The following is a 57671-nucleotide window of genomic DNA, read 5'->3' as shown; positions in this document are numbered from 1 at the left end:
ATCTGCTAAATTCTGCTTATGAAAGATAATATTGAGCAACTGGCTTCCGCGTACCTGATGGCATTAGCTAAAACCGAAGAGCGTCGCCGTTACTGGAATGAAAAGACCAAACCATTCGTGTTCCAATACCTAACGGCCATTGCCGGAAAGTACCCATTGCCCTGGAAAGCAGGCGCCAACGAACTGGTAGAAGGTTTGGAGGCCGTATATATAGCGCTGGAAGCAACTCCCAGTGGTATTGCCGAACGTGGCCCCTTTAATATGGTGCATAAATTAAAGGCAGGCGCATTCCTTTCCCTGTCGCAGAACCGTAACGGGCAGGTAATTGTGTGGATGTCCTTTCCATTTATAGATGGTTTGCAGGATGAGGCGCCGAAAAAGGAAACATTTGAAACGGTGGAGCCGGAAGAGGTAGATGAAGCCTTGCTTGTGCGTTGCCTGGAGAAGTTCCTGGTAGAACTGGCAAATTGGGAAGATGATGCGAAAGAGGAGATAGGCTTCCTGCGTAAGTAGGGGGCATGCTAAATTATTTACGGGTTGATGAGTGGCCAAGTCATTCATCAACCCGTATTTATTTAATCCTTTTTACGGACCATGGAGGCCTTAACCGTGGTTTTCCAGTTACGGTTGCCCTGCACGAACAGGAGGTAAACAGTGGCCAGCACCGTAACAAAGGCCATTACGTAAAAGGTGGTAGCGAAATAAGCAGCATTGTTATGGTAGATCTTCGCAGAGAAGTAAGCACCAAGACCGATGCCCGCTTCCAGGGCAATGTACATGGTAGCCAATGCGCGGCCGCGGTGTTCCGGTTGACCGAGGTCGATGGTCCAGGCGGTAACCACGGGAGAGTTAATGCCTAGTGATACACCGTATACCAAAGCAGCAACTAATAAGGCGATGGGCGTAGTAGCCATGGCAATCATCACCATAGAAACAGCCATTAAAGCAGTAGATATTTTTAATAGCGGCACGCGGCCGTATTTATCAGAAGTTTTACCGGCGAACAGGCGTATGGCAATAGAACTGGCAGTGAAAACTGTGAAGAAAACACCCTTGTTCTTCATGCCCAGGTGATCGCAGAGGTCGGGAATAACCGTGAGCAGCGCGCCGTAACATACATAAGTGAGGAAGGTAACAAAGGCAGCAGGCCATACTGCAGGTTCAACGATCTCGTTACGTGATATCTTCAGCAGGTTTAGAGAAAAGCGTTGTTTAACAGGCAATGTTTCCTTCATGGCCCCCACTAATATCACCACCGAAAGCAGCGCGAATACCGCCGACAACTGGAACATCACCATTATCCCCCAAATACTCGCTACGAACCCGCCAATGGCCGGGCCTGCCGATAAACCGACAGTGCTGAACAGGCCAATCATTCCCATAGCCTCAGCCCGCCTGTTAAAGGGCACCAGGTCGGCTACGTACGCCGAGGTGGCAGTAGGTTTAAAGCCAGTGGAAAAGCCATGAAAGAAGCGGAGCAGTAAAAATGCGGCCACCGAACTTACCAGCGGGTACAACAGGCTGCACACCACGCATACCACCGAGCCGAATATCATTACGGGAATGCGGCCAACCGTATCGGTAAGTTTGCCGCTGAACGGGCGCGAAAGGCCGGCCATTAATGTGAACAGGCCAATGATGTACCCTTTGTAATCTGCGCCACCAAGGCTGGTGAGGTAGGCAGGCAGTTCGGGGATCATCATGTTGAAGCTGGCAGAGAAAAACGCGTTGCTTAAGCAGAGTAAGAAAAACTGAAAGGTGTAAATTTTGCCATTCGTCAACTGGTCCATGCCGCAAAATTAGGATTATTGGTTCACTGGGCGCGGGGCTTTTTATCATTTATCGGCGATTTTGAACCGCTGGCCATAACATTCTTACGCTATTTGCCGGGGAATCGTATTTTTAGACCGTTAAGTTAGAATACCAACGTTAAAATTTATTGTGATCTATGAGTAAGAACAAACTCCGCCTTCTATCGGCGGCTTTTGGCGTATTCGCCATGCTAACTACCCATGCGGCCGTTCCGCCAACTATCATTCAGGGTAAAGTAAACAAAGAGAAGCCAGGCACCCTCTATTTCTACACCGTTAAAGAAGGTGAAATGCAGGAATACGCGCATACCCGCGTAGGGGCCGACAATGGTTTTATAATGGGTATATCGGCTGTTGAAGAAGGATACTACTATGTTTCCGACAACAAAAGGGATTACATCCGCCTGTACCTGAAACCCGGCGAGCAGGTAAAAATGAACCTCTCCGAAGATGCGCGTTATGAGCTGGTAAACCCATCTGCAGAAAACAAACTATTGTTAGAGTGGGCCAATCAAAGCGTAGATCTGAGGCGTAAGGCGCTGATGATCAAATCGGACACTGCCACCTATGTGAGCTTCTTCCCCAAGTTCGAGCAAATGGAAAAAAGTGCGGCAGCACTGAAGGCGAAAGCCACCACATCTAACAAGAAGTTTAATGAACTGTTTAAGTTTACGGTAGATGCCGACCTGGAGCTGATCGCCCTGTCGTTCCTCTATACACCGCATCCGAAACATCCTTCCAAAGAACAGTACATCAAATTTTACAGTGGTATTTCCCAGGCATCCAAATACTGCGATGGTAAAATATTGAAACTGGGCGAAGCGGGTAAACTCGTGGGTTTCTATACCACCTGGAGCCTGGTGAATAGCCAGCGGGGAAAGATGGAGCAGGCGGAAATGCTGAAATGGAGTACCTCCCTGTTTTGCAACGACACGCTGAAAGGCATGCAGATCGTCAACTCGCTGCGTGGTTATAAAAGCTACGACAAATTGGTAGCCGCGGTAGATCCGTTAAAAAAATACCTTACCAAAGATCAGTTGGCCGCCTACACCGAGTACGAGAAATCACTGCGCTCGTTCAAAGCCGGCGAACCTGGTCTTAACTTCTCTTATCCTGATATGACAGGCAAAAGCGTTTCGCTGAAAGACCTGAAAGGTAAGGTGGTGCTGGTAGACGTGTGGGCTACCTGGTGTGGCCCCTGTAAGGCAGAAATCCCATCGCTGAAAGCGCTGGAAAAAGAGATGCACGACAAAGACGTAGCTTTTGTAAGTATTTCTGTAGATGTAGAAAAGGACAAGGAAAAGTGGAAAGAATTCGTGGAGAAAGAGCAGCTCACGGGCATTCAGTTGTTTGCAACAGGCTGGAGCGATATCACTAAATACTATAACATCACGGGCATTCCGCGGTTTATGGTATTTGACCAGCAGGGCAACATTGTTACCATCGATGCGCCTCGTCCATCATCGCCGGATTTGAAAAAGTTACTGGAAAAAACGTTGAAGAACTAAGCAGACATCCGCAAAATAGCTGGGCTGGCCATGTTTGTGGTCAGCCCTTTTTAATGTGAGTTCATGGGCTGTCCGCAGCAGCTTCAGCGGGATGTTTTATCGGCGCTGATAAGGGGTGTTGCGGGGCTGGGTTAAAAAGCGAAGGCCGGTTTGCGTAGCAAACCGGCCTTCTATAATTAAGTTAAATGAAAAGCTTATTTCTTAACGTACTTTACTGTTGCATAAAGAAGCATCAAAGCAAATGCAATGATCGTTACCCAGCATCCGATGAAACCTATCTGATCGCCAATCTGGTAGAATGTAGTAGTAGTTACGTTAGTTTCCAGCAACATAATAAAGCATTTTAATAATACGGGTGCAAATTAGCTATTAAACAGCAAATTGCCAATGATTTTTCGATTTTGCCAGATAATTAATGCAGCTGGCAGGGATGTTCGGCTTCACGTGGCGGTTTTGCGCGATGTTCAGCAGGTTTTTGAATCTGCGTTTCTGCCGGTAATTGTCGAGAAATTCGGGTGTTAAAATACGTTCTTCTTTACCCTGTTTGGTTTTAAGGGTAGGCGTATTGCTGCCGGTGCTTTTCAACTTAAAGTTGACCGAATGGGTTTGGCTGGATGCGGCCATTACGTTCCGCATCAGTTGTTCTACATCAGCTTCGGTGCGGGCTTTATAAAAGCCGGGTACCGACCGTGTGAGTACCGAATCCCAGTTTTCGCCGTCAACGGAACGGCCCGAGAAGCTGTAGTGTACGCCATTCCAGTAACGGGCCAGCGATAACATCTGGTAAGGCATATTAGGGTACTGGATGTCCTGGTAGAATAATACACTCTCCAGTTTGTCCGATACTTCGTAATTATTGTGAACAGCGCTGATTTGCGCATTCTGCTCGATAAACTGCAACTGCGCGCGAAGATTATCGTCGAGCATAGTATTGGTGGCAATCCAGTTGTTATTGCCCGGTCGCGGGCTGGCGTTAATGCCAGAGGGAACCACGTTTCCCAGGGAAGAAAGCATCTTCTGCATGGCCTGGTTAAACTGGGCCTTATTTACCACACGTTCCACCGTATAAAGATTGCTCAGGAACACCGAATCGGCGTCCATCGCATTTTCAGCTACCTTAGGATGGTTGTACTTTACAAATCCCCACACTTTAATGTACGCCTCCAGGGCAGTGTACTGTATAGTGTTTCCCACCACCGGCTTCTTCTTAACGGTGGCTGTGGACTTAGTGGATTTTTTCTTCTTTACAGGGGTGTTCTTTTTCTGCGCTAACCCCAGTTGGCAAAACATCAGGAGGACCAGCACGCACAGGCTCAATAGTTTTTTCATGCTGTTTACATAGTTTAAACGGTTCGATTCACAGGTGCTTAAACAGGCATTTGGTACCTTACATTGCTATAGGACAAGGCAAAGCTAATTAAATATTTTTTTAATACAATAGCTGGCTATATTTTTTATGAACGTTTTTTTGGGGATGTTCTTGTGTGGACGAGTACGTTTTTTATTGAAATAGTCAGATTTTGTTGAGCGGCACACATGTTAGAAATAAGTTTAATGGCGGGTTTTGTCACTTAAAAATATCCACCTATTAAGTCTGAATGACAAAACTTTCTATCTTTGTTTACATTACATTTACAGGAATCATTTAAACAACCTTATGAAGTTTATCGTTTCGTCCTCTGCTTTATTGAAACAATTGCAACAGATCAGTGGTGTTATTAACTCTAATACGGTATTGCCGATACTGGAAGATTTTCTTTTCCTGATTGATAAAAATGAGCTTACCGTAGTAGCAACCGACCTGGAAACAGTGATGAAAGTGAAGCTGGAGGTAGAAGCCAAAGAGAGCGGACGCATTTGTATCCCTGCAAAGATATTAATGGACTCGCTTAAGAATTTGCCCGATCAGCCACTTAGCTTTAATGTGGATACAACTACCTATGCGGTAGAAATCACTTCCGACAATGGTAAATACAAGGTGATGGGCGAAAATCCGGAGAACTTCCCGAAAGAACCGGCTGCTGAAGATGCTACCGCTTTCACGATGCCTTCTTCTGCAATTGTTACCGCTATCAACAAATCACTGTTTGCGGTGAGCAACGACGATCTTCGTCCGCAAATGACAGGCGTGTATTTCGAGCTGGCCCCGGAGAGCATCACTTTCGTTGCCACCGACGCACACCGTCTTGTTAAATATATCCGTACAGACGTTAAATGCCCTTCTTCCGATAACTTCATCGTGCCTAAAAAGCCGTTGAACCTGCTGAAGGCCGTACTGCCCGATAATGAAAGCCAAATTAAAGTGGCTTACAGCCAGAACCACTTCTTTGTAACGCACGAAAATGCACAGATGATCTGTCGCCTTATCGATGCCCGTTTCCCGGACTACAAGGTGGTAATACCTAAAGAGAACCCTTATCGTCTGGTAGTGGCTAAAAGCGATTTCCAGAACGCGCTGAAGCGTGTAAGCGTATTCTCTAATAAAAGCACTAACCAGGTAGCCTTAAGCATTACAGGCAGCGAACTGCAGCTCTCCGCCCAGGATGTGGACTTCTCCTTTGAAGGTAACGAGCGTATGAACTGCCAGTACAATGGAGAGGACATGCAGATCGCCTTTAACGCTAAGTTCCTGATCGAAATGCTGCACGCTGCAGAAGGCGATGAGATCTCTATTGAGCTTTCTACCCCTACTAAAGCAGGCATCTTAAAACCTTCAGATAAGACCGATCACGAGGACTTGCTGATGCTGGTGATGCCGTTGCTGCTGAATAACTAACCTTCCTCTCACATCATAAACGATATATATATCAATTCTTCTTTACTGCGTAACTTATTACAGATGAGTCGATAAGAAGAAAACGAAGTAGGATTGTTTGTAATGTGACGTAAGCGAGCCATCAGTTAATAAATTCTTAACATATGAAGCAATCTCTTTTATAAGGGATTGCTTTTTTTATAATATAAAATCTTCCGAAAACCCCACCTATTGTGCAAAATGAAGTAATTTTCCACTGTTAAAAGCAAGCAAACCTGTAACCATATTGTAGCTCCAATCGCTCTACCCTAGGAAAAACTCCCGTTTTGGCGATAAATACAGGGATTATGATCGGATTTTTTGAAAACATTCCATCGTACTATCGCACCGCCTTGCTTGTAGCCGGTTTAATGTTGTTATGGATAATAGAAGGTGTGATTCCACGATTTCGATTTAGCAACAACAATAAATACCGGCACGCGGGTACAAATTTGTTCTTTACGCTGACAACCGCCGTAGTGAATCTTGGTTTTGCCTTTCTGATCGTCAAAGCATCGGAATGGACAAGTGCAGAGAAATTCGGTGTTTTATACTGGCTTGGATTGCCTTTGTGGGCACATTTGCTGGGGGCTTTGCTGATGATGGACTTCATCGGTGCTTACCTGGTACATGTGATACAACATAAGGTAGCGTGGATGTGGCATTTTCATAAAGTGCACCATACGGACAAGGAGGTAGATGCCACCACCGCCCTGCGCCACCACCCGGGAGAAAGTATATTTCGTGTAGTAGCCCTTTTTCTGGCAATAGCCTTAATGGGGGTACCTGTTTGGATGGTGATGTTGTACCAGACGATTTCGGCTTTTATGTCGCAGTTTAATCATGCCAACATTAAACTTCCGAAGTGGCTGGACACAGCTTTAAGCTGGATCATCGTTTCGCCGGACATGCACAAGGTACACCATAGTACCTGGCAACCGCAAACAGACTCGAATTATGCTAACATCTTCTCCATATGGGACAGGCTGTTCGGCACATTTGTAAAAGTAAAAGACACAACAAGCATACGTTATGGACTGGACGAGTACATGGACGGGCGCTACCAGCAAATAGGACCGCTGTTAAAGGCACCATGGAAGGACGAAAAGAAGAAACAACGGAAACATGACTGAATAACGTTTAAGACACTAAGTTTTTTTGTATCACCTCTATAAAATTCGAATTATGCAACACACCATTAGCACACCCAAAATTGCCGGATTTATTTCATTAATTATCGGCATTGTTACTGCTGCTTTCGCTTTCATCAGCGATTCTACAGAAGCAAAAATTCTGATGGGAGCTGCGAGTATTTTTGCATCACTTGTATCAATTGTTTTTGCGCGTAAGACTACAGAAAATCTGCAGATGGCAGTGGCTGGACTGTTCCTTTCACTGGTTGCCTGCGTTGTAGGTTTATGGCAGTACTATAACCTCTAGGAAAACCACTAAGAATAATATCGGGAGTGCTGGAGCGGTAGATTACCGCTTCGGCACTTTTTTTATCTGCTCCTTCCCTTTTTTATATTTCTCCAGGTAGCCAGGTGTGGCATTTATCGGAAATAATACCAGCGCAGTGTCCGTAAGCGCCCTGATGAGAAGTGTGTCGGCTGCAAGTGTTTTTACCGAATCGCTTTCGGATTTACTCCAAATTATAAACGTATCTTTTACTAACTCCCACTTTTCGTACGAAGGTGAGTGACTATTTAAAGCGCTGGCCTGCCCATTCTTCTTCAACACAAATCCCTGCATTAACGAATCGATGCCCTGTACCGGCTGCGTCCACCTGCCGGGAAGTTTGCCAACGGGAATACTGTCGAGCTTAGGCATCGTATCGGTTTTAAACAATTCGGTTACCGGTGCGGGAATAGAGTCTTTGCCCGTAGTCATACTATCGAGCTGCGATTGTTCCTGTACAGGTTGCTGGCATGCTGCTACAGTGAAAAGCGCGATGGCGAGCAATGGTTTTCTCATACGTTGTATTAAGGGTTTAAAGGCGGCATTTTCATACCGACCATCCTATCAAAGATAATGCTATAAAATGCACATCGATCATCATCTCAAAACCCAATTTGGATTTTCTGGATTTTCTTCCATAGATTTGTAGTATCACTTTAGGGGTGTTCCGGCATAACAACCGGAACTGAGATGATACCCTCAGTACCTGATGCAGTTCATACTGTCGTAGGAAAAAGTATACTGATCTTCTCTCACGCATTCGCATCCTTAAAGTTTATTGTTTCACCTAAACTACCACAAACATGGAAGTGCTTGTAAACAATAAACTTTATGCAGTTCAGCCGCAAACAACCGTGGCCGGGCTCTTACAGTTTATTCAACTACCATCCGAAAAGGGCATCGCCGTTGCCGTGAACAACAAGGTTGTTCCGAAGCAGCACTGGCTTTCTACGCCTTTACAGAATGCGGATAACGTTACCATTATCCGTGCAACACAGGGAGGATAACGTATTCCCCTTCCTCTCTTTTTTCACTTTTAATTTTTTCCTTCATGACAACTCAACAAGTTATCAGCAGGGAGCCGCTTCCTGCGTCCCAAAAAATCTATGTTAAAGGTAAGTTGCACGATATTTCGGTAGCAATGCGCGAGATTACCTTAACGCCTACACGCTTAAATGGCCGCCAGGGTGTAGAAGAACCTAATGCCCCGGTACCTGTGTATGATACCAGCGGTGCTTACACCGATCCTGCGATTCACATTGATGTAAAGCAAGGCTTGCCACGGCTGCGCGAAAGCTGGATAGAACAGCGTGGCGACGTGGAAAGGCTCGATGGAATTTCTTCTGCTTATGGTCGTATGCGTATGGAAGATGCATCGCTTGACGGCCTGCGTTTTGAACATCTCCGTGAGCCTTTACGTGCTAAGCCGGGTAAAAACGTTTCGCAGTTATACTACGCAAAACAGGGCATTATTACACCCGAAATGGAATATGTTGCCATCCGTGAAAATCAGTTGGCAGAGAAGTTATACGAGGAAAACAGTGTTTTGTGGCAGCAACATAAAGGGTATAGTTTTGGGGCTAATACACCGGTGAAATTTATTACGCCCGAATTTGTGCGCGATGAAATAGCCGCGGGCCGCGCTATCATTCCCAACAACATTAATCATCCGGAAAGTGAACCAATGATCATTGGCCGTAATTTTTTGGTGAAGATCAACGCGAATATTGGTAATTCCGCCGTAACCTCCAGCATCGAAGAGGAAGTGGAAAAGGCGGTGTGGGCCTGCCGTTGGGGCGCCGATACGATCATGGACCTCAGTACAGGCAAAAACATTCATGAAACGCGCGAATGGATTATCCGCAACTCCCCGGTGCCGATTGGGACCGTGCCCATTTATCAGGCGCTCGAAAAGGTGAATGGTAAAGCGGAAATGCTTACCTGGGAACTGTTTCGCGATACATTGATAGAACAGGCGGAACAGGGAGTCGATTACTTTACGATTCATGCAGGCGTGTTGCTGCGGTATGTGCCGCTAACCGCCAAACGTATGACCGGCATCGTTTCCCGCGGTGGTTCCATTATGGCGAAATGGTGTTTGGCGCATCATAAAGAGAATTTCCTCTACACACATTTTGAAGAGATTTGCGAGATCATGAAAGCGTACGATGTGGCTTTCTCTTTAGGTGATGGCCTGCGCCCCGGCAGTATTGCCGACGCCAATGATGCAGCGCAGTTCGCAGAATTGGAAACCCTGGGCGAGCTGACTAAAATAGCCTGGAAACACGATATACAGGTGATGATTGAAGGTCCGGGCCACGTACCCATGCACCTTATTAAAGAAAACATGACCAAGCAATTGGAGCATTGCCACGAAGCGCCATTCTACACGCTTGGTCCCCTTACAACTGATATAGCACCCGGTTACGACCATATCACATCCGCTATTGGTGCGGCTATGATTGGCTGGTTTGGCACCGCCATGCTATGTTACGTAACACCCAAGGAACATCTTGGTCTTCCCAATCGTGAAGATGTGAAGCAGGGCGTAATTACTTATAAACTTGCAGCACACGCGGCCGATCTTGCAAAAGGCCATCCAGGCGCGCAATACCGCGATAATGCACTGAGTAAGGCAAGATTTGAGTTCCGTTGGGATGATCAGTTTAACCTCTCCCTTGACCCGGACACGGCGCGTGCTTATCACGATGCTACATTACCTGCCGAGGGCGCCAAGGTGGCACACTTCTGTTCGATGTGCGGTCCGCATTTTTGCTCAATGAAAATTACGCAGGAAGTGCGTGAATTCGCCGCCGGACAAGGTATGGCCGAGCAAGAAGCACTCAATGCAGGCATGCAGCAACAGGCAGAGAAGTTTGTAGAACAGGGCGCAGACATCTATTTATGATATGGGTTTTCACACAGCCCGAACCACTTACCGATGAAGCCAAACATCTAAATGCCTTGCTGGATGCGGGCGTGGATGCGTTGTTGCTGCGAAAGCCGGGTTGGTCGCAGGCGCAGTATGTACAACTGCTCGAACAGCTGGATACAAAACATTTTCCACGTGTAATGCTTTCCGGTTTGCCGGCGTTGGCGGCAAGTTTTGGGTTGATGGGTGTACATATGAGCGAAATCAAACGACAGGCTTTGTTCAATGGAGTTGTGTACCCTCCCATGCTTTATCGAAGCGCGGCCATTCATACTGAGCGGGCAATACCCGTCTTAAGTGTTTCCTGGGATTGTCTTTTATTAAGCCCGGTATTCGATAGTATTTCGAAGAAAGGGTATAAGGCAACGGTAGATGCGGATTTCCGCATCGCTCAACTTCCCTGTAAAATACTAGCGCTGGGGGGCATCGATGAACAGACTGCGCCAAAAGCCCGCAGCATGGGCTTTAGCGGTATTGCCACCATGGGGGCTGTGTGGAAAAATCCATCATTAAGTATTAATGCTTTTGAAAGAATACAACAGGCATGGAACAGTATGTAATGAGCATCGCCGGTTTAGATCCCAGCAGTGGCGCGGGTTTAACGGCCGATGTTAAAACGTTTGAGGCGAATGGCGTATATGGTTTTGGTGTATGTTCCGCACTTACCGTGCAAACCGACGACCGGTTTTATTCAGTAGAGTGGCTGCCTGCAGGCAAAATTGTAGCGCAGGCCGCGCCATTGCTGGAGAAATTTCCGGTAGCCTATTGTAAGATTGGCATCATGCAAAGCATTGGCGCGGTACAAAAAGTAATAAGTGCGCTAAAGGTGATACGGCCGGACATCCGGTTTATACTTGACCCGGTGATAAAAGCTTCCGCAGGTTACAAACTCTACAACGATGCCGGTTTACAGCAATGGCTGGAGGTGTTGCAAGATGTATACCTGCTTACGCCCAATTATCAAGAAGCGCTGGCTATTACTGGCTTAGAAGATGGAGAACAGGCGGCATCCATGCTTTCGGAGTACACGTCGGTATTACTGAAGGGCGGGCATCATCCAAACAAGCCATGTATAGACCAGCTTTTTGTCCAAGGTACGGTTACCGAATTTACTGCCGGAAGCATCAGCACCTATCCTAAACATGGATCAGGTTGCGTGTTGTCGGCAGCCATTACAGCACAACTCGCGCTGGGCGAAGTGCTTGAAAGTGCCTGTAGTAAAGCAAAAGCATATACCTACCAGTTCTTGCAAAGTAGTTCTTCATTACTAGGAAAACATTTAACATGATACAGCAACTCTTGTATATATCACAAGCTCCACACGTCTCAAATATACGCCTGGCCTGCGAGGCTGGCTGTCGCGCCGTTCAGTTGCGGGTGAAAAATGAAACCGCTGAGAATTGGTTACAAATGGCAAAGGAGGCGAAAGTGGTGTGTGATGAATTTGGTGCCGCGTTGTTTATTAACGATAATCCGCACATCGCGAAAGAAGTGGGTGCGGCAGGTGTTCACGTAGGATTGAATGATATGTCGGTGGCGGAAGTAAGGCGGATTTTGGGCGATGATTTTATAATTGGGGGAACGGCTAACGGCGCTGCCGACATAAGAAGGCATGCGGACGAGGGGGCTGATTATATCGGTCTTGGCCCATTCCGTTTTACCACCACTAAGGAAAAGTTAAGCCCCATTCTAGGTTTAGAGGGATACAAACGCGTGCTGGAAGAAGCAGCAACGCCACTGCCCGTACTGGCGATCGGCGGTATTGTTCTCGGGGATATTGCGGGATTGATGAGCGCGGGGCTGCATGGCATTGCAGTTTCCGGGTTAATTACCGCTGCCGCGGATAGAAATGCCCTGGTGGCAGGGATTTATGAACAGTTTAAATCACATGCAAATGGAGCCTTTAGTTATAGCCGGTAAAACATTCAATTCCCGCCTGTTTACAGGTACGGGCAAATTCAGTTCTGCGCCGGATATGGAAAACGCCTTGCTGGCCAGTGGTTCGGAGCTGGTAACGGTAGCGCTTAAACGCGTAAACATGAAGCAGCGCGAGCAGGACGATATACTTTTACATCTTTCCCACCCTTCCATCAACCTGCTGCCAAATACTTCGGGTGTGCGAACGGCAAAGGAAGCGGTTTACGCCGCCCAATTAGCCAGGGAAGCACTGGAAACGAACTGGCTGAAACTCGAAATTCATCCCGATCCCAAATACCTGCTGCCCGATCCGATAGAAACGCTGGAGGCGGCGGCAGAACTGGTTAAGCTTGGTTTTGTAGTACTTCCTTATATCCATGCTGACCCGGTGCTTTGTAAACGTTTGGAAGATGTGGGTGTGGCCGCAGTAATGCCCTTAGGCTCTCCTATTGGCAGCAACAAAGGTCTTCGCACAATAGATTTTTTAGAAATCATTATCGCGCAAAGTAAGGTGCCGGTTGTTGTGGATGCTGGTATTGGCGCCCCTTCCGATGCGGCAAAAGCTATGGAAATAGGTGCGGATGCAGTGTTGGTAAATACTGCAATTGCGGTTTCGAAGCATCCTGTGGAAATGGCTATTGCATTCAGGCAAGCCGTGGAGGTGGGTCGCAGAGCATATGAAGCTGGTTTGGGCGTGGTGGCCAATACAGCACAGGCTACAAGCCCGTTATTATCATTCCTAAATCCGGTATCATGAGTTTTGCTAATGTTTTTCGACAGCATAACTGGGACGAGGTGAAGGCGGGGATTTATGCAAAAACAGAACAGGATGTAAAAAGCGCGCTCACTAAAAAGGTACGCGGACTGGAGGATTTTAAAGCATTAATATCTCCCGCCGCCATGCCCTGGCTTAATGAAATCGCGAGCCTGAGCCATCATCTTACCCAGCAACGTTTTGGTAAGACTATACAGTTGTATGTGCCATTGTACCTTTCCAACGAATGCCAGAACATCTGCACCTATTGCGGTTTTAGCTACGATAATAAAATCAAAAGGAAAACGCTGACCGGTGCGGAAATACTGAAGGAGGTGGCCGTGATACGCGAAATGGGATATGAACATGTGCTGCTCGTAACAGGCGAAGCGCAGCAAACTGTTGGCCTGTCGTACTTTTCGCAGGTACTCGATATTATTCGCCCGCATTTTGCCCATATTTCTATGGAGGTGCAGCCTTTAGACAAAGAGGAGTACGAACAGTTGATCGAAAAAGGACTTAACACCGTATTGGTTTACCAGGAAACCTACCACGAAGACGATTACCGGAAACATCATCCCAAAGGAAAGAAATCAAACTTCAACTACCGGCTCGAAACGCCCGACAGGCTTGGGCAGGCTGGGATCCATAAAATTGGGCTCGGGGTGCTGCTGGGGCTCGAAGACTGGCGGACCGATAGCTTTTTTACCGCGCTGCACCTTGCTTACCTCGAAAAAAACTACTGGCAAACACGCTACAGTATATCTTTTCCCCGCCTGCGCCCCTTTTCCGGCGGCCTGGCACCCAAAGTAGATATGAGCGATACGGAGTTGGTGCAGTTGATCTGCGCATACAGGCTTTGTTTCGAAACCGTGGAATTAAGTATTTCCACCCGCGAATCCGAATCGTTCCGGGATAATATTATCCGGCTGGGTATTACCGCGATGAGCGCCGGCTCTAAAACCAATCCTGGCGGTTATGCGGTAGATCCACAGTCGCTGGAGCAGTTCGAAATCTCCGATGAGCGCAGCGCCATAGAAATAGCAGCCATGTTGAAGCAGCAACAGTACGAACCTGTTTGGAAAGATTGGGATGCAGTATTGGGCGGATGATTAAAACGCTTCCCCAAGGGAAAGGTAAAAGCCCGACTGGCGTTTTTCACCAGGACGTTGCTCGCCTATCCCATAATCTATACGAATGGTAAGTCGCGAACTTTTATCGTAGAAGTACCGGATACCACCGCCATAGTTAGGCTTAAACCTGGAAGCTTCAAAACCACGGTTCCCGAACACAGACCCGGTGCCGGCAAAGGCCACTAGTGCAAAAGTTGGTTGCATGTCCAGTTTCCAGAGTTTGATCCGCAGTTTAGGGTCCAGGAAATAACGGTACTCGGCCTGCGCAGCCAGGTAGTTCTGGTCGCGGTAACGGCCGGCATAGTACCCCCTCATAATAAAATCGTTGCCTAGCTCGGGAAGCTGGTAGAAGGGCAGTGTATTGCCTTGTATGGTGGCAGCATAAGCATTTAAGCCGACAGTGTTATTCTTCAGGAAGGTAAAGAAGTGATTAGCCTTAAATTCGAGCTTCCACAAGGGGAAGCTGCTCATGAAGCCGGGAGCGTAGGAGGTGTTAAGGCGTACCAATGATCCCTGAGTAGTGTAATTCTGGTTATCGCGGTTGTCGAACACGCCGGTGAGGCCAACGTAGGTAACGTAGCCGCCGTCTTTATCTACCAGCGTCATACCTGGGTAAATGCCTTTACTATCCTTTGCCTCATAACTGTCGTGCTGGAAAAGCAGCGAGGGGCCTATGAAAAAATGCTTCCCGATGCGCTTTTCTGCTTCGAACTGGCCCTTGAGGCGGCGGTTGCCGACAAGTGAGCGGTCGTCGTAGTGGGTAGAGTCGCCGATGCCATAAAAATAGAACGGAAAGTTATGATACCGGATATTGCCTTTGAGGTGCCAGGCGTTATCCCTCGTCCAGAAATCGGTACGGAGGTCCAGTTTCCATTGCTTTTCGGTGGTAACACTGGCAATGAGTATGATGGAAGAGTTACGCGTTTTCGGCGAAGGATTATTTTCATCGAGGTAAAACGAGTATAACCCGGCTACTCCGATCTCAAAGCCCTTTTCGGGCGCGTACCCAATGGCGGGCAGCGGGAAAAAGCTGTTACGGCGGGCTGGTGCCGTGGTGTCGGCGTCCTGGGCCTTTAGACCCAGGGCGGCACAAATAAGTGAAGCGCTTAGTATGAATTTCCTGCACATAGGATGCAAATGTGCGAAAAGTAAATGAAATGGCTGCACGGTTTGCACCGGCAGCCAGTCAGGTATAATGGATGTTTTAATATTGTTGAGGAACCGTGGTTGCAGTTGATGCTGTACCGCGGATCATGATGGTGCCGGGTTTGGAGGGCTGCGAGGGAACATGTTCTGCCTTCGGAGCTACGGTAGCCGTTGAATTGAAGCTGATCGCATTCAGGTAAGTTTTGCCATCAAGCTTTATTATTTCTACTTTTCTTACAAAATTTTCGCCCACCTGAACACTTCCTGATTTTACGATACGACCGTCTAATGCAATCAATTCATCCTCGATTATTTTGCGGCCAATAAATTGTTCAACAGCCTGCGTAAAACCGATTGTTTTCGCAAAAAGTGATTTCTTCGTCGTTATAATAATCACTCCATTCATTCCAATTTCCCCATATAATTTGGCGGTGTTGTCTTTCAGAACTTCAATTTTCTCGATATCATTTGGATCAAACTTGCTCAGGTCGACAACACTTTGCATTACCGCACCGTCAACAATAAAAAGCGGCTCGCCGTTATTGGCTCCCAGCGTGAAGTCGGGCCTGTTATGCTGGTGAAACGTTGGAGCAGGAGCCCGCTTTGTGGTGTCCTGCGTTTGTGCGCCGGCCTGGATAGCTGAGCAAAGGATAACAAGAGCAATCGGAAAGAGCTTCATCATGGAGAATTTATTTACTTAAATATACCGAAAAGAGTTCGTATTCGGGATATCCGAACGCGTCTGATTGTGCCGGTGTTTATTTTCTATGCTTTAAGGCCAGGCGGGGAGTGTAGTTGCTAAGTCCTTTATGGTAGCCAGTCTACCGTTCTTTGTGTTGGGGGGACACAAAATGTTTTTTGCCGTTTACTTCGCAATTAATGCGTTATTCGGGACTAAAGCAAGAGCAGAAAAGATAGATAAACGAAGCGGCTATAAGTCGAATAAACCCATCCATACCCCGTAAAAGATTTAAATATGCTATTCTTAAGCGCTTTGTTTGACGAAATAGTGCGTTCTATCTATTACGAATACACGCAATTTTGTCAGTCGGCGTGAATTTGGGGCCGATATTTCATCTAAAAGGTGGATTGAGTATCGGTCGGGGGTGATTTTAGTTAAATCCTTTACTGTAGAGATTTTGACTGTTATTTGTGTTTTTTGGACACAAATAACAGTCAAAATCTCTACAAAATAAATAATTATTGTATAAAATACACGAAACTGGTTAAAGTAATGATAGTGAATTGATTAGATTAAATCTCAAACAAAATCCCCTCTTCCCTCAATTTCGAATACTCCTGCTCATTAAAACTGAACAATTTGGCAGGTCGGCCCTGTAAAGCGGCTTTTTGCTTCTCATCGTGAGCGATCAGAATTCCGAGAGAATTGAGTTTCTTCTGGAAGTTTCTCCGATCAATCGGGCGGGCCAGTAAAGTTTCGTATAACTTCTCCAGTTCAGAGATCGGGAATTTGCTGTCGAGCAGTTCGAAGCCGATGGGTTCGTAGCGGATTTTATTTCTAAGGCGGGTAAGTGCTTTTTCGATGATCATGTTATGATCGAATGCGAGTTGCGGCAGTTCCTGAATTTTACACCAGCGGGCTTCACGATCGTCGCTCACGCTTCCAAGCGGAAATGCGGAAGTGATCACGGGCTTGGGTTTGGTTTGCAATGCTGTTGGCCTTACCAGGCCGAAGTAGGCAACGGCCAAAAAACGGCCCCTCGGGTCGCGATCGGGCGCTCCGAAAGTATAAAGCTGTTCAAGATAATTAATGCTGATACCCGTTTCTGTGCGCAGCTCTCGCTTCACGCAAACTTCCAGAGGTTCGTCATTAGAGGCGAAGCCTCCGGGCAGGGCCCATTTGAAAATATAGGGAGGGATGGTACGCTTTACCAGTAAAACCGATAGTCCATCCCGCGAATTGTAACCGAAAATTACGGCTTCCACCGTAACTCTTATGTGTTGATGCACGGGAACTTACTTTGCGCTAATATACTGCTCTACTTGAGATGTTCCCTTATGTAAATTGATGAAAAGCGGATTTTTTTCAGGATCGAATGCAATAATCGAGAATTTACCCGCTGCATCGGACGGTTGCGGCAACACGATTTCCAGTTCTTTCCCATTATTCCGGCGAAACAAAAGGCTGTCGTTCACTAATGGATGGGCTTTGAAATTTCCTTTTTGAAGGATGGATATGATTTCCTGTTGTTTGTTGAAGAATACTGTTTCCAGCGAATCGCCGCTGGCCGGAGTAACCGGACGCAGTACATAGGATTTTTCGGTGATCACGTCGTAGCCGGTTTTATCAGTTTTAGCACGTTCCTGGTTACACGCGAAAAGCGTCGCTACCGCAATAAGGGACAAATATTTCATGAAAGTATTTTAGAAAGTAATATCGAATGTTTTTTCTGTGGCACCACGTTTTACCTTCACCGTAGTTTTATCGCCAGGCTTAAAGGTAGCAAGCGCTTTCATATAATCCTCCAGGTCTTTAACCGGTAAGCTGCCCAGCTGAATGATCACATCCCCGGCCTGCAGTCCTGCTTTTTTCGCTGGTTTATTATCGCTCACGCCATCGGCCCTAACACCGCCTTCGCTGTAGGTATAGTCGGGCATAATGCCGAGGGTTACGCTAAAACGCGTGCTGGAACCCATCTGCATCTCTTTTGTTTTGATGAACATCAGCTTCTCCTGTTTTGCAGATGTTTCAATAATATCATACACCAGTTTAATCACCCTCAGCTCTCCGTCGATATTAATTTTATCGGCATCGTCGCTGGGTTTATGGTAGTCGCTGTGCGTACCTGTAAAAAGGAAGAGTACGGGAATGTCGGCACGGTAAAATGATGTATGGTCTGAAGGGCCGGTGCCGGAGGAGTCGTAAGTAACTTTCAGGTCCTTTGGTAAGGCAGCCTTAAGGATACCTCCCCAGGAGGGAGAAGTACCAATTCCGCCGATCTGCAGTCCCTTACTGTTATCCAACCTTCCTACCATATCCATATTGATCATATAGTTCACCTTTTTAAAGTCGAGGCTATGATGTTGGGTGTAATATTTCGATCCAAACAATCCCAGCTCCTCGCCGGAGAAGGCTATAAATACGTAGTTGCTCTTTTTATTTTTAGATGCTTTAAGCATGCGGCCGAGTTCGAGCAAAGCTGCTGTGCCACTGGCGTTATCGTCGGCGCCATTGTGAATGGCCTTATCGGTAGCAAGCGAATTCTCGTCTTCTCCATAACCGAGGTGGTCGTAATGCGCACCGATAATAATTGTAGTCGGTGCATTGTTATCGATGGTCCCGATTACGTTTGTGCCGGTGCGCTTACTGTTTTGGAATGCCACGTTCAAACTTATCTGGAAACCGTTCGCTTTTTCGTCGCTTAGTATTTTACTGCCCTCTTCGTTTACCCAAAGCACCGGAATGGAAAGCGGTTTCACTTTTTCATCCAGCCATTTGCTTACGTTCGCGTACGACTCTTTCCCGTTAAAAAACACAACCCCTTTGGCTTTATTCTGCTCCGCATCTTTTGCCGCGGCCAGATAAATGTCTATTGGATTAGCATGTGGGCTTGCTTCTTCTTCCAGCTCCTTTACGTTCAGCGTCCATAAGTTATCGGGTTCGTTTACGCCTGGCAGCACTTCGCCGGTTGCGGCTTTACTGGCGCTGAAGGGAAGCGGAACAAATTGTTTGGCGGTAAGTGCGGTATTGTTAATGACCAGTTTGGCGGCCGGAGCTGTTTCACGGCCCTGGCGTACAATGAATTCCTGCAGGTAATCGTCGCCTTCTGCGGGCGTTAATCCCGCTTGTTTCATCTGGCTGGCTATATAGTCGGCAGCCAGCTTTTCACCCGGGGTACCGGTGCGGCGGCCTTCCAGCTTATCGCTGGCCAGGAAAGAGATGTGAGCCTGCAGGCTGGTAGCGGCTTTACGGTCGGCCTTTTTCTGGGCGGCGGCCATTAGCGAAAGGCATACCAGCGGTAATAACAAAAATCTTTTCACAAGCGTGATTTTTAACTATTTACGCCGCAAAATTAGCGCGCGGCGGGCGAATGTGGTGCATAAACGCAATTATTGCACCAATTTCACCCTGAATAACTATTTTTGCCGGGCTTGAAATGCCGGAATATCTATTTAAAACCAACCTGCTGTATTCCGGACCTTGTATTAAACTATTGAAAATCATGAAGAACACACCTTTTACGGAAAAACACATTGCCCTGGGTGCAAAGATGGCCCCTTTTGCTGGTTACAACATGCCTATTTCCTATTCCGGTATTAATGAGGAGCACCTGGCCGTGCGCCGTAATGCGGGAGTGTTCGATGTAAGCCACATGGGCGAATTTATCCTGAAAGGCGAAAACGCCCTGGACCTGATCCAGCGCGTAACCACCAACGATGCGTCCAAACTCACTGCCGGTAAAGCGCAATACAGCTCGTTGCCTAACGAAGACGGTGGCCTGGTAGACGATTTACTGGTATATTGCATTGAGGAAAATAAAGTCTATATGCTGGTGGTTAATGCTTCCAACATTGAAAAAGATTGGAACTGGATAAGCAAATTCAACACAAAAGGCGTGGAAATGCACGATATTTCCGATAAAACCTGCCTGCTTGCCATCCAGGGTCCCAGCGTTAGCAGTATGCTGCAATCACTTACAGAGGTTGATCTGGTGAATATGAAGTACTACACCTTCGCCAAGGGCACGTTTGCCGGCGTGGAGAATGTGATTATCAGTGCTACAGGCTACACTGGTGCCGGAGGTATTGAAATATATTTTGAAGATAAAGATGGTGCAGCCGATAAGATCTGGGATGCGCTGTTCGAAGTAGGTGGCCCCAAAGGCCTGAAGCCAATTGGCCTCGCCGCCCGCGATACCCTTCGCCTGGAAATGGGTTTCTGCCTGTACGGCAACGATATCGATGATCGTACCTCTCCATTGGAAGCTGGTTTGGGCTGGATCACCAAATTCACCAAAGATTTTACCAACCGCGCCACTTTCGAAAAACAAAAGGCAGAAGGTGTACAGCAAAAACTGGTGGGTTTTGAAATGATTGACAGGGGTATTCCGCGCCACGACTACGAAATTAAGACCGCAGAAGGCGAAACCATTGGTCGCGTAACGTCCGGAACTCAGTCGCCCTCATTGCAAAAAGCCATAGGCCTGGGATACGTAAAAACGCCTTTTGCCGTTCTTGATACAGAAATCTATATTGCCGTTAGAGATAAATTATTAAAGGCAAAGGTGGTAAAAGCGCCTTTCCTTAACTAATAGTGAAAAACAAAAATTTTAACCATCATCCTAAAGACAAAACCTTAGGACTAGCGTCTTTTTTATTTTTCACTGGAAAACCTGTAAACATTACGCTATGCCTGTTATTCACCTAACAACCGTTATCCATGCGCCGTTGCAGCGGGTCTTTGACCTTAGCCGGAGCATTACCCTGCACAAACGCAGCATGGAACATACCAACGAAGAAGCCGTTGCCGGCCGTACCAACGGCCTCATTGAAAATGGCGAAACTGTTACCTGGCGAGCCAAACATCTGAACAAGGTGCGGCAACTGAAGGTGCATATTACCGCCATGCAAAAGCCTGGCCTCTTTATAGATGAAATGCTAGAAGGCGATTTCACTTTCATGAAACACGAACATCATTTTAAAGAAATTGAAAATGGTACCGTGATGATTGACATAATGGAGTTCGGCACTCCGTATGGTAAGTTAGGGAAGGTGTTTGAGAAGATATACCTGAATAAATACATGACGCGCCTGTTGGAAAGGCGCAACGAGGTCATCAAAGACTTTGCAGAAACTGAAAAGTGGAGGGTGGTCCTTACCTAAAACGATATTCGAGAATGACTGAAGTTACTAAGCCCAGGCTGGAAGTATGCCTGTCGCCCGCCCTGCTCCATTTATATGATGTGAAAAGCAGCATAGTGGTGATTATAGATGTATTGCGCGCCACCTCTACCATTTGCACGGCCCTTTATAACGGGGCCTCCAAAATTATACCGGTGGCCAGCGTAGAAGAATGCGTAAGCATCGGCAAACAACTGGAAGCTATTACTGCCGGCGAACGCGATGGCAAAATAGCTGAGGGACTTAAACACGGCAACTCCCCCTTTGAATACTCCCGCGACTTTATTGAAGGTAAGGTGATGGTACTTACTACCACCAATGGCACCAAACTGCTGCACATGGCCAAAGATGCGATCCAGATCGTAACCGGATCGTTCCCTAACATTACGGCCGTATGTGACTACCTCGTTGGCCAGCAGCAAAACGTAATATTGGGTTGCGCTGCCTGGAAAGACAGGGTAAACCTGGAAGATACGCTGTTCGCAGGGGCTGTAGTGAGCCGTATTAAGGAACATTTCGACATAAACTGCGATTCGGCCATCGCGGCTGAAACACTTTACGAAGCCTCTAAGCACGATTTGTTTGAATCGATGAAGGGCGCTACCCACTTTAAGCGACTTTCCCGCTTCGGCCTTGAAGATGACATCCGCTACTGCCTGACACCTGACGGCGCAAACGTACTGCCTGTCCTGAAAAACGGGGAACTGGTAGTTGGATAACAGAATTTAGATTTTTTTGGCTTACTTTTGTGGATTGCCTTTTCATGAGCCGTCTAAAACAATCCGGAACATAAAACCCGCGGCTTATAACAAAAGCAGGCAATGCATTCAAGCATGTCATTACCCCACCTGCTCAAATATGTGTATAATAACGGGACCGATGAGGTGATCCGCAGGGGGAAACGTATATACTCAACCGGAGGCGTGGAACTGCTTGATGCAGACCCGGTACTTAAATCGGCCACGTTTAGGGTGAAGAGCGATACGCACGCCAATTACTACAAGGTTTCCATCCACAAATACCACGAAACAGCGGTGATGAACATCCGCTGCCAGTGCCCGTACAATCTCGGGGATATTTGCCGCCACGAGGCGGCGGCCCTCTTCCAGCTACAGGAAATGCTGGATAAAAACCATTTTGAGTCATTCGAAACACAATACGACCAGCAACACACGCTGGTGAAAATGAAGTCGATAGAGCTGAAGACCCTCCGGCTGCTGGCCTCTCCCGAAATTTACGAGAAGGCCGAAAACATCTTACGTAAAACCCAGGCGGTAATTAAATCGGCCAAGGACGAAAAGGTGGAAGCAGAGATGAAGGTCGAAGGCAAGGTTTATCCGCTCATTTTACAACGTAATGAAGAACGGAACTTCGACACGCACTGCTCCTGCAGCGAATCGGAACATCCCGTTTGTGAGCACAAAACGGCCCTGTTCCTGCAACTGCTGCAGGCGCACGGACCTTTCTACTTCGATACATTACGTAACTGGGATAAGGAAAAAAATAAGCTACTGTCACTTTACGGCTACTCGCTGTCGGACAACCTGGAAGGCAAATTTTCCTTTTCTTATATGAATGGAAAGCCCTTCCTTCGAGTGCTGGACCCCAGCATTAAAAAGGTGGAGGCGCCCATTCCTGCCAGTTCTTCCAGTAATAATAATACAAGTAACGATACGCCGGCTGAAGAAACCCTGTCGGTTACACGCCGTTTAGGAGTGGTGATGAATGGGAACGAACCTTTGTATCCTTACTTCAAAGCAGATTTGATTAGTGGCGAAGCCAATGATGAAGCCACCGAGTTTGTGTCGCTGATCAGTAAGCTGGACCTCACCAAATACATTGATTTCTATCAGTTTAAAGAAAAAGACCGGGAGCTGATCGTGCCTGTGCGGAAGATACAGCAAACGGAAATTGGGAAGTTTTTGAACAAGAACTCTCCTTTCGCCGGTATCTGGGAAAACATTATGCACGAAAATGCGGATGAACTGCCCGGAGAAACGAAGGAACTGATTTTGGAGTACCTGCACCCCAAGCTGCTTAAACTGTTCCCGCTGCTCGAAGAGCATGGTCGCGCGTTTTTGCTCCGTGATGGGCAGCCGTTTAAAACCAAGAACCTGCAGACGTTGAAGATCGCCGACAGTCACCTTGGCCTGCATTTTCAAACCAAAACGACTGCCAGCCACGTAGAAATTTCCTGCTGGGTGGATATAGACGGCGATATGGTGAATGTAGCGGACAACCAGTGGGCCAGCCCGCTCATCTTCCTTTATAAAGATACCATTTACCTGTTCCGCCAGCCGCTGGATGCACTACAGGTGGAACAATACCAGCAACACGGCGTATTGCGCATCGTTAATGAAGAATGGCCCGGCTATCTTCGCGATTACCTATTGCCATTGAGCAAAAATTACGATATCCAGTTCGATAATGGTCTGCTTGCCGAAGTGGATGATATAGCACCGGATTGCCGCGTGTACCTAAAAGAAGTGGGTGAAACTTTCATCATTCAACCTGCATTTGCCTATCATGGCCACGATGTAGAATGGAATGAAGAAACGAAGATTACGGTACAGGAAGGGAATAAGGTATTGATCATTCACCGGAACAAAGAGACAGAAGCTGATTTTGTGAACAAGATCCGCCTGCTGCACACCAACTTTGCCATCAACACTAACTATAATTACTTTTTCCTAAGAGCGAAAGAAGCACTGAAGAACAACTGGTTCTTCCTGTTTTTTGATGCGCTGAAGGAAATGGATGTTCGCGTATTCGGCTTCGAGACGCTGCGCAACTTCCGCTTCAATCCGGCTAAACCGGTAACCAACCTGCAAATCAGTTCCGGCATCGACTGGTTCGACGCACAGGTAGAGGTGGTGTATGGCGACCAGCGCGTAAGTATCAAGGATATCAAGCGCGCCCTGGCCAACAAGCAGAACTATGTTCAGTTGGCAGATGGTACGCTGGGCCTGTTGCCGGAGGAGTGGCTGAAGAAATACTCGCTGCTGTTTAAGATTGGTGAAGAGAAAGATAAGGGACTTAAACTCTCGAAATACAACTTCTCCGTAATCGATGAACTATATGAGTTTATTGATGATGAGGCCATATTATCGGAGCTGGACGAGAAGCGTAAAAAGCTACTGCAGTTCGACGAAATCAGAAATATTGCGCTCCCGGAAAACGTATTCGCGAACCTGCGCCCTTACCAGGAAAGCGGCTTCCAGTGGTTGAACTACCTCGACGAAGTGAAGTGGGGCGGTATATTGGCCGACGATATGGGTCTTGGTAAAACCGTACAGGCGCTAACGTTCATACAGCACTATAAAAATAAGAACGGTCAATGCCTGGCGCTGGTAGTTTGTCCAACCACGCTTATTTATAACTGGGAAAACGAGATCAGGAAGTTTACCCCGGAAATGAAGCATCACATCCACCACGGCCCTGCACGTTTGCGTAACGACGAAGAGCTGCGTAAGTTTGATATCATCATTACTACTTACGGTACGCTGCGTAGCGACATTACTTTGTTAATGAAGATGGAGTTTGATTACGTAGTGTTGGATGAATCGCAGGCCATTAAAAACCCGCAAAGTAAAGTGACCAAAGCGGCACAACTACTGCAAACCCGTAACAGGTTTGCGTTAAGCGGTACGCCGATGCAGAACAATACTTTCGATATTTACGCGCAAATGAACTTCCTGAACCCGGGTATGCTGGGAAGCGTAGACTTTTTCAGGAATGAATTTGCCACACCGATCGATAAATTCCAGGATGAAGAAAGGAAAGAACATTTGCGTAAGCTGATTTATCCTTTCATTCTTCGCCGGACGAAAGAGCAGGTGGCTAAAGACCTGCCGGACAAAATCGAAACCGTTATTTTCTGTGAAATGGATCCGGAGCAACGGCATATTTACGATGCCTACAGGAATACCTATCGCTCGAAAATACTTGGTGTTATTGAAGATCAGGGTATGGAGCGCTCGCAACTCACCATCCTCCAGGGGCTGATGAAACTGCGGCAGATTTGTGATAGCCCGGCTATTCTTAATGAGCAGGAGCAATATCCGAACCATAGCGTTAAGCTGCACGAGCTTACCAGGGAAATCACCGAAAACATCGGCAACCACAAAGTGCTTATCTTCTCCCAATTCCTGGGCATGCTCGGGTTAATTCGCGAAAAACTGAAGCATCATAATATTTCCTATGAATACTTCGACGGTAGCACATCTACCATGGATAGGGAAAAGGCCATCCAGAATTTCCAGAACAACGAGGAATGCAGGGTGTTCCTGATTTCATTAAAAGCCGGCGGTGTAGGTCTGAACCTTACCGCGGCCGACTATGTATACATCGTGGACCCATGGTGGAACCCGGCGGTAGAACAACAGGCCATTGACCGTACGCACCGTATTGGCCAGACCAAAAATATTTTCGCTTACAGGATGATTTGTAAAGACACCGTGGAAGAGAAGATCCTCGAATTACAAGAGCGAAAGAAGTCGCTGGTCAAGGAAATTATCGCGGATGATACCGGCTTTATCAAAAAACTCACGAAAGAAGATGTACTCTACCTCTTCAGTTAAAATACACGCGGCCCGGAAACGGGCCGTTTTTTATTGCCCAACCGTAAAGCGCACTCTCGTTACAGGAGAAAATGAGATCTATACACCAGGATCATCTGCATAAAGTTGTCCCCGCACCAACTCACTTAAAAGCGGGCCTCGGCAGGACTTCAAATCCTCCACATCACTGAAGGTCCACCAGAGCAGCCCATCAGCCTGATAAACAATTCAATACACTGGCTCACCCGTAAACCAATAGTAACAGCGCAAGATATTTATTAAAAGAATAATGCTTGATGAATTTACAGTGAATTGCGTTTTTTTTAAATTATTTCTCCTCGTTCTGCCATTTTTTTGAATAAATTAAAAACAATACTGGGTTTCTTTTAAAGTATATATAAAACGGTTACTTTTGCGGCGCAAAAAACCAATTAAAAAACCATCAAAAACATCTTGGGTTATGAAACTATCGCATTTAGCCGAAACGCTCATAGGATCTGAAATTATCAAACTGGCAGGGGAGATAAAGGAAAAGCAGGCCAAGGGCGAGAAGATTTACAACTTCACTATCGGTGATTTTGATCCCAAGGTATTCCCGATCCCAGCGGAATTTGAGCAGGAAATAGTGAACGCTTACAAAGAGCATTACACAAACTATCCTCCGGCTGACGGTATTCCCGAATTGCGTAAAGCTGTAGGCGAATTTATTTCCGAGCGCGAAGGCCTGAGCTACGATCCCGCCAGCGAAATAGTGATTTCCTGCGGTGGCCGTCCTATCATTTACGCTACCTACCGCACACTGGTAGACAGGGGCGAAAAAGTAATTTACGCTACTCCATCCTGGAATAACAATCACTACACCCACTTCCTGGAAGCTGAGCATGTAGTGCTGGAAACCCGTGTAGAGAATGATTTTATGCCAACTGCTGCCGAACTGAAGCCCCTGTTAAAAGGAGCTACCCTGTTGGCACTTTGCTCTCCGCAAAACCCAACCGGTACCGCGTTCGCCAAGCAGCAGCTGGAAGAAATATGCGACCTGGTAATTGCTGAAAACAAAATGCGCGGTGAGAACGAAAAACCACTGTTCGTAATGTTTGACCAAATGTACTGGGTACTCACTTTCGGCGATACGCACCACTACAACCCGGTTGGCCTGCGTCCTGAAATGAAACCTTACACCATCTTCATCGACGGTATGAGTAAATCATTTGCAGCAACCGGCGTACGCGTGGGTTGGGCACTGGGGCCCGCCAATGTAATCGGTAAAATGAAGGCGATCCTCAGCCACGTTGGTGCCTGGAGCCCAATGGCCGAGCAGAAAGCTGCAGCTAAGTACCTGGCGCAGAAAGACAATGTAAACGCTTACCTGAAGCATTTCAAAGCAGAAATCGAAGAAAGACTGGTGAAAATTCACGCTGGCTTCACCGAACTGAAAAATGCCGGCCATAACGTAGAGGCAATTGCCCCGCAAGCTGCCATCTATCTTACCCTTAAAATCGACCTCGTTGGTAAAACCACCGTGGATGGTAAAAAACTGGAGAGCCAGGGCGATGTAACTTCTTACATCCTGAACGAAGCGAAGCTTGCCGTAGTTCCGTTCTCTGCCTTCGGTGCTGCTAAAACCTCCCCTTGGTACCGCATGAGCGTTGGCACCTGCGTGAAACAGGAGATTCCTGAAATGCTCGAAAAGTTGAAAGCTGCCCTCGAGAAATTGAGCTAAGTCTTAAATTAAAATAACTGACTGCGGGTCGTTATGTTAGCAAAACAGCTACCATGGCGGCCCGCAGTTCTTTTTGTACCCCAGGAACCCCGGAAACCCATTGTCCTCCCTTTGTCATGGATGTGTTAAAAACACGTTAAATAGTCAACCAGTGTTACTAAATCCGGAATTTGTTCTAATTTTGACTTTGTAACTTAAAAAGTCAAAAGGTTAAATGCATACAGAAAACAAAGACGAGATGAGGGATAAAATCCTTGAGGCAGCACTCAAGAGATTCTCTCAGTTCAGCGCGGCCAAAACCACGATGAATGAGATCGCCGACGATCTGCATTGCTCCAAGGCGTCTTTATATTACTATTTCCCGGATAAAAACGGATTGCACAATGCGGTACTGGCGAAGGTAGGCGAGTTCTACTTTAAGGGTATCGAGGAAGCGGTGGAAAACATGACTTCAGGTGCGGAAGCGTTAAGAAATATAATTAAACACAGGCACGACTTTATCAAGAAATTCTGTCGCCTGGAGTTATTCAAAATATTAAAGGACGGACCGCCTGCACAGATAGCTGAGGCGATGATGGAAGTAAAGAAAAAGGAAACGGCTTTAATTGCTAAGATGATTGAAAAGGGTGTGCAAGATGGCGATTTTGAAGTGGAGGATGTAGTGCAGGCGGCTGAACTTTATAACCAGGCATTGATCGGCCTGAGGTTTTCGGTATTGGAGGGTATTCCCCACCTGGGTGAACCAACGCAGGAAGAGTTTGACATGATCATCTCCAAACAGAAAAAACTCGCGGAGATTTTTATTAAAGGTATATCGAAGTAAAGAAAGACGAGGAATGAACACGCACGACAGGATTCTGGAAACAACGCTGAAGCTGATGAGGATGTATGGTATCAAAAACGTTACCATGATGGATATTGCGAAGGAATGCGGTGTTTCCAAGAAAACGGTATACGAGCATTTTCAGGATAAAGATGCGATGGTGGAAGAGGCGATCCAGTTTATGGTGGATGATCAGCAAAACCAGCTGCAACGCTGCCACAACGAGGCCCGGGATGCGATAGAGTTGCTGATGAACACTGTACGTGTAACAGAAACAATGGTGAAAACGGTGAACCCTGTACTGCTTTTTGAACTTGAAAAATATCATCCCGATGCCTGGAAAATAGTAGAGGAATTCAGAAATACCTATGTCATTAACAGCATCCGCGCTAACCTGGAACAGGGCATTGCGGAAGGCATCTTCAGAAAAAGTATCAAAATAGATATTGTGGCCCGTTTGCGGCTGCTCCAGTTGGAGTCGGCTTATAACCCAAGACAATTTCCCGCAGAGCAATTTGATTTGCACGAGGTAATGCAGCAGGTAACGGTGCATTTCGTATGCGGAGTTGCAACAATAAAGGGTCATCAGTTACTTAATAAATACCTGGAAATAACAGACGAAGCATAAAACACACGCCATAATAAAAGCACATGAAAAGGTTGAAATTATCACTTGCCCTGCTCCTGGGCATAGGTGTGTACAACGGGAACGCACAAACAAAACTTACACTGAAGGAAACCCTTGAGTATGCACTGGCTAACAATAATAAGTTAGCGCAAACCAAGATGGAGGAGGACCTCGGCCGCCTGAAAGTGGAGGAAGTAAGGGCGCAGGCATTGCCACAGATAAACGCTAATGCCAACCTGACGGACAACATCAAGAAGCCGGTATTCGTATTACCCGGCGACGCGCTTGGCCAGCCAGGCAAAGTACTGACTGTAGAATCAGGAACTACCTGGAACACCGCTATCACCGGCGATATCTCTCAACAGATTTACAATCAGTCGGTATTCACCGGACTCAAAGCGGCTAAGGCGGGCGAAGAATACTATCGCATCCAAACCGTACAGTCGGAAGAGAACGTGATCTACCAGGTGTCTGGAATGTATTACAACTTGCTGGTTAGCCAGGAACGTATGACGGTGTTGCAAAGCAATATCGATAAGCTGGCCAAACTTATCCAAACCACACAAACTCAATTTGAAAATGGTTTGGCTAAGAAGATAGACCTGGACAGGATTAAAGTGAACCTGGTGAATTATAAAACCCAGAAATTTCAACTGGAAAACCAGCTGCGTACACAAACTAACCTGCTGAAAAGTACGATGGGCATGCCGTTGGAAACACAGATCGAACTACCCGTAATCGCAATGTCGGAGCTGGAAACAAAAACATCTGGCAACATCGATTTCGGCAATTTCGATATCGCTGGCCGTACTGAATTCAAATTGTTGAAGAAACAGGAAGAACTGCAACAATTCCAGCGGAAAGCATACATCGCGGAATACTACCCATCGCTCTCTGTAAGCGGCAGCTATTCTTACAACGGTATGAGCGATAAGTTCGATGTATATAAAAGTGGCAGCACTGCTTTTTGGTACGATATGGCTAACATTTCCCTGAAACTGCGCATCCCTATTTTCGATGGTTATGCGCGCCGCTCAAAGGTTAGGCAGTCGGAAGTAACGCTGCGCCAGATAGGTCGCATGCAGGACGATACAAAATTGCAGCTGTCTGCAGCATACGAAAATGCCAAGCTAAGTTTAACAAACAATCTCAATACCATTAAATCGCAGAAGGAAAACGTGCAACTGGCCAATGAGGTGTATAACACAACGCAAAGCAACTACAATGCCGGCCTTGCCAACCTCACCGACCTGCTGAACGCTGAAACCTCTCTTACCGAAGCGCAGAACAGCTACAACCAGGCGCTGCTCGAATATAAGATTGCGGAACTGGAACTCATCAAATCCAACGGTAACCTTAAAACACTTTTAAACTAATCGCAAGTCATGAAGAAAGTAATTATTTACGGCCTTATCACTATAGGAGCGCTCGCACTGATCATGTGGAAGCTGAGCGCGAACAAAAAACAGAATACTGAAAAAACGGAGTTCGTAAAACAAAGTAACAGCGGCGAAGTACCTGTGCTGGTGGAAAAAGCTGCCCGTACCAACTTCGATCGCCAGTTTAATGCGAACGGTAATTTTGCTCCGCTCCGCGAACTTACTTATCTGTCCGAAACCTCTGGCCGTATTACGAAGCTGTTGGTGGACGAAGGTTCTTTCGTAAGCCAGGGCGCCATAATTGCCCGTGTAGATGATGAGTTACTCGGTACCGATCTTAAATCGGCTGAAGTAAATATGAAGCAGTTGAAAGTGGATATGGAGCGTTACGAAAATGCGTTGAAAAACGGTGGTGTAACCCAAAAGCAATTCGACGATACGAAACTACAGTACGAACTGGCCGTGGCTAAATTCGATGCCGCCAGCCGCCGCATAAAGGATACTTATGTGAAGGCGCCTATCCAGGGTACGATCAATAAAAAATATGTAGAACAGGGTTCTTACCTCTCGCCCGGCACTAAAATGTTTGACATCGTAGACGTAAGCCGCCTGAAACTGGCCGTGTCTGTTCCCGAAGCACAGGTAATTAACCTGAAGCTGGGCGATGTGGTGAAAGTGAGCAGCAACGTTTATCCCGAAGTTAGTTACCAGGGTAAAATTACTTTCATCGCTTCCAAGGGCGACAATACACTTAACTACCCGGTGGAAATGGAAATCAACAACGTAAGCGGCAAACCTCTGAAGGCCGGTATGTACGGTACAGCATTGTTCGAAATGCCTAAAATGGACCCTGCTATTTTGATAGCACGTACAGCCTTTGTGGGTGGTGTTAACAGCAATACCGTGTACGTGATGGAAGGAAATGCCGCCAAATTGCGTAAGGTGGTGGCCGGCCGCATCTTCGGCGAAAAGGTGGAAATCCGCGATGGCCTCAATGAAGGCGAAGTGGTAATCACCAGCGGGCAGATTAACCTGGCAGATGGTGCTAAAGTAACCGTGCAGGCAAAGTAACAGGAACCAAGATAAACTCTTTGGCCGGTTGGCTGATGGATGAGGTGTCGAAACGGTGAGGCGGGCATACGTATACGCTTTCTGAGCTGCCCGCGTAACCTGGATACCAGTGTTGTAAACCATCAGCCGATCTGGCCACCAAACTTAACAGTATTATGAAAATTACTGAAGTATCCATAAAAAGACCCACCGTGGTGGTAGTGTTATTCACTATCCTTACGCTCATGGGAATCATCAGCTACAAGGCGCTGAACTACGAGCTGCTGCCCAAGTTCTCATCGCCGGTAGTAAGTATCACTACGGTGTACCCCGGTGCATCACCTTCGGAGGTGGAAAGCACGGTTACTAAAAAAATTGAGGACGCCGTTTCCTCCATGGAAAAGGTGAAGAAGATCATATCAAAATCTTCTGAAAGCCTTTCCAGCGTGACGGTAGAATTGAATAACGATGCGGATGCGGACCTGGGCCTCCAGGATGCGCAGCGTAAAGTAAACGCAATTCTCGCCGATCTTCCTGGTGACGCGAAACCGCCGTCCCTTAACAAATTCTCGCTGGACGATTTACCGATCATCACCCTGTCTGCCACCGCAAAAATGGACGACAAACAGTTTTACGACCTGATCGATAAAAAAGTGCAGCCAATGCTGTCCCGCCTTCCGGGTGTTGCCCAGGTAAACATCATTGGTGGTCAGGAACGTGAAATACAGATTAATATAGATCCTGCTAAACTGGACGCTTATAAACTGTCCATTTTACAGGTGAGAAATACGATTACCAATGCCAATCTGGATTTTCCTACCGGCAAGGTAAAAACAACCGACCAGCAAATACTGGTAAGGCTTGCCGGTAAGTACAAAAGCGTGGACCAACTGCGGGACCTGGTTATTACCACTACCGCAGACGGTTCACAAATTCGCCTGGCAGATGTGGCCGACGTACAGGATAGCCAGAAAGATGCTGATCGTATTGCCCGCCTCGACGGTATCAATGCGATCGCGCTTAAAATCCAGAAACAAACGGATGCCAATGCTGTAGAAGTAAGTAAGGAAACGAAGAAGGCCATCGCTAAAATCCAACAGGATTATGCGGCCAACAGCGTAAGCATTCAAATAGCGAACGATGCTTCTGATTTCACATTGGAGTCGGCAGACTCTGTGATCCATGACCTTATCATCGCGATCGTACTGGTGGCGGCAGTGATGTTACTGTTCCTGCATAGTATACGTAACGCGATCTTCGTAATGATTTCGATCCCCGCGTCGCTCGTCGCTACTTTTATTGGTATGAAGATGATGGGCTTCTCGCTGAACCTGATGTCGCTGCTCGGTTTATCCCTTGTGGTAGGTATATTGGTGGATGATGCGATCGTGGTGCTGGAGAATATTTATCGCCACATGGAGATGGGTAAAAACAAAGTACGTGCAGCTTACGATGGTGTAAAGGAGATAGGGTTTACCGTAACGTCCATTACACTTGTAATCGTAGTGGTGTTCCTGCCTATTTCGCTTACAAACGGCCTGGTATCTATGATCGTACGTGAGTTTTGCGTGGTGGTAATGATCTCTACCATGCTATCGTTGCTGGCATCGTTCATGATCGTGCCGCTGCTCTCCAGCCGTTTTGGTAAACTGGAACACCTTACCGGTAAAAACATGTTCGAGAAGTTTATCCTCTGGTTCGAAAAACAACTGGAGAAATTCACGAACTGGATGACGGGCATCCTGAAATGGGCGCTGAAACACAAGATCGCTACGGTGGTATCGGCTGTAGTGCTGCTCATTGCTTCGTTCATGCTGGTAGGCAAAGGTTACATTGGCGGAGAGTTTATCCCACAGGGCGACCGTGGCCAGTTCATCGTAATGCTGGAAATGCCGAAGGATGCTTCTGTAGAACAAACCAACCTTACTACCCGTAAGGTGGAGCAGCTGTTGAAGGATAAAAAGGAAATTACTTCGCTGATCACTACTGTGGGGCAGACTTCCGAAGATGGTTTCGGTGCATCGCAGTCCACGGCTTATAAATCTGAGATTACCGTAATGCTGGTGCCGGCAACAGAACGCGCCGACCCGGCAGATATTTACGCCGCTAAACTCAAAAAGGAATTGAAAGACCAACTCCCGGGCGTTAAAGTTAAAACAACACCGGTGAGCATACTCGGTACGGCGCAAAATGCACCTATCGATCTGGTGGTGATGGGCCCAAGCCTCGACACGGTAATGGCTTTCGCGAAACAGGCCATGGGCGAACTCCGGAAAATCGAGGGTAGCAGTGAGGTGAAACTTTCTGTAGAAGAAGGTAACCCGGAAATTAACGTACAGGTAGACCGTGATAAAATGAGCGCGCTCGGCCTTACGCTGGACCAGGTAGGTGGTACTATGCAAACTGCGTTCAGCGGTACTGCAGACGATAGTAAAGTGAAGTTTCGCCAGGGAGAATATGAATATGATGTAAACATCCGCTTCGACGATTTCAACCGTAAAAACATCGACGATGTATCCGCTATCTCGTTTGTAAACAGCAAAGGAGAATTGGTGAAACTGTCGCAGTTTGCAACGATTACTGAAGGCTCTGGCCCGAGCCGTTTGGAGCGCCGCGATAAATCAATTTCTGTAAACGTACAGTCGCAGGTAATTGGCCGTCCTTCGGGTACAGTGGCGGCTGAATTTGGCGAAGCGCTGGATAAAATGCATAAGCCGGTGGGCGTATCGTACCTGTTCGGTGGCGATGCCGAAAACCAGGGCGACTCATTCGGCACCATGGGTGCAGCATTGCTGATCTCTATCGTATTGGTGTACCTGATCATGGTGGCGCTGTACGATAACTATATCTATCCTTTCGTGGTACTGTTCTCCATCCCGCTGGCCATCATCGGCGCATTGCTGGCGCTGGCGCTTACCAACAACACGCTTAACATCTTCACCATCCTTGGTATGATCATGTTAATTGGTCTGGTGGCGAAAAATGCGATCATCCTTGTGGACTTTACCAACCAGATGAAGGAGCAGGGACAAAGCACGTACAATGCGCTCATCCACGCCAACCACGCACGTTTACGCCCCATCCTTATGACCACCATCGCGATGGTAATAGGTATGTTGCCGATCGCACTGGCAACGGGCGGTGTGGCCGCTACTAAAAACGGTTTGGCATGGGTTATCATCGGTGGTTTGATCAGCTCGATGTTCCTGACGCTGATCGTAGTGCCGGTAATTTATGCGATCGTAGATAAGCTGATGGCCAAATTGGGCATCGGTAAAATATCGCAGAAACGCCTGATACGCCAGCGTATGGTGGCGCCGTACAAAGCAGAAGAAAATGCAATGGAACATTCTTCCGCACAAATGATGAACTAACTGAATTAAAGATAAATGTTACAAACAGTGTAACAGTTGTAGGTTTAACTATATGGCCGGGGTAGTCTTACTCCGGCCTTCTTTTTTTAATTATGTACCAGGCGATAGCACTACGATTGGTCCCCCGTTGCGTCGCACTCTTCAACAACAGGTATTCTGTTCAACAAATTTGATGAGATGAGTTTTGTCGCTGAAGAGTGCGACGCAACGGGGGCTTAATAATGTTACAATGTTGGGGTCATCATTAAAATTACTACCGGATGTATGTATGCGTTATAAGGCCATGTCCATACCGTGTTCCATCATAAAACTGATGTTCACTTTAGTGCCTTGCGCGTTGCCTTCATCATCGTACAAATCATATACTTCGATGCTGAAGTTGGTGTTGAATAAAGCCTTATATAGTTCCACCCTTTCGAGGCAAAGCTGCATGCCGCGCGATTGGTAAGCGCCCTGCTTTAAGCCATTGGTGCGGAGTTGAGCCGATTTTGTGCGACCAATTCCGTTATCAATAATTTCACAAAGCAATGTTTGTTCTGCTGGTTTACGCCAGTTGATGTTCAGCGAACGATGGCCGTCTTTAAACATCAAACCGTGCCAGATAGCGTTTTCAAGGAACGGTTGTATAAGCATGCCCGGCACAAAATGCGATTCGGGATCAATAGGTGCGTCTACATGAATATGATATTGGAACGATTTGTCAATCCGCAGCGCTTCGATGTTCAGGTAATGTTGCAGCAATACAATTTCTTCCTGTAGGGATATGAAATTCTTTTCCGCATGCATCAACACCATCCTGAGCAGCTTGGCGAAGTTGGAAACATACGAGGTTGCCTTATCAACCTGGTTAGTGAGTATGCAGTTGTATATACCGTTAAGGCAGTTAAACAAAAAGTGAGGGTTCATTTGCGACTTTAGTGAAACCAGTCGCAGCTCGGCCAGTTGTTTATGTAATACCTGTACTTCTTTCTCGCGCTGCTGCGCCGTATCCTCCGCAATTGTTTTGCCTATTTTTACCGCGCATATCGACGCTATTTTTTCCAGCAGCCACAAGTGTTCCGGCGTGTAGAAAAACTTATTGGAATGTTCAGAGTCAATAATGCCAAACACCTTTCCTTCGTAAAAAATGGGGACCGTGATTTCGGAGTAGCGACGTTCATCATCTACGATGTAACGTGCATCGCGCGAGGTATCGCCAATAATTTCGGCGCGGCCGGTTTGGGCAACCGTGCCTACAATGCCCCGGCCTACTTTTATTTCTATCGGGTCGCGAATTTCAAAGCGTTCAGGGTTCTTGGGGCCATAAGCTGCCACCTGCACCAGGCGGTCGCGTTTTTCGTCTAAAAGATATATTACGCAGTCTTCAAGATTCAGTTGGGAGATACAGTTTTTGGCGACATCCCAGAGTACATCCTCTACCGTGTTTTTGCCGAAAAGGGAAGTGGCGAAATAGTTTACTGTAGCTTCTGCCCTTAGTTTGTTGCGGTAGCGGTATAGTTGTATAGATAACAGTACCACGGCAATCAGCAGCAGGCCTGTAAATAAGATGTATGGAAGGGACGGCATATGCGTACTCCTGTTTTATGGTTGCAAAGGTATCAGGCGAAGTGGAATTTTTCTGCAATTCTCGCTACTATAGGCAGAAGTTAAGCTTTTTTTGCCATAAAACCTTCGCCGGCGGGCTGTTTGGTCATTAAATGCTAATTATCTTCAATTCAATTATCTTTGTTGCCTTATGGAGCAGATAGTACAGCAAATTGAAGCTTACAAACAGGAAATAGCGGCCTTTAAGCCAGCGTCTGCCGACGAACTGGAACAGTATCGTATCCGTTTCATCGGCACAAAGGGTATTGTAAAAGCCATTTTTGGCGAAATGAAGCAGGTGCCTAACGAGCAGAAGAAAGAATTCGGCCAGGTACTGAATGCTTTCAAACAGCTGGCAGAAGGTAAATACGAGGAGTTCGTTCACCTGAAAGACAGTGGTGCTTCAGCGGCCGATGCCGGTCTTGACCTGAGCCTGCCCGCTGAGCCACACCCGTTGGGTACCCGCCATCCGATTACGATCGTACGAAACAAAATCGTGAATATATTCGAGCGCCTTGGATTTAGCATTGCCGAAGGCCCCGAAATCGAGGACGACTGGCACAACTTTACCGCGCTGAACCTCCCCGAAAATCACCCCGCACGTGATATGCAGGATACGTTTTACATTAACCAGGACCCTGCGTGGATGTTGCGTACGCATACATCATCCGTTCAGGTGAGGGTGATGGAACAGGGCAACCTGCCTATCCGTATCATCTGCCCCGGCCGCGTATACCGTAACGAAACCATCAGTGCCCGTGCGCACTGCTTCTTCCACCAGGTTGAAGGCCTTTATATAGCCGAAAACGTTTCTTTCGCCGACCTGAAACAAACCTTGTATCATTTCGTACAGGAGTTTTTCAGCAAAGATGCGAAGGTCCGTTTCCGTCCCTCTTATTTCCCCTTTACCGAACCAAGCGCCGAAATGGACGTGAGCTGCTTTATTTGCGGCGGTCCTGGCTGCAACGTGTGTAAATACACCGGTTGGGTAGAAATACTGGGCTGCGGTATGGTGCATCCTAACCTGCTCCGTAACTCCGGCATCGATCCGGAAAAGTATACCGGCTTTGCTTTCGGTATCGGAGTAGAAAGGCTTACCATGCTCAAATACCAACTGAACGACCTTCGTCTTTTCTCCGAAAACGATGTGCGTTTCCTGCGGCAGTTCCAGGATGTGATATAAACCTACAAGCAACATGTTCACTGTCCACGAAATTAACAGCATAGCCGTTTGTGGTGCGGGTACCATGGGTGCCGGCATTGCACAGGTAACTGCTGTGGCAGGGTATTACACCATTCTTTTTGATATTAAGCAGGATGTGCTGGACAAAGCCCGTTCGCAAATCACACAAAGCCTGCAGCAGCAGGTGGATAAAGGCCGTATGCCGGCGAACGATATGACGGCTGCACTGGGCCGCATCCGTTATGTTACCGACGCGCAGGACTGCCTGGCCGAAGTGATCATCGAAGCGATCGTGGAAAAAATACCGGCGAAAATGGTCTTGCTTAACCAACTGGCTGAGGTAAATCACAGCGAAACAATATTTGCCAGCAACACATCTTCCCTTTCACTTACTGCTATTGCTGCCGGGGTTAGAAACCCGGAGCGTGTGGCAGGCTTTCACTTCTTCAACCCTGCTCCGGCAATGAAGCTGGTGGAAGTGGTGAGTGGCGAACAAACTTTACCATGGGTAAGTGAGTTGTTATATGAACTGGCCATGCAACTGGGCAAAACACCGGTAAGGGTAAAAGATGCTCCCGGTTTTATTGTAAACCGTGTAGCCAGGCATTTTTACCTTGAGGCCATGCAACTGGCAGCTACTACTGATGCTGGTTTTAAAACGATCGATACCTTACTGGAGGCGGCGGGTTTCCGCATGGGCCCCTTCGCCCTTATGGACCTCATCGGCAACGATGTAAACCTCGCAGTAAGCACTTCGCTGTACGAGGCATTAGATAAGGCCCCCCGTTTTGAACCGGGCCAGGCGCAGCAGAACTTAGTGCAGCAGGGGCACCTCGGTCGCAAAACAGGCAAAGGATTTTACGATTATAACAAATAAGCAATTCTCTCTCGCATGATCTTAGTTACCGGCGGTACGGGTTTTTTAGGCAGTCATTTAATACGGGCGCTTGTTAATGCAGGCAAGCCTGTAAAAGCGCTGTACAGGAAAAATATTCCCGCCCAGTTAAACGATGTGCGCGATAAAGTGCTGTGGGTAAAAGGAGATGTACTGGATATGCCTGCACTCGAAGAGGCCATGGAAGGTATCACCCACGTTTACCACTGCGCCGCTACCGTGTCTTTTAATCCTATCCATAAAAGACAAATGCTAAAGGTGAATATTGAAGGTACGGCTAACGTGGTGAACCTTTGTGTGGACTTTGGCATACAAAAACTGGTACACGTAAGCTCTGTTGCTTCGCTTGGCAGAGCAAAGGAGATGAAGGAGATCAGTGAAGAGAATAGCTGGGAAGAAAGTAAGAACAACTCTGCTTACGCGGTAAGCAAACACTACTCGGAAATAGAAGTTTGGCGCGGCATCGCAGAAGGCCTGCCCGCTGTTATCGTAAACCCCTCTATTATTTTAGGCAGCGGGTACTGGAGCGAAGGTTCTGGTTCGCTGTTAAAGAATGCCTGGAAAGAATTCCCTTTTTATACGCAGGGCATTAATGGTTTTGTGGATGTAGGCGATGTAGTGAAGGCCATGGTGATGCTGATGGACAGTGAGGTGAAAAACCAGCGTTTCGTATTGTCGGCCGCCAACTGGTCGTACCGCGACCTGTTTACCACAATGGCAAATGCCCTCAATAAAAAGCCGCCACACATTGCCGCAAAACGATGGATGGCAGCTTTAGTGTGGCGGATGGAAAAGGTGAAGAGCTTTTTTACGGGCAAGCCGGCGTTAATTACCAAAGAAACAGCCCGTACAGCCCAGTTGAAAGTATTTTATAACAGCGATAAGATTGGAAAGTTCCTGCCAGGCTTCCGCTTTACACCACTGGAGCAAACTATAGCCAACATGTCGGCCGCCTATATTCAACACCAGGCTAATTCCTCATCAGCAGCGCAGCAATAGCCGCTACCAGTACCTTTTTCTTTTCTGCATCGATCTTTGCATTCACCCAAACCCTGGGTTGCTCGGCTATCATCACCGCGGCCAATGTTCTTCCGTTTGCATGAAATTCATAACAGGGCCGCTCGTAGGAGTTGGCAATACCAAACTTGTTGGTGGCGGTAACCCGCATCTCCTCCGTTCCGCTCCTGAGAATGCCGATGCTGGCATTATTGTTCAGGTCCAGGTAAGTGGCTTCTTTCATGATCAGCTCCCAGCTTTGTAACGATTGTTTACGCGTGCCGTTCACCCAGGCATAGAATAATGGCGCTTCGGTTTTTTGTCCGCCGAGGTACGTTGGCAGCTTTTTATCGGAAAAGGTGATGAATGGGGTGCTTAATACCTGCACAACCATGTTCTCATCTTCGCCTTTAACCGTAAAATTGGACGCATTCTTGGTGTTTTTGAACTGGGCGGAGGGTGAGGCAGGGGTGATGCCATTTTTGCGCGCAGAGGTGTTGTAATCGCCCAATGTGATGGTCTTGGCACTAAACCATCCATCATTAACGGTTACTTTCCATTCCTGCCCGGCGGTGTATAGATTTTCTCTGGCAGTAACGGTCACCGGTTTCGGACTGCTGCAGGCAGTTATAAGTACAAGCAGCAGTGGGGTGAAGATCCTTTTCATACATGATGGGAGTTACGGGTTAAAAGAAACGCCCTGGTAATACCAGAGCGCCAGGTGTTTATTGTGGCTTAATTTGGGTAAGCTTTTCCCACATTTCCGGGATACGTTTCATCCAGGCCAGTTCTTTCTTCTTCACTTTTGCATCTTCTACAGGGCTGCCAAAATATACTTTGCCACCTTCGATGGAGCTGGGTACACCGCTTTGTCCAAGCACGATCGCATTTTTCCCGATGGTAAGATCTTTGGAAACGCCTACCTGTCCCCACAGGATAACACCATCTTCGATAATGGCTTTACCACCAATACCTACCTGCGCAGCGAAAAGGCAGTTCTTACCTATCACCGCACCATGACCAATGTGGATCATGTTGTCCAGCTTGGTGCCCTGACCAACGATCGTATCGCCGCTAACGCCTTTATCAATGGTACAGCTGGCACCAATTTCCACATGGCTTTCTATGATCACTCTTCCGCAGCTTTCCAGTTTGTCGTACCACACTTCTCTCTCGGCCCGCTTCTTGAAGTAGAATGCATCGGCACCAATAACGGCACCGGCATGTATGATCACATTATCGCCGATAATGGTGTGGTCGTAGATGGTTACGTTGGGGTGAATAATACAGTTCTTACCAATGCGCACGTGGTTACCTATAAACACATTGGGTTGAAGCACAGTGCCTTCGCCAATAACCGCAGTATCGCTGATGGGGGTATGTGAGGGTACGAACGGACGGAACTTTTTTACCAGTTTAACATATGCGCTGAAAGGATCGTTGATTACCAGGAGCGCCTTGCCTGCAGGGCAATCTACCTTTTTGTTGATGATGATGATACTCGCTGCCGAATACAGGCTGGCGTTATAATACTTCTCAAAGTCTACGAAGGAGATATCGCCTTCCGTAACCTTATGGATCTCATTGATGCCGGTGGCTTCCAGGCTGGTGTTCCCTACTAGCTCTGCGCCTATCAACGCAGCTATTTCTGTAACCGCGATCGGTGATTCAAACTTCATATGAATATTGTTAAGTGGGACAAAGTTATGCAATTACTTTACGCCGATAATAATCGCTTATTATCGCTTAATGGTTTACTGTTATCCACAAATTTTTTAAAGCTGTGAATAAAATTTTTTGCAAATTTTTTCTTTTGTCATGAAATTCTTTTTAATATTGTGTAGGGAATCTTGTTTCCCTGTACTTACTAACCCATTCACATAATAAGAAAGTCTGATTGTTCACACGGTCAGACTTTTTTTATTGCCTTTGAAACCCTTTGCTACAGCAGCTTTCAGCGAGTCGATCATTTAGTGTTGTAACACACGCACATCTCATCAACATAAAAAACAGCCCTTACATGCTTCCCGATGCAAAATGCCGGGTTACCCGATTTTGAAGTTTTGAAGCGAAAAAGCTGACGTTTTAACAAATGAAGACAGGTTTGCAACGGCTTAAGTCAAAAAAAATGAAGCGAAAGAAGACAGTTGGAAGATTAATCCTGCAGGTTAGCCATTTTAATCAGCTGGGCGAGTTGTAAGATGCGGATTTTCTTTCCCGGAAGATCGATTACCTTCTCTTTGCGGAATTCCGATAACAAACGGATGGCCGACTCTGTTGCCGTGCCTACCAGGTTGGCAATATCTTCTCTCGATAACGTTACGTTGATGGTTTGATCATCGGCTTCGAGTCCGTAAGTTTCTTTTAGCGTAAGTAAGGTTTCGGCGAGGCGTTCCCTCACAGGTTTTTGGGAGAGATGGGTGATCTTGGTTTCCGCTCTCCTCAGTTCGCTGGTCACTATCTGCATCATGCGAAGCGAAAGGGAGGCGTCTTTCTGGAGTATGCGTACAAATACATCGCGGGGAATGAAGCATGCCGCGGTATCTTCCAGCACCACTGCGGTGGCAGTGTAAGTTTCATTACTGATGAGTGCTTTATAACCGATAAGATCGCCGGGTTTGCAAAGCCGTATGATTTGCTCGCGTCCATCGTCGCCACTGCGGGTGAGTTTTACTTTGCCGGTGTTGATAGCATAAATACCATAGGGGTGAGCGCCTTCCTGGAATATAATATCGCCGCGTTTGTAAGTGGTACACTGCTTCGCCGCAGCTAACGCTGTGGTGTTTTCTTCAGACGCGGTCACAAACACCTCTATCATCCGTTTATTGCAGTATTGGCACGCGATATTTTCCATTATCATATTCAACTCCCATAATCTGGTATGAGGACGTCGCAAAAGTACTAATTTACAGGGCCTTCACCAAAGACTGTTCGATTTGAGTGTTTTACGAACGGAAGAGCATGGTGATGCAACAGTTCGCGCATCTCCCTCCAAAATCCTAATTTTGCGCTTCACCAAACATTGCAACTTGCCGCTTCGCTACTATATCGTTTATAAACCCTTCCAGGTACTTACCCGCTTTGGCCGCGAAGGCGATAAACAGGTGCTGGCCGATTACTTCGACGTGCCGCGTGATGTTTACCCGGTTGGCAGGCTGGATTACGACAGCGAAGGGCTGCTTATACTTACCAATGATAAGGCCCTTAACCACCGCCTCCTCGATCCTAAGTTTGCCCACGAACGCGAATATTGGGTACAGGTAGATGGGGCGTTAACTGCCGACGCGGTGTTGCAATTACAGAAAGGCGTAAAGATCAATATTGATGGGAAAGATTATCAGACGCGTGCCGCCCGGGCAACGATGTTCGATACCGAACCAACCGTACCGGAACGGAATCCTCCCATTCGTTTCCGCAAAAGCATTCCTGCTCCCTGGCTGAAGCTTATACTCAACGAAGGTAAAAACCGGCAGGTGCGTAAGATGACCGCGGCTACCGGCTTCCCCACGTTGAGGCTTATTCGTTACCGGATAGAGCGGCTGAACATCGAAGGTATGCAGCCGGGCGATATGATAGAGATGGACCGCGCTGACCTCTACGACGCCTTATTTACGAAATAGCCCCCTTCCTCCCGGCCCTTCCTTTGCGCTTTGCGCTAATTTAACTAGGTTTGTTGCAGACAAACTTAGACTATGTTAAAATCCATGACCGGCTTTGGCCGTGCAGAGTTTACCCGGGGCGATACAACAATCATCGCCGAGATAAAATCGCTAAACGGCAAACAGTTCGAGGTAAATCTGAAGATGTCACCCCTTTTGAAGCCCTACGAATTTGATATCCGCAACCTGTTACAACAGGTGCTGCAGCGAGGTACTATCGATGCAACCATCAATATTAAACAAAATGGTGCCACCCGTCCGGTGGTGATCAATACAGAACTGGCCAAGTATTACCATACTGCCATTACTACCCTGGCTACCGAATTGCGTTTGCCGCAGGACGATATGCTGAACGTACTCATGAAGCTGCCCGAAGTGGTAACACCTGCTTCTGAGCAAATCACCGAAAAAGAATGGAAGGAAGCAGCCGACGTACTTAAACTCGCTATCGGCGAACTGGATAAACACCGCCTCGACGAAGGTGCGATGCTAGAGAAAGACCTGCTGCTCCGCATAGAAAATATTATCGCTTGTACCGAAAAGGTTCGCGAACTGGACCCGCTGCGTAAAGACAAAGTACGTACGCGCCTCGAAACGCTGCTGGCCGAATATGTGGGTAAAGACAACGTAGATGGCAACCGCCTGGAGCAGGAACTCGTATTCTACCTGGAAAAGCTGGACGTGAGCGAAGAACTGGTAAGGCTGGAAAACCATTGCCGTTACTTTAAGGAAATGCTGAAAGACAGTGATGCCGCCAAAGGTAAAAAGCTGGGCTTCGTACTCCAGGAAATAGGACGTGAAATAAACACTACCGGCTCAAAAGCCAACGACGCGTCTATTCAGCAGTGGGTAGTAATGATGAAAGATGAATTAGAAAAAGCAAAAGAACAGGTACTGAATGTTTTGTAGAAGTAACATCTCCCTGGCAGGGACCGCCCTGTGCCTCCTGCTTTCCGTGGCAGCCTGCAAGCCGCCCAAAATGGATACTTATGAAAAGAACCTGGAAATCCCCGGCCATGCCTGGAAGACGGATTACAGGCCCTATTTCGATTTGACGATTGCACCGGAAGACACCGCCTATTTTTATACCATTTACGCCAATGTGCGCCACCGCGACGCGTATGCCTTTAGTAACCTCTGGATGATGATTTACATTACATCGCCGGATAAAAAGGTGGATAGTCAGCGTGTAGAACTGCCCCTGGCAGATAACAGCGGCAAATGGATGGGTAGTGGTACCGATGATATTTTTGAACACCGCATCATGATCAATAACCGGGGCGCTTTTGCCAAACCAGGTACTTATCGCTTCGCGTTTCAGCAAACCATGCGGCAAAACCCACTGGCTGCTGTAATGAACGTGGGGCTGCGGATAGAAAAAGATACGCTTAGGCTTAGATGAGAAGAGTTTTCCATAAGCTGGAGAGCGGGAAGATGGTAACACCTGTTTATATTTTCCTGCTTATATACACCATCATGGCGCTGGTATGGTGGGGGGTGCTGCTTTTTCGGCAAAGCGACCAGATTACGGGTTACGAAAGGGAAAACCTCGCGATGAGGATTGACAGTACCCAACAACCCATGCAGTACCACCTGGCCGAGCAGCGCATCACCAAAAACGAGGAGCTGCGTACGTTCAAGTTCCTGGGCGAAGGGGCCATCTTCCTGCTGATTTTGCTGGTAGGTGCCTGGTTGGTATACCGGGCCATCCGCAAGCAGCTTAAGCTGCAGCAGCAACAACAGAACTTCCTGATGGCCGTAACCCACGAACTGAAATCGCCCATCGCCGCGGCCAAACTGAACCTCGAAACCATCCGCAAACGTAAGCTGGACGAAGAAAAACAACATAAACTCATAGATAATACGATCCGGGAAACCAACCGCCTGGACCAATTGTGCAATAACATCCTGCTGGCGTCGCAGTTCGAGAGCGACAGGAACCAGCTATTCCGGGAGGACCTTAACTTCTCCGACCTTTTACAGGCTGGCACCGATGAAATAGAGGCCAGGACCAACTCGCACACGATCGTTACCGACATTCAACCTGGTATCTGGCTGAATGGTGATAAGTTCATGCTACAGATCGTACTGAGTAACCTGGTAGAAAACGCGATTAAGTACGTTCCCAAGGGAACAGAGATCCGGGTGTTGCTGTTTGAAAAGGACCGCCTGCTGAAATGGCAGGTCATAGATGCAGGTCCGGGCATACCGGCAGGGGAAAAAGACCGTATATTTCAGAAGTTTTACCGTATTGGAAACGAGAATACCCGCAGTGCTAAAGGATCCGGGCTCGGTTTGTTCCTCACCAGGAAGATAATAGAGCAGCATAACGGCACGATTGTAGTAAAGGATAACGCACCCGCGGGAACGATATTCGAGATCACCCTGGGAGAATATTCTGCACAAACCGCGTAGAAATTAACGAGTTGTCAGTAAATTTATAGGGCGTACGTCCCTGGGACTGGCGGACGGGCCAAATCACTTGCATATGAAAGAAGCTACTAAAGCATCAATATTACTTGTAGAGGACGAGGAGAATCTCCAGGAAGCCCTGAAGCTGAACCTGGAGCTGGAAGGCTATGAGGTTACCGCCGTAGATAACGGTACTACTGCTTTGAAAGCTGTTAAGAACGAATATTTCGACCTGATCATACTGGATATTATGCTGCCCGAAATGGACGGCATAGCTGTATGCGAGAACATCCGCATACAGAACAACGAAGTACCTATCCTGTTCCTGAGCGCCAAAAACAGTAGCGCCGACAGGGTACTGGGCCTCAAAAAGGGTGGCGACGACTATATGACCAAACCCTTTAACCTGGAAGAGCTGCTGCTGCGCGTGGAAAAGCTGATCGTAAAGAACAAGAAGATCCAGGATAAGGACAGCGTGCCGAATGTATACCGCTTTGGCAGCAACACCATCGATTTTGCCGCGCAGGAATGCGTGGGTAAAGACGGCAAACACCATGAACTCTCTAAAAAAGAGACCATGTTGCTGAAACTGCTGATCGAAAACAAAGGCGAAGTGGTAACCAGGGAAAAGATTTTACAGGTGGTTTGGGGATACAATGTTTATCCTACCACCCGCACCATCGACAACTTCATTCTTAACTTCCGTAAGTACTTTGAAGAAGACAGCCGCAATTCGCGGTACTTCCACTCGGTAAGGGGAGTTGGATATAAATTTACAGACGTTTGATAAGGGGCTTTAAGCCCCTTTTTTATTGGATGTTGTTGTCTTTTAGTTGGATAGAGCTACCCTGTGACGGTGGCTGTAGTGTATAACGACGGTGTGTTCAGGAATAATGTCCCTTGATGTAAGTTGGTGTATACATGGCCGCCCGTCCTTAACATTTCCCCATTTCTGTTTCTATTTAAAGGATGTACCCCTCGTACACAGCGTTTCGCTACACCGGTTTACCCCAACCACTTATTTCATCAAAACGCCCTCTTATGCACAAAAAACCGCCCAATAATAATTGACGTTTTTTTGTGATTTCAACGGCATCTATATTTACAAATAGCTGAGGAATTTAACAGCCTTTACAGTACCTGATTGTTTTGAATACGCTAAGTGATATCTTAAAAAATGCCAGCTGGCCCTATTGGGCGATCTCCGTTTCGGGATCGGCGGTTTTTCTTTGCCTTTTTCTTTGGCGCGAGCGGAAATGGAAAGGCAAAATGCGCCGGCAGCAGGAAGTGCGCAAGTCATGGCGCTCGCTGGAAATGCACGCCTTTCAGGCACAGTTGGACCCGGCATTTATATTTAACAGCCTCTCCGCCATCCACAACTTCATTCTTACCACCAGTACCGACGAGGCCAGCCGCCACCTGATGAGCTTCGCAAAACTCATGCGGTTAACCATCGAAAACAGCCGCCGCGAATGGATTTCGCTGTCGGCGGAACTCGAAGCACTGGAACTTTATATCGAACTGGAACAACTGAGGTTCGGACAAAAATTTAGCTGCGAAATAAAAGTGATGAAGGATGTAAACCAGGAACAAACCATGCTTCCGCCGTTTATTATCCAGCCTTATGTACGCCACGCCATTTATAACCGGCTGCTCATGCGCCAGCAGCCCACCGGCGGTTACCTGAGAATAGAGATCGGCCGCACGATGAGCCATATATACATCCGCCTCGAAGATAACGGCACCCATCGTGGTGTTTCTCTTACGCCCGAACCTGGCAACGAAGGGGCCAACATTGCCGCCGAACGCATACAACTCATGAACGTACGGTACGATACCCACGCGGAAATTACCACCCGACACCTCTACGATCCCCAACGCCGGGTGAGCGGGACTTACACCGTGATTACCCTGCCCGATACATCGCTGCAGCCCCCGGCCGGCGAAGAGAAAATTCTCGCCGGTGCAGAGTAAACGAATCCTTTGCGGTATCTTTACTGCAGGGTTCACCACATCTATTAAAATATGCAGGCTATTATTGTTGATGATGAAAAGCATTGTCGCGAAGTATTACAGGTACTCCTTAACAGGTATTGCGCCGATGTAGAGATCGTGGCATTATGCGAAAATGGCCAGGAAGGCCTCGACGCAATCGCAAAACATCAACCCCAACTCTTATTCCTCGATGTGGAAATGCCCGGTATGACGGGCTTCGAAATGCTCAAACGCTGCACAACCCATTCTTTTTCTATCATCTTTACTACTGCTTATAACCAATACGCCATACAGGCTATCCGCCATAGTGCGCTCGATTTCCTGCTTAAACCTGTTGATAAAGAGGAACTGGCCGATGCGGTAGACAAAGCTCTGGCCAAACGGAACAACAACTCGGACAAGCATGTAAATAACCTCATGCACTACCTCTACCAGCACATTCAACCGAACGAACGACTGGCCTTCCCCACCATGGATGGCTTACGCATGCTGGCGGTTAAAGACATTACCTACTGCGAATCGGACGGTGGTTATACGCGTATATTTATGCAGCAGGGCGAAAAACCAATGCTCATTTGCCGTACCTTAAAAGAAGTGGAAGAAGTATTAGGGGAGAAAGGTTTTTTTCGTGTGCATCACAGCTTTATGATCAACCTTGCTTACATGGATAAATACATTAAGGGCGATGGAGGGGAGATCATTCTGTTGGATGGCAAAAATATTCCTGTTTCCCGGAACCGGAAACAGGAATTCCTGATGCGTATAGAAAGGTTATAAAGTCTTAATACTTTCCACCGGTACCCAGCCGGTTTTACCGTCGTTCAATGCAACTTTGTAAAACGTTGCGGTACGGTCAACCACATCAAGGCGAATGCCTTCTTTTACCTCGAACAATTCTTTACTATTGGCATCTGGCGCGGCTTTCACTTTGGCCATGCCATGCATTACAATGCCAATGTCCTGGTGCTGCGCGCGGTTATATACCCACGCTGCCATGGCGAAGTAGCCAATAAACAGAGCAGCCGTTAAATAACCTGCTATGCGAAGTAAAATACTGCGTGATATAAAACGATGAACAGCGAAAACGATGATCAATATCCAGCACAAAACGATAGTGCCTATAGCCCAGCCATTGGTGCTGTGTAAACGTTGAAGGTCCATCCACCAACGCTCGAAAAATAACAGCGGAAGCGATTGTGCTGTGCTGCCGATCTTCTGGTTGGCCAGCGCCAGGTTGCGGCCCACAGCTTCGTTACCGGGGTCAATCTGTTGCGCCTTTTCGTAACTGTATATCGCCTCGCCCATCGCACTGCTTTTGTAGTAGGCATTGCCTGCATTCAGATAAAGTTCGGCCGAAAGATAGCCCTCATCTATCAGTTGCTGGTATTGCGCGGCGGCTTGTGTGTATTGTTGTTGTTTGTACAGGGCATTCGCTTTCTCGAAGCGCTGCTGTGGCGGTGTAGCGGCAAAGCTCAGGCGCACGGTCATTGTGACCATGACTATAGAAAGCATACAAAATTGTAGGATAGAGCGGATCATAGTGGGTGTTGGTTGATGCTTCTGTTAAGCCATTACTTTTTTCAGTTCGTCTTCCAGTTTGCTGATTACATCAATGGCCTGGCGATACGTATGCTGCCGCGACTGGCTGCTGCCAACCGGCGCATAAAGCGCCATCTCACAATTGTCCAGCAGTTCAAAAAGCTCCCTGGTATTACTCTCTTCTACTTTATCCTGCAACTTCTCCTGCACCAGCTGTTTGCTGAGTTCCGCCATCGGTATGCGCAGTTTGTGGCTTAGGTATCCCCACACGGCACGGGATATTTCTTCGTAGAAGGCTTTGTCTTTTTCTTCTTTCAGATAACGCGCCGCCAATTCCAGGCGTTTGAGTGCTACTTTGTTCGCGTTTTTATGTCGCAGTACATTGGCATTATTCACCTTGTATTCCTGCTTCCTGCGGTAAAATGCAACACCACCATAAAGCAGTAATGGCAACACGAGCAGCGCCCAGAATAATGGTTTGCCAAACAGGTAAGGTGTTTGTTTTACCCAGCCTTTAACGGTGGGGTAGATGTTGGACAGATCATTACGGCCAAGGTTGCTGTAGTCCTGCTTATCCTTGTTGGTGTTTTTGCCGGCGCTTACCTGTAACGGGAAGTCGGGCGAGCGCAGTATTTTATATTCTCCCTTCTTAGGATCGAAGTAACTGAACTCCACCGCAGGCAAAGTTTGCGCGCCGGCTTCACGAGGCATAAATATGTACTCGAACTGCCTGGAGCCGCTAAGCGGATTGCTGTTTTTGTCGATATTGTCCATAACCTTCGGATCAAATTTCTCAAACGCATCGCTGGCTGCTACTTCGGGCGCCCTCATCAGGTTTACGTTGCCCACGCCGGTAATAGTTACTTTAACAGTAAGCGCATCGTCGGTACTTAGTGTTTTTTTATCGCCGGTGGCCGTCATTTCAAACTGGCCAACTGCACCGGTAAAACTTGCCGGGCGGTGAGCCGTTGGCAGTGGCTTTACGGTTATGGTTACGGGATTGCTTTTGATTTTATAAGGAACGTCTTCGTAAGTAACTTCTGGCCGGTTAAAGAAATCTTCAAAGAATGGATCGTCGAACGGACTGTTGCCAAACACGTCGCGGAAATTAGGATCGTCGAGCTGCTGATTACGTCGGGTGTTAGCCCCCAGTTTGATCAGTCGCACCTGATTGTCAACTTCTACCGGATCTAACTCCAGCGCACCGCTTTGCAATGGGAAAAGCATTGTTTTACGGATGGTGAACACTTTGAAGGTAGCGCCATTCACCGTTTCAATAGTGGCCTGCGGTGGGTTGGGCAGTTCCACGTCTTTCGCAGAAAAGCCTTTAAATGCAGGCACTTTAGTTACGTTAGAGGAGGTGTTAAGTCGTGTATATAGTTTGTAAGTGGCTGTTACCTGCTCACCTTCGAACACGCTGGTTTTATCAACATCCACTTTTAGAAAGATATTTTTGCGCAGTTTCTCATTCACATCTTCGCCTTTCCTTACAATGGAGGGTTGGTCTTCAATACCCTGGGATGGCCTTCTGCCATAACCCTGCGGCATTTGCTGTGGCTGATGTTGTGGTTGTGGCAGGTTGTTGCGATTGCCCACCGCTTTCACCACCTCTATGGTTACCGGGTTCGATTTCCGGGTTACGCCATCAACCCTGGCGGTAGCCCCGGCGAGTGTGAAGTTGCCGATACGTTTAGGCCGCAGCAGGTAAATAAGCGCAACAACATCGGTGCGCCTGCCATTTGTAATGGAGGTGCTGTTGGACTGCATGGGCCCCTGCAACACATCGAAGTCCTTAAAATCGGGTGGTAACAGTTGCGACAGGTTCGGCGCATTTTCCAATGTGAACTGGATCTGAAAAGCCTCGTCCAATGCAACAGTATTACTGCTCACCTGCGTAGAGAAACGGAAGTCTGCCTGCGCCATCGCCACGATGGCGGTGCAACAGGCCAATAATGTTAAGATACTTTTTTTACCTATCCGGGTCATGTGAATCATCAAAAACAAATTTAACCAATGCCGCCTCCCTAAAACATTAAAAACAAGTTAAAAGTAAGTTAAAAATAACACAAAGGATTATGCCTCAAATTAACTACAGTAAAGGGTTTGGGGGATGAAGGGCGGATAAAGCTATCTAGCTGATATCGCCCAATACCGGCCTTAACAGGATGTCTTCTACCACCGTTTGTTCGGCCAGGTTGTAAGCGCTCCAGATCACGCTGGCAATATCTTCAGGTGGCATCATGCGGTCGGTCGGCGCTTCAAAGCCTTCCCACGACGCAGTTAAGGTGGGGCCGGGACTCACAGACGTTACTTTTACACGATGTTGTTTTAACTCTTCGCGCAGGTTTTGCGAAAAGCCGAGCAGGGCGAATTTCGTAATGCTGTACGAACCGCCATTGGGATATGCCTTGTGACTGGCGGTAGAACAAAGGTTGAAGATGTGACCCTTTTTGCGGGCCATCATGCCAGGCAACAGGGCGCGGGTAAGGTGATAGGCACTGTATACGTTAACAGCCATCATCTTTTCGAGATGACCATCTTCCTCCTGATGTAGAGCGCCGGGCACAAAAATACCAGCATTGTTCACCAGTATGTCGATGGCACCAAACTGTTCGTTCACGGTTTGTGCAAAAGCCATCACCGCAGCCTTATCGCCCATATCGGCCGGTATGGCCAATACCTTTACAGACGGGTTTTGCTGTTGAATAGCGGCGGCGGCCTCATCCAACGCCTTAGTGTTGCGGGCGCAAATAGCCACATTAAATCCTTCGCGGGCCAGCCTCTCGGCTACTGCCCTGCCAATTCCTTTACTGGCACCGGTTATAACTGCATTCATATCTATGCTCAAACGTTTTTAACAGGATAAAAATAAATCCTTTGCCTTTCTTGTGCTAATTTTGTTGCTCACGGCCCGTGCCAGGTGAATGATGGATTATGAAGTATAAACACGTTTTTTTCGACCTCGACCACACCCTGTGGGACTTTGAGACCAATGCCACGCATACCCTGCAGCATCTTTATGAAGTAAATACCCTTAGTAACAGGGGCATTGTTTCCTTCGAAGACTTTTATGCCCGTTACTCTGTGCATAACGACCGCCTGTGGGACCGCTTCCGTAAGGGTATCATTAATCGTAAAGAGCTACGCTTCAAACGTTTCTGGCTCACCTTCCTCGAGTACAAAATTGCCGACGAAAAGCTGTGTAATATGCTGAGTGAGCAGTTCCTGGAAGTGTTGCCCACCCGCACTGCCCTTTTTCCATATGCCACGGAGGTACTCGACTACCTGGCCGCTAAAAACTATCCGATGCACCTTATTACCAACGGTTTTGAGGATACGCAGCTGTTAAAAATGAAACACGCGGGCATCGGCCATTACTTCACACATGTTATCACTTCCGAATCGGCAGGCAGCCTTAAACCACACCGCGAAATATTCGATTTCGCCATGGGTAAGGCCGGCACTACCGCCGCCGAAAGCATTATGATAGGCGATACGATGGATGTAGACATTCTGGGCGCACGTAATGTAGGTATGGACCAGGTATATTTTGGACCAGCAGTTACCACATCGGCCATCACCCCTACTTATTCCATCTCCTGTTTAAGTGAACTGAAAAAAATCCTTTAGAAGATACAACAACACATAAAAAAAGCACTGACCGTAAAGGCAGTGCTTTTTCAATTATAACAAGCAATTGTTAACTCTTTGGAGCCGGAGCCGTAGCTATTTTCGCCGGTTTGGCCGTTCTCAGTGCCGCTGCTTTTGATGGCTGTGTGCAGCATGATTTGCCTTTGGCGGTTTTACTACAGGTTGCCTCGGTTTTTTCTTTCGCTTTAGCCGGAGCTTTAGTTTTATCCTGCGCTACAACGGTAGCGGCAAAAAATAATACGGTAGCGGCAGAGATGAATAATGTTTTCATAGCAGGCTGTATTTATTATTTTAAAGATAACCCATTAAAACGAAAACGAACTGTTAAAACACCTTTACGAAAGGGTAGCGATCACCGTTTGGCCGTTACGTACGGTTTGGTTCAGTTCCACGTTCACTTTGGTGCCAACAGGCAGGTAAATGTCCACACGGGAGCCAAACTTAATGAAGCCCATCTCGCTGTTCTGTTTCACCTGCATACCTGCTTTCATATAGTTCACGATCCTGCGGGCAAGGGCGCCGGCGATCTGGCGGCAGAGTATTTCTGTTTTACCATTATCGATTACTACAGTATGTCGTTCATTTTCGGTAGATGATTTAGGATGCCAGGCCACCAGGTACTTACCGGCATGGTATTGCGAAAGTTTGATGGTGCCGCTGATAGGGTTGCGGTTTACGTGTACATTGGCGGGGCTCATGAAGATAGAAACCTGCAGCCTTTTGTCTTTAAAGTACTCGGCTTCCACCGTTTCTTCGATCACCACCACTTTGCCATCTGCCGGCGCAATGATCAGGTTTTCATCTTCTTTAAACACCCTGCTGGGTATACGGAAAAAGGAGATGATGAACAGCCAGAACGCAAGAGAAATGATCAGCAGCCCCCAGGTAACGATGGCAAATTGGCTGGTAAAGTAATACACGATGCCATTAATCAGCGCCAGTGCCAGTAAAGTCAATAAAATAGTTGCCGATCCTTCGCGATGGATTTTCATTTTTGTTGCTTGATTGATTAAAAGTTAAATATGAGGTCGGCTGTGCATATGGCTGCAAACCGCGGTACGAAGTTAAATATTCCTAGCTAAGGAAAAAGTATACATAAATCCAGGCAAACGGCGCTGCCAGCAGCAGCGAGTCGAAACGGTCGAGGAAACCGCCGTGGCCAGGCATCATGTTGCCAGAATCCTTTACCCCGGCCAGCCTTTTTAGCTTCGATTCCAGCAAATCGCCCACGGTGCCAAACACAGCTGCTATACCCGCTATTGCCAGCCAATGCTGAAATGCCAGCACCTGTTGCCCCCAGTACCAGCCAAAAATGCCAGCAGTGGCCACCGCCAGTATCATTCCTCCTACCGAGCCTTCAGTTGTTTTTTTGGGAGAGATGGAGGGGAAGAAGGGGGTACGACCGATTAACGAGCCTACAATATAGGCCATGGTATCGTTTATCCATATAAAAAGGATCAGTAAAAGCGGAACAAGGTAACCGATGGGGCGGCCCGATGGCATGGTAAATTGCAGGGAGTCCTGCAGCCGCATATCAACCAGCATACCCATGGATACGGTAACGTACAGCAGTCCAAGTGCCGAATATCCCATGTTCTTAAGGGAAAAGGTGTTGTTCATGAGTATTTCGCCCAGGGGCAATACCATCATGAATATCACGGCTACTGTCCAGCCAAGAAAACCCAGCGAAAGGGTGGGCCCGCCAAACTGATCGCCCGAAAAGGCCATCATAATACCGCAACTGGCTATCAGCACGCCGTATTTATGCCAGGTGGTGATCTGCTCATACTCCGGGTCAATCTTCCTTACCAGCCGGAAGTACTCCTGCAGGGCGAAGAAATTAACGATAAAGAAGAGCAGGAAAAAGGTAAACGGATTATATAGGATGCCCCCCAGCATAATTGCTGCAAAGAAGAGGGCCGATATCGTACGGGTAATGAAGGTCTTCATTGAACGGCTGTAAAGCTATATTTGATCAGGTGCAAATCTATAAATTGTTTTCAATGTTCTCTTCTCCTGCCTCACGGATAAGATTTTCGGCCGCATCCTTCTGGGAAACGTGTACATACACCTCTTCCATACCCGGCAGCATCTGCTGAAAAGCCGACGACTGCCGGCTGAGCAACACCGCGCTCACGCCATTCTCTATCAACATTCCCTTTACCAGCTCCGAACGGAACGCCTGGTTGCTCGTAAATACTCTAACCCAGTCTTTCTCCATAATCTTGTTGTTTTATTGTTGCTATTGATCTGTTGTTGCGGCGCATCATAAAAAGTAATGCCAGCACCACAACCCCGCTTAGAATGTTAATATACCATGGCAAACTTTCGTCGGCTTCGCCCTGCCCAACGTAAAATAACACTACGCTAAGGGCATTGTTGAGAAAGTGTGCAATGATGGCCAGCCAAAGGTTGCCGCTAAGCAGGTAAATACCGCCCAGCAACACCGACAAGGCAAAGCGGGGCACAAAGCCCAGGAATTGCATATGGATGGCGGAAAAGATAATTGAGGTGATGATCACCGCTACCCATCCGTTTTTAACCATTCTGGTAAATACCCGCTGCATGGCGCCACGGAAAAACAGTTCCTCCGCAATGGCCGGCATCACCGCTACCATTAACAGGTTAACAAGCAGCGAGGGGATGTTGGGCATGCTGAGCATGATCTTCGTTTGCTCTTCCGCCTCTTTTTCCAGCTGGCGCAAACTGTCTGACATGGGCCAGGTTTCGTTCCACTCCATCAGGTAACCAATCACCGGCAAAGCACTGGCCATGATAAGCACGGCGAATATGAGATTGTAAATGGAGGGGCCTTTTTCCAGTCCCACCCCGGCAAGTGGTTCGGTGAGATAGATAAAAAGCGCACCTGGAACAAGAAAAACAATGAAAGTGTATAGAAATTGTGCTAATTTCAGATAGTTCACCAGCCCTGAATCCTTTTTGACTGCTGTTAACAGGCTTTCCAGCGTATAGCCGCCGCTGATAGCAGGAAACACCAACTGCATAAAAGCGCCATAGATCAGGAAAAATCCGATAAAGAAGCCAATTAACGTAGAAAGTTGAAGCGCCGCAGGTTGTTTATTAAGGTAACCGGTCATGATCGTTCTCAGTATAATTTCTGTAAATTTACATTGTGTTTTCCAGTTGACGGTCCCCGGAATCAATATTAAATGTTTTAACGTCCAATTGTGTTAAAGTAGAATTTACGGTAACTGGTACACTAAAACAAATCGTTGCCACCGGCTATAAAAACATTTATGTTAATAATGGTGCAGGAAATACGAACAATTAGTCCCCAAACCTGTAGTTATGTACAGGCAGTGAACAATAACAGAAATCCTGGTAGTATGGCAACCGGCTCGGTATATCAACATATTTCCACGTAGTAGACATATTTATTCACAATCAGCAACTTACAAAAAATCCGGACAAGTTCAGCAGGATATTAGCGCAACTAAGAACAATACCTTACAAGGTAGTATAACTCCCCATCGGCAAAGATTCAGTAACCGGAATGTACGAAGAATGGATGTGTGGTTTTTTAAAGACAGGTTCCCCCAAAATTCAAACTAAAAAACTTACTTCACATGGCCACCGCATTTAAAAATCTTAGAAACGAAGTCTGGAAAGACTTGCAGATAAAAAATAAATCTGCCCTGCGTAAGAGATACGCAGTATCAAATCTCGGGAGGGTAATCAGCTACTCCGAAAGCCATGAAGATGGCAAAGTCCTTACGGGATCTACAGTAGAGGGATACACTGTATTAAACATCAAACCGGCAGACAGCTATCAGTCTCTTTATCTGCACCGCGAGGTGGCCAAACTATTTTGCACTAAGCCAGGCCGAACGCACCGTTTCGTTATTCACCTCGATTTCGATAAAAAGAACAATAAAGCCACCAACCTGCGCTGGGCAACCAAGCAGGAAATGGAGGAACACCAGCAAAACAGTCCGGCCAAACTGGCTTATAAACTTCGCCAGCGTAACCGCGTAAAAGGCCTGAAGCTCAACATCACCAAGGTGAAGAGCATCAAACGCATACTGGCCAAGCCTGGCCGCAAAACCATGAAACAGATTGCCGAGCAGTTCGATATCAGCGAAATGCAGTTATACCGGATCAAAAGCGGCGAAAACTGGAGCCATGTAACACTCGATTAATACCAGCTTTGGGAATTATAACAGAACGGCGACCTTTCCGAAGGCCGCCGTTTGCTATTTAAACCGGTGTTGCAACACTGGCTGTTTTGTTTTACCTTACCAGGCCTAACAAGGGATAAAACAGCGAGTATGTCATCGAAGAAAATTACCATTATCGGTGGCGGAAATCTTGGCTCCGCCATAGCAGAGGGATTGTTGAAGAGCGGGTTCTCAAAAGCCGCGGACATAACCATTACCAAACGCAATACTGCCACACTGGGCAAGTTAAAAGATCAAGGTGTAAATATTGAGGCAGATAATGCAAAGGCAGTTGCCGGTGCTGATGTGGTGCTGGTAGCACTAAAGCCCTATAACGTAAAAGAAGTGCTGGCGGGCCTGGTGCCACAGTTTAACCCCGCAAAGCAGATACTCATCAGCGTGGTAACGGGTATTTTGATAGAAGACCTGGAAACCATCGTTGGCGGTAATATGCCGCTGGTTAGGGCGATGCCCAACACCGCTATCGCCATAGGTGAATCAATGACCTGTATTTGCCATAAATACGCTAATGCCGACCAGGTAAGCTGGGTTGAAAGTATGTTTAACCAACTGGGCGTAACCGTAAGCATCGACGAAAAACTGATGGACGCCGCTACTGTACTGGGCGCCTGCGGTATCGCCTACGCGCTTCGCTTCATCCGCGCCAACATACAGGGAGGAATAGAGATCGGGTTTGATGTGAGAACAGCCAACCTCATTGCCGCCCAAAC

Annotated in this window: 56 protein-coding genes and 1 riboswitch (1 of these 57 only partly in view); of the genes, 35 read left to right on the top strand and 21 right to left on the bottom strand. The window is 47.3% G+C overall.

Going from position 1 to position 57671, the window contains the following annotated elements; genetic code table 11:
* The first annotated feature begins 18 nt into the window (after positions 1 to 18).
* Positions 19 to 513, top strand: a complete 495-nt coding sequence (locus QZT80_RS19765) for a hypothetical protein (RefSeq protein ID WP_295126103.1) — start codon at positions 19 to 21, stop codon at positions 511 to 513.
* A gap of 62 nt (positions 514 to 575) precedes the next feature.
* On the opposite strand, the gene QZT80_RS19760 is transcribed toward QZT80_RS19765, so the two are convergent.
* Complete coding sequence (locus QZT80_RS19760) at positions 576 to 1790, bottom strand: MFS transporter (RefSeq protein ID WP_295126101.1); 1215 nt, start codon at positions 1788 to 1790, stop codon at positions 576 to 578.
* A 158-nt stretch (positions 1791 to 1948) separates the two neighbouring features.
* Here QZT80_RS19760 and QZT80_RS19755 point away from each other — a divergent pair, with 158 nt between their 5' ends.
* Entirely contained in the window at positions 1949 to 3319 is a 1371-nt protein-coding gene (locus QZT80_RS19755) for a TlpA disulfide reductase family protein (RefSeq protein WP_295126099.1), read from the top strand.
* Between the two features lie 194 nt (positions 3320 to 3513).
* Here QZT80_RS19755 and QZT80_RS19750 read toward each other — a convergent pair whose 3' ends face one another.
* Both QZT80_RS19750 and QZT80_RS19745 read right to left on the bottom strand, forming a co-directional pair.
* Complete coding sequence (locus tag QZT80_RS19750; RefSeq protein ID WP_295126097.1) at positions 3514 to 3651, bottom strand: hypothetical protein; 138 nt, start codon at positions 3649 to 3651, stop codon at positions 3514 to 3516.
* Positions 3652 to 3688: 37 nt separating this feature from the next.
* A complete protein-coding gene (locus QZT80_RS19745; protein WP_295126095.1) occupies positions 3689 to 4648 on the bottom strand; it encodes a hypothetical protein in 960 nt (319 codons plus the stop codon).
* A 328-nt stretch (positions 4649 to 4976) separates the two neighbouring features.
* Between QZT80_RS19745 and dnaN the strand changes: the two genes are divergently transcribed.
* The 3 genes from dnaN to QZT80_RS19730 all read left to right on the top strand — a co-directional run bounded on the left by dnaN (position 4977) and on the right by QZT80_RS19730 (position 7553).
* The gene (gene dnaN / locus QZT80_RS19740) at positions 4977 to 6095 is read left to right on the top strand and encodes a DNA polymerase III subunit beta (RefSeq protein WP_295126094.1); all 1119 of its coding nucleotides are present in this window, start codon (positions 4977 to 4979) and stop codon (positions 6093 to 6095) included.
* 326 nt (positions 6096 to 6421) lie between these two features.
* Positions 6422 to 7246: a sterol desaturase family protein gene (locus QZT80_RS19735; RefSeq protein ID WP_295126092.1), complete on the top strand. Its 825-nt coding sequence runs from the start codon at positions 6422 to 6424 to the stop codon at positions 7244 to 7246.
* Between the two features lie 52 nt (positions 7247 to 7298).
* On the top strand, positions 7299 to 7553 hold the full coding sequence (locus QZT80_RS19730) for a hypothetical protein (RefSeq protein WP_295126090.1): 255 nt from the start codon (positions 7299 to 7301) through the stop codon (positions 7551 to 7553).
* 42 nt (positions 7554 to 7595) lie between these two features.
* Here QZT80_RS19730 and QZT80_RS19725 read toward each other — a convergent pair whose 3' ends face one another.
* Positions 7596 to 8087: a lipocalin family protein gene (locus QZT80_RS19725; protein ID WP_295126088.1), complete on the bottom strand. Its 492-nt coding sequence runs from the start codon at positions 8085 to 8087 to the stop codon at positions 7596 to 7598.
* A 132-nt stretch (positions 8088 to 8219) separates the two neighbouring features.
* Positions 8220 to 8321, top strand: a riboswitch (TPP riboswitch).
* 53 nt (positions 8322 to 8374) lie between these two features.
* Here QZT80_RS19725 and thiS point away from each other — a divergent pair.
* From thiS to thiH, 7 genes are read left to right on the top strand one after another with little or no spacing between them, the layout of a single operon-like run.
* A complete protein-coding gene (gene thiS, locus QZT80_RS19720; RefSeq protein WP_295126086.1) occupies positions 8375 to 8578 on the top strand; it encodes a sulfur carrier protein ThiS in 204 nt (67 codons plus the stop codon).
* Positions 8579 to 8622: 44 nt separating this feature from the next.
* Positions 8623 to 10479: a phosphomethylpyrimidine synthase ThiC gene (thiC, locus tag QZT80_RS19715; RefSeq protein ID WP_295126084.1), complete on the top strand. Its 1857-nt coding sequence runs from the start codon at positions 8623 to 8625 to the stop codon at positions 10477 to 10479.
* Positions 10476 to 11063 (top strand): thiamine phosphate synthase, encoded by a 588-nt coding sequence (locus tag QZT80_RS19710; protein WP_295126082.1) that lies wholly within the window; start codon positions 10476 to 10478, stop codon positions 11061 to 11063. The genes thiC and QZT80_RS19710 overlap by 4 nt, the downstream gene beginning before the upstream one ends.
* Positions 11048 to 11791, top strand: a complete 744-nt coding sequence (locus QZT80_RS19705) for a hydroxymethylpyrimidine/phosphomethylpyrimidine kinase (protein WP_295126081.1) — start codon at positions 11048 to 11050, stop codon at positions 11789 to 11791. The genes QZT80_RS19710 and QZT80_RS19705 overlap by 16 nt, the downstream gene beginning before the upstream one ends.
* Positions 11788 to 12423 carry a thiamine phosphate synthase gene (gene thiE, locus QZT80_RS19700; protein ID WP_295126078.1) on the top strand — a complete coding sequence of 212 codons (636 nt, stop codon included), beginning with the start codon at positions 11788 to 11790 and terminating at the stop codon, positions 12421 to 12423. Before QZT80_RS19705 ends, thiE begins: the two co-directional genes overlap by 4 nt.
* The gene (locus QZT80_RS19695; protein ID WP_295126075.1) at positions 12398 to 13177 is read left to right on the top strand and encodes a thiazole synthase; all 780 of its coding nucleotides are present in this window, start codon (positions 12398 to 12400) and stop codon (positions 13175 to 13177) included. The genes thiE and QZT80_RS19695 overlap by 26 nt, the downstream gene beginning before the upstream one ends.
* Positions 13174 to 14286, top strand: a complete 1113-nt coding sequence (gene thiH, locus QZT80_RS19690) for a 2-iminoacetate synthase ThiH (RefSeq protein ID WP_295126072.1) — start codon at positions 13174 to 13176, stop codon at positions 14284 to 14286. Before QZT80_RS19695 ends, thiH begins: the two co-directional genes overlap by 4 nt.
* Here thiH and QZT80_RS19685 read toward each other — a convergent pair whose 3' ends face one another.
* The 5 genes from QZT80_RS19685 to QZT80_RS19665 all read right to left on the bottom strand — a co-directional run bounded on the left by QZT80_RS19685 (position 14287) and on the right by QZT80_RS19665 (position 19455).
* Entirely contained in the window at positions 14287 to 15435 is a 1149-nt protein-coding gene (locus QZT80_RS19685) for a BamA/TamA family outer membrane protein (RefSeq protein WP_295126070.1), read from the bottom strand.
* Between the two features lie 76 nt (positions 15436 to 15511).
* Positions 15512 to 16135 carry a TonB-dependent receptor plug domain-containing protein gene (locus QZT80_RS19680; protein ID WP_295126067.1) on the bottom strand — a complete coding sequence of 208 codons (624 nt, stop codon included), beginning with the start codon at positions 16133 to 16135 and terminating at the stop codon, positions 15512 to 15514.
* A gap of 572 nt (positions 16136 to 16707) precedes the next feature.
* Positions 16708 to 17424, bottom strand: coding sequence for an NUDIX hydrolase (locus QZT80_RS19675; protein ID WP_295126063.1), 717 nt, complete (start codon positions 17422 to 17424; stop codon positions 16708 to 16710).
* Positions 17425 to 17430: 6 nt separating this feature from the next.
* A complete protein-coding gene (locus QZT80_RS19670; RefSeq protein ID WP_295126060.1) occupies positions 17431 to 17829 on the bottom strand; it encodes a hypothetical protein in 399 nt (132 codons plus the stop codon).
* Between the two features lie 9 nt (positions 17830 to 17838).
* A complete protein-coding gene (locus tag QZT80_RS19665; RefSeq protein WP_295126057.1) occupies positions 17839 to 19455 on the bottom strand; it encodes a M20/M25/M40 family metallo-hydrolase in 1617 nt (538 codons plus the stop codon).
* Positions 19456 to 19637: 182 nt separating this feature from the next.
* On the opposite strand from QZT80_RS19665, the gene gcvT reads away from it, so the two are divergent.
* The 10 genes from gcvT (at position 19638) to QZT80_RS19615 (ending at position 34848) form a co-directional block, all read left to right on the top strand.
* On the top strand, positions 19638 to 20726 hold the full coding sequence (gene gcvT / locus QZT80_RS19660; protein ID WP_295126055.1) for a glycine cleavage system aminomethyltransferase GcvT: 1089 nt from the start codon (positions 19638 to 19640) through the stop codon (positions 20724 to 20726).
* Positions 20727 to 20823: 97 nt separating this feature from the next.
* Positions 20824 to 21297: an SRPBCC family protein gene (locus QZT80_RS19655; protein WP_295126052.1), complete on the top strand. Its 474-nt coding sequence runs from the start codon at positions 20824 to 20826 to the stop codon at positions 21295 to 21297.
* Positions 21298 to 21311: 14 nt separating this feature from the next.
* Positions 21312 to 22034: a 2-phosphosulfolactate phosphatase gene (locus tag QZT80_RS19650; RefSeq protein WP_295126049.1), complete on the top strand. Its 723-nt coding sequence runs from the start codon at positions 21312 to 21314 to the stop codon at positions 22032 to 22034.
* 114 nt (positions 22035 to 22148) lie between these two features.
* Complete coding sequence (locus QZT80_RS19645; protein WP_295126046.1) at positions 22149 to 25895, top strand: DEAD/DEAH box helicase; 3747 nt, start codon at positions 22149 to 22151, stop codon at positions 25893 to 25895.
* Positions 25896 to 26334: 439 nt separating this feature from the next.
* Positions 26335 to 27594, top strand: a complete 1260-nt coding sequence (locus QZT80_RS19640; RefSeq protein ID WP_295126043.1) for an aminotransferase class I/II-fold pyridoxal phosphate-dependent enzyme — start codon at positions 26335 to 26337, stop codon at positions 27592 to 27594.
* A gap of 214 nt (positions 27595 to 27808) precedes the next feature.
* Positions 27809 to 28417: a TetR/AcrR family transcriptional regulator gene (locus QZT80_RS19635; RefSeq protein WP_295126040.1), complete on the top strand. Its 609-nt coding sequence runs from the start codon at positions 27809 to 27811 to the stop codon at positions 28415 to 28417.
* A 13-nt stretch (positions 28418 to 28430) separates the two neighbouring features.
* Complete coding sequence (locus tag QZT80_RS19630) at positions 28431 to 29045, top strand: TetR/AcrR family transcriptional regulator (RefSeq protein WP_295126037.1); 615 nt, start codon at positions 28431 to 28433, stop codon at positions 29043 to 29045.
* A 23-nt stretch (positions 29046 to 29068) separates the two neighbouring features.
* Positions 29069 to 30421: a TolC family protein gene (locus QZT80_RS19625; RefSeq protein WP_295126034.1), complete on the top strand. Its 1353-nt coding sequence runs from the start codon at positions 29069 to 29071 to the stop codon at positions 30419 to 30421.
* Between the two features lie 9 nt (positions 30422 to 30430).
* Complete coding sequence (locus tag QZT80_RS19620) at positions 30431 to 31495, top strand: efflux RND transporter periplasmic adaptor subunit (protein ID WP_295126031.1); 1065 nt, start codon at positions 30431 to 30433, stop codon at positions 31493 to 31495.
* Positions 31496 to 31650: 155 nt separating this feature from the next.
* On the top strand, positions 31651 to 34848 hold the full coding sequence (locus tag QZT80_RS19615; protein WP_295126028.1) for an efflux RND transporter permease subunit: 3198 nt from the start codon (positions 31651 to 31653) through the stop codon (positions 34846 to 34848).
* A gap of 273 nt (positions 34849 to 35121) precedes the next feature.
* On the opposite strand, the gene QZT80_RS19610 is transcribed toward QZT80_RS19615, so the two are convergent.
* Positions 35122 to 36414 carry a histidine kinase gene (locus QZT80_RS19610; RefSeq protein ID WP_295126025.1) on the bottom strand — a complete coding sequence of 431 codons (1293 nt, stop codon included), beginning with the start codon at positions 36412 to 36414 and terminating at the stop codon, positions 35122 to 35124.
* A 169-nt stretch (positions 36415 to 36583) separates the two neighbouring features.
* Here QZT80_RS19610 and pheS point away from each other — a divergent pair, with 169 nt between their 5' ends.
* From pheS to QZT80_RS19595, 3 genes are read left to right on the top strand one after another with little or no spacing between them, the layout of a single operon-like run.
* The gene (gene pheS, locus QZT80_RS19605; protein ID WP_295126022.1) at positions 36584 to 37615 is read left to right on the top strand and encodes a phenylalanine--tRNA ligase subunit alpha; all 1032 of its coding nucleotides are present in this window, start codon (positions 36584 to 36586) and stop codon (positions 37613 to 37615) included.
* Between the two features lie 13 nt (positions 37616 to 37628).
* Positions 37629 to 38492, top strand: a complete 864-nt coding sequence (locus tag QZT80_RS19600; RefSeq protein WP_295126019.1) for a 3-hydroxyacyl-CoA dehydrogenase NAD-binding domain-containing protein — start codon at positions 37629 to 37631, stop codon at positions 38490 to 38492.
* 15 nt (positions 38493 to 38507) lie between these two features.
* Positions 38508 to 39509 carry an NAD-dependent epimerase/dehydratase family protein gene (locus QZT80_RS19595; protein WP_295126016.1) on the top strand — a complete coding sequence of 334 codons (1002 nt, stop codon included), beginning with the start codon at positions 38508 to 38510 and terminating at the stop codon, positions 39507 to 39509.
* On the opposite strand, the gene QZT80_RS19590 is transcribed toward QZT80_RS19595, so the two are convergent.
* The 3 genes from QZT80_RS19590 to QZT80_RS19580 all read right to left on the bottom strand — a co-directional run bounded on the left by QZT80_RS19590 (position 39481) and on the right by QZT80_RS19580 (position 42324).
* Entirely contained in the window at positions 39481 to 40173 is a 693-nt protein-coding gene (locus QZT80_RS19590; protein WP_295126013.1) for a hypothetical protein, read from the bottom strand. The two genes, QZT80_RS19595 and QZT80_RS19590, sit on opposite strands and share 29 nt — an antisense overlap.
* 58 nt (positions 40174 to 40231) lie before the next feature.
* A complete protein-coding gene (locus tag QZT80_RS19585) occupies positions 40232 to 41185 on the bottom strand; it encodes a UDP-3-O-(3-hydroxymyristoyl)glucosamine N-acyltransferase (RefSeq protein WP_295126010.1) in 954 nt (317 codons plus the stop codon).
* Between the two features lie 476 nt (positions 41186 to 41661).
* The gene (locus QZT80_RS19580) at positions 41662 to 42324 is read right to left on the bottom strand and encodes a Crp/Fnr family transcriptional regulator (RefSeq protein ID WP_295126007.1); all 663 of its coding nucleotides are present in this window, start codon (positions 42322 to 42324) and stop codon (positions 41662 to 41664) included.
* Positions 42325 to 42535: 211 nt separating this feature from the next.
* Here QZT80_RS19580 and QZT80_RS19575 point away from each other — a divergent pair, with 211 nt between their 5' ends.
* The 7 genes from QZT80_RS19575 to QZT80_RS19545 all read left to right on the top strand — a co-directional run bounded on the left by QZT80_RS19575 (position 42536) and on the right by QZT80_RS19545 (position 48349).
* A complete protein-coding gene (locus tag QZT80_RS19575; RefSeq protein ID WP_295126004.1) occupies positions 42536 to 43126 on the top strand; it encodes a pseudouridine synthase in 591 nt (196 codons plus the stop codon).
* 72 nt (positions 43127 to 43198) lie between these two features.
* The gene (locus QZT80_RS19570; protein WP_295126001.1) at positions 43199 to 44074 is read left to right on the top strand and encodes a YicC/YloC family endoribonuclease; all 876 of its coding nucleotides are present in this window, start codon (positions 43199 to 43201) and stop codon (positions 44072 to 44074) included.
* A complete protein-coding gene (locus QZT80_RS19565) occupies positions 44064 to 44567 on the top strand; it encodes a gliding motility lipoprotein GldH (RefSeq protein ID WP_295125998.1) in 504 nt (167 codons plus the stop codon). The genes QZT80_RS19570 and QZT80_RS19565 overlap by 11 nt, the downstream gene beginning before the upstream one ends.
* Complete coding sequence (locus QZT80_RS19560; protein ID WP_295125995.1) at positions 44564 to 45580, top strand: ATP-binding protein; 1017 nt, start codon at positions 44564 to 44566, stop codon at positions 45578 to 45580. The genes QZT80_RS19565 and QZT80_RS19560 overlap by 4 nt, the downstream gene beginning before the upstream one ends.
* Before the next feature lie 73 nt (positions 45581 to 45653).
* Positions 45654 to 46364, top strand: coding sequence for a response regulator transcription factor (locus QZT80_RS19555; protein WP_295125992.1), 711 nt, complete (start codon positions 45654 to 45656; stop codon positions 46362 to 46364).
* Positions 46365 to 46726: 362 nt separating this feature from the next.
* Positions 46727 to 47551, top strand: coding sequence for a sensor histidine kinase (locus QZT80_RS19550; protein ID WP_295125989.1), 825 nt, complete (start codon positions 46727 to 46729; stop codon positions 47549 to 47551).
* Between the two features lie 51 nt (positions 47552 to 47602).
* Entirely contained in the window at positions 47603 to 48349 is a 747-nt protein-coding gene (locus tag QZT80_RS19545; protein WP_295125986.1) for a LytTR family DNA-binding domain-containing protein, read from the top strand.
* On the opposite strand, the gene QZT80_RS19540 is transcribed toward QZT80_RS19545, so the two are convergent.
* The 3 genes from QZT80_RS19540 to QZT80_RS19530 all read right to left on the bottom strand — a co-directional run bounded on the left by QZT80_RS19540 (position 48344) and on the right by QZT80_RS19530 (position 51947).
* Positions 48344 to 49084 carry a tetratricopeptide repeat protein gene (locus QZT80_RS19540; protein ID WP_295125983.1) on the bottom strand — a complete coding sequence of 247 codons (741 nt, stop codon included), beginning with the start codon at positions 49082 to 49084 and terminating at the stop codon, positions 48344 to 48346. The genes QZT80_RS19545 and QZT80_RS19540 overlap by 6 nt on opposite strands.
* Before the next feature lie 51 nt (positions 49085 to 49135).
* Complete coding sequence (locus tag QZT80_RS19535; protein ID WP_295125981.1) at positions 49136 to 51106, bottom strand: BatD family protein; 1971 nt, start codon at positions 51104 to 51106, stop codon at positions 49136 to 49138.
* A 136-nt stretch (positions 51107 to 51242) separates the two neighbouring features.
* Entirely contained in the window at positions 51243 to 51947 is a 705-nt protein-coding gene (locus tag QZT80_RS19530; protein WP_295125978.1) for an SDR family oxidoreductase, read from the bottom strand.
* Between the two features lie 98 nt (positions 51948 to 52045).
* Here QZT80_RS19530 and QZT80_RS19525 point away from each other — a divergent pair, with 98 nt between their 5' ends.
* Positions 52046 to 52741 (top strand): YjjG family noncanonical pyrimidine nucleotidase, encoded by a 696-nt coding sequence (locus QZT80_RS19525; protein ID WP_295125975.1) that lies wholly within the window; start codon positions 52046 to 52048, stop codon positions 52739 to 52741.
* Between the two features lie 70 nt (positions 52742 to 52811).
* Here QZT80_RS19525 and QZT80_RS19520 read toward each other — a convergent pair whose 3' ends face one another.
* From QZT80_RS19520 to QZT80_RS19500, 5 genes are all read right to left on the bottom strand, one after another.
* Complete coding sequence (locus tag QZT80_RS19520) at positions 52812 to 53033, bottom strand: hypothetical protein (RefSeq protein ID WP_295125972.1); 222 nt, start codon at positions 53031 to 53033, stop codon at positions 52812 to 52814.
* Between the two features lie 64 nt (positions 53034 to 53097).
* Positions 53098 to 53754, bottom strand: a complete 657-nt coding sequence (locus QZT80_RS19515; RefSeq protein ID WP_295125969.1) for a phosphatidylserine decarboxylase family protein — start codon at positions 53752 to 53754, stop codon at positions 53098 to 53100.
* 82 nt (positions 53755 to 53836) lie between these two features.
* Complete coding sequence (locus tag QZT80_RS19510) at positions 53837 to 54712, bottom strand: phosphatidate cytidylyltransferase (protein WP_295125966.1); 876 nt, start codon at positions 54710 to 54712, stop codon at positions 53837 to 53839.
* 37 nt (positions 54713 to 54749) lie between these two features.
* The gene (locus tag QZT80_RS19505; RefSeq protein ID WP_295125963.1) at positions 54750 to 54983 is read right to left on the bottom strand and encodes a DUF2007 domain-containing protein; all 234 of its coding nucleotides are present in this window, start codon (positions 54981 to 54983) and stop codon (positions 54750 to 54752) included.
* A complete protein-coding gene (locus QZT80_RS19500) occupies positions 54964 to 55860 on the bottom strand; it encodes a CPBP family intramembrane glutamic endopeptidase (RefSeq protein WP_295125960.1) in 897 nt (298 codons plus the stop codon). The genes QZT80_RS19505 and QZT80_RS19500 overlap by 20 nt, the downstream gene beginning before the upstream one ends.
* Positions 55861 to 56349: 489 nt before the next feature.
* Here QZT80_RS19500 and QZT80_RS19495 point away from each other — a divergent pair, with 489 nt between their 5' ends.
* Positions 56350 to 56922, top strand: coding sequence for an NUMOD4 domain-containing protein (locus tag QZT80_RS19495; protein ID WP_295125957.1), 573 nt, complete (start codon positions 56350 to 56352; stop codon positions 56920 to 56922).
* Between the two features lie 129 nt (positions 56923 to 57051).
* Positions 57052 to 57671 carry the 5' portion of a pyrroline-5-carboxylate reductase gene (proC, locus tag QZT80_RS19490; protein ID WP_295125954.1) on the top strand. It continues 181 nt past the right edge of the window, so only the first 620 of its 801 coding nucleotides appear in the window; the start codon lies at positions 57052 to 57054; its stop codon lies off the right edge, out of view.

Origin of the sequence: uncultured Chitinophaga sp. (assembly GCF_902168175.1) — a bacterium.
Taxonomy (GTDB): domain Bacteria; phylum Bacteroidota; class Bacteroidia; order Chitinophagales; family Chitinophagaceae; genus Chitinophaga.
This window is presented reverse-complemented; position numbering and strand designations above follow the sequence as displayed.

Bases quoted from the DNA above. Each gene is read 5' to 3' on its own strand.
- QZT80_RS19765 (WP_295126103.1), top strand. From the start codon at position 19: ATGAAAGATAATATTGAGCAACTGGCTTCCGCGTACCTGATGGCATTA.
- QZT80_RS19760 (WP_295126101.1), bottom strand. From the start codon at position 1,790: ATGGACCAGTTGACGAATGGCAAAATTTACACCTTTCAGTTTTTCTTA.
- QZT80_RS19755 (WP_295126099.1), top strand. From the start codon at position 1,949: ATGAGTAAGAACAAACTCCGCCTTCTATCGGCGGCTTTTGGCGTATTC.
- QZT80_RS19750 (WP_295126097.1), bottom strand. From the start codon at position 3,651: ATGTTGCTGGAAACTAACGTAACTACTACTACATTCTACCAGATTGGC.
- QZT80_RS19745 (WP_295126095.1), bottom strand. From the start codon at position 4,648: ATGAAAAAACTATTGAGCCTGTGCGTGCTGGTCCTCCTGATGTTTTGC.
- dnaN (WP_295126094.1), top strand. From the start codon at position 4,977: ATGAAGTTTATCGTTTCGTCCTCTGCTTTATTGAAACAATTGCAACAG.
- QZT80_RS19735 (WP_295126092.1), top strand. From the start codon at position 6,422: ATGATCGGATTTTTTGAAAACATTCCATCGTACTATCGCACCGCCTTG.
- QZT80_RS19730 (WP_295126090.1), top strand. From the start codon at position 7,299: ATGCAACACACCATTAGCACACCCAAAATTGCCGGATTTATTTCATTA.
- QZT80_RS19725 (WP_295126088.1), bottom strand. From the start codon at position 8,087: ATGAGAAAACCATTGCTCGCCATCGCGCTTTTCACTGTAGCAGCATGC.
- thiS (WP_295126086.1), top strand. From the start codon at position 8,375: ATGGAAGTGCTTGTAAACAATAAACTTTATGCAGTTCAGCCGCAAACA.
- thiC (WP_295126084.1), top strand. From the start codon at position 8,623: ATGACAACTCAACAAGTTATCAGCAGGGAGCCGCTTCCTGCGTCCCAA.
- QZT80_RS19710 (WP_295126082.1), top strand. From the start codon at position 10,476: ATGATATGGGTTTTCACACAGCCCGAACCACTTACCGATGAAGCCAAA.
- QZT80_RS19705 (WP_295126081.1), top strand. From the start codon at position 11,048: ATGGAACAGTATGTAATGAGCATCGCCGGTTTAGATCCCAGCAGTGGC.
- thiE (WP_295126078.1), top strand. From the start codon at position 11,788: ATGATACAGCAACTCTTGTATATATCACAAGCTCCACACGTCTCAAAT.
- QZT80_RS19695 (WP_295126075.1), top strand. From the start codon at position 12,398: ATGGAGCCTTTAGTTATAGCCGGTAAAACATTCAATTCCCGCCTGTTT.
- thiH (WP_295126072.1), top strand. From the start codon at position 13,174: ATGAGTTTTGCTAATGTTTTTCGACAGCATAACTGGGACGAGGTGAAG.
- QZT80_RS19685 (WP_295126070.1), bottom strand. From the start codon at position 15,435: ATGTGCAGGAAATTCATACTAAGCGCTTCACTTATTTGTGCCGCCCTG.
- QZT80_RS19680 (WP_295126067.1), bottom strand. From the start codon at position 16,135: ATGATGAAGCTCTTTCCGATTGCTCTTGTTATCCTTTGCTCAGCTATC.
- QZT80_RS19670 (WP_295126060.1), bottom strand. From the start codon at position 17,829: ATGAAATATTTGTCCCTTATTGCGGTAGCGACGCTTTTCGCGTGTAAC.
- gcvT (WP_295126055.1), top strand. From the start codon at position 19,638: ATGAAGAACACACCTTTTACGGAAAAACACATTGCCCTGGGTGCAAAG.
- QZT80_RS19655 (WP_295126052.1), top strand. From the start codon at position 20,824: ATGCCTGTTATTCACCTAACAACCGTTATCCATGCGCCGTTGCAGCGG.
- QZT80_RS19650 (WP_295126049.1), top strand. From the start codon at position 21,312: ATGACTGAAGTTACTAAGCCCAGGCTGGAAGTATGCCTGTCGCCCGCC.
- QZT80_RS19645 (WP_295126046.1), top strand. From the start codon at position 22,149: ATGTCATTACCCCACCTGCTCAAATATGTGTATAATAACGGGACCGAT.
- QZT80_RS19640 (WP_295126043.1), top strand. From the start codon at position 26,335: ATGAAACTATCGCATTTAGCCGAAACGCTCATAGGATCTGAAATTATC.
- QZT80_RS19635 (WP_295126040.1), top strand. From the start codon at position 27,809: ATGCATACAGAAAACAAAGACGAGATGAGGGATAAAATCCTTGAGGCA.
- QZT80_RS19630 (WP_295126037.1), top strand. From the start codon at position 28,431: ATGAACACGCACGACAGGATTCTGGAAACAACGCTGAAGCTGATGAGG.
- QZT80_RS19625 (WP_295126034.1), top strand. From the start codon at position 29,069: ATGAAAAGGTTGAAATTATCACTTGCCCTGCTCCTGGGCATAGGTGTG.
- QZT80_RS19620 (WP_295126031.1), top strand. From the start codon at position 30,431: ATGAAGAAAGTAATTATTTACGGCCTTATCACTATAGGAGCGCTCGCA.
- QZT80_RS19615 (WP_295126028.1), top strand. From the start codon at position 31,651: ATGAAAATTACTGAAGTATCCATAAAAAGACCCACCGTGGTGGTAGTG.
- QZT80_RS19610 (WP_295126025.1), bottom strand. From the start codon at position 36,414: ATGCCGTCCCTTCCATACATCTTATTTACAGGCCTGCTGCTGATTGCC.
- pheS (WP_295126022.1), top strand. From the start codon at position 36,584: ATGGAGCAGATAGTACAGCAAATTGAAGCTTACAAACAGGAAATAGCG.
- QZT80_RS19600 (WP_295126019.1), top strand. From the start codon at position 37,629: ATGTTCACTGTCCACGAAATTAACAGCATAGCCGTTTGTGGTGCGGGT.
- QZT80_RS19595 (WP_295126016.1), top strand. From the start codon at position 38,508: ATGATCTTAGTTACCGGCGGTACGGGTTTTTTAGGCAGTCATTTAATA.
- QZT80_RS19590 (WP_295126013.1), bottom strand. From the start codon at position 40,173: ATGAAAAGGATCTTCACCCCACTGCTGCTTGTACTTATAACTGCCTGC.
- QZT80_RS19585 (WP_295126010.1), bottom strand. From the start codon at position 41,185: ATGAAGTTTGAATCACCGATCGCGGTTACAGAAATAGCTGCGTTGATA.
- QZT80_RS19580 (WP_295126007.1), bottom strand. From the start codon at position 42,324: ATGATAGAGGTGTTTGTGACCGCGTCTGAAGAAAACACCACAGCGTTA.
- QZT80_RS19570 (WP_295126001.1), top strand. From the start codon at position 43,199: ATGTTAAAATCCATGACCGGCTTTGGCCGTGCAGAGTTTACCCGGGGC.
- QZT80_RS19565 (WP_295125998.1), top strand. From the start codon at position 44,064: ATGTTTTGTAGAAGTAACATCTCCCTGGCAGGGACCGCCCTGTGCCTC.
- QZT80_RS19560 (WP_295125995.1), top strand. From the start codon at position 44,564: ATGAGAAGAGTTTTCCATAAGCTGGAGAGCGGGAAGATGGTAACACCT.
- QZT80_RS19555 (WP_295125992.1), top strand. From the start codon at position 45,654: ATGAAAGAAGCTACTAAAGCATCAATATTACTTGTAGAGGACGAGGAG.
- QZT80_RS19545 (WP_295125986.1), top strand. From the start codon at position 47,603: ATGCAGGCTATTATTGTTGATGATGAAAAGCATTGTCGCGAAGTATTA.
- QZT80_RS19540 (WP_295125983.1), bottom strand. From the start codon at position 49,084: ATGCTTTCTATAGTCATGGTCACAATGACCGTGCGCCTGAGCTTTGCC.
- QZT80_RS19535 (WP_295125981.1), bottom strand. From the start codon at position 51,106: ATGATTCACATGACCCGGATAGGTAAAAAAAGTATCTTAACATTATTG.
- QZT80_RS19530 (WP_295125978.1), bottom strand. From the start codon at position 51,947: ATGAATGCAGTTATAACCGGTGCCAGTAAAGGAATTGGCAGGGCAGTA.
- QZT80_RS19525 (WP_295125975.1), top strand. From the start codon at position 52,046: ATGAAGTATAAACACGTTTTTTTCGACCTCGACCACACCCTGTGGGAC.
- QZT80_RS19520 (WP_295125972.1), bottom strand. From the start codon at position 53,033: ATGAAAACATTATTCATCTCTGCCGCTACCGTATTATTTTTTGCCGCT.
- QZT80_RS19515 (WP_295125969.1), bottom strand. From the start codon at position 53,754: ATGAAAATCCATCGCGAAGGATCGGCAACTATTTTATTGACTTTACTG.
- QZT80_RS19510 (WP_295125966.1), bottom strand. From the start codon at position 54,712: ATGAAGACCTTCATTACCCGTACGATATCGGCCCTCTTCTTTGCAGCA.
- QZT80_RS19505 (WP_295125963.1), bottom strand. From the start codon at position 54,983: ATGGAGAAAGACTGGGTTAGAGTATTTACGAGCAACCAGGCGTTCCGT.
- QZT80_RS19500 (WP_295125960.1), bottom strand. From the start codon at position 55,860: ATGACCGGTTACCTTAATAAACAACCTGCGGCGCTTCAACTTTCTACG.
- QZT80_RS19495 (WP_295125957.1), top strand. From the start codon at position 56,350: ATGGCCACCGCATTTAAAAATCTTAGAAACGAAGTCTGGAAAGACTTG.